The organism is Mesorhizobium sp. M0590, assembly GCF_040320905.1.
GTDB lineage: Bacteria > Pseudomonadota > Alphaproteobacteria > Rhizobiales > Rhizobiaceae > Mesorhizobium.
Genome location: NZ_JAMYQN010000022.1, coordinates 56,801 through 99,792 on the forward strand (window position 1 = coordinate 56,801; position 42,992 = coordinate 99,792).

At 63.7% G+C, this 42,992-nt stretch carries 41 protein-coding genes; 22 read left to right on the forward strand and 19 right to left on the reverse strand.

Annotation, left to right across the window (positions count from 1 at the left end):
• Positions 1–130: 130 nt before the first annotated feature.
• Both rnhB and NKI52_RS27455 read right to left on the reverse strand, forming a co-directional pair.
• Positions 131–826 (reverse strand): ribonuclease HII, encoded by a 696-nt coding sequence (gene rnhB, locus NKI52_RS27450; protein WP_352700335.1) that lies wholly within the window; start codon positions 824–826, stop codon positions 131–133.
• 168 nt (positions 827–994) lie between these two features.
• Entirely contained in the window at positions 995–2,149 is a 1,155-nt protein-coding gene (locus NKI52_RS27455) for a PA0069 family radical SAM protein (protein ID WP_254818651.1), read from the reverse strand.
• Positions 2,150–2,300: 151 nt separating this feature from the next.
• On the opposite strand from NKI52_RS27455, the gene NKI52_RS27460 reads away from it, so the two are divergent.
• Complete coding sequence (locus NKI52_RS27460; RefSeq protein WP_352700336.1) at positions 2,301–2,804, forward strand: glycosyltransferase; 504 nt, start codon at positions 2,301–2,303, stop codon at positions 2,802–2,804.
• 188 nt (positions 2,805–2,992) lie between these two features.
• On the forward strand, positions 2,993–3,967 hold the full coding sequence (locus NKI52_RS27465; RefSeq protein ID WP_352700337.1) for a phytanoyl-CoA dioxygenase family protein: 975 nt from the start codon (positions 2,993–2,995) through the stop codon (positions 3,965–3,967).
• A gap of 33 nt (positions 3,968–4,000) precedes the next feature.
• On the opposite strand, the gene moaB is transcribed toward NKI52_RS27465, so the two are convergent.
• From moaB to NKI52_RS27495, 6 genes are all read right to left on the reverse strand, one after another.
• Positions 4,001–4,543, reverse strand: coding sequence for a molybdenum cofactor biosynthesis protein B (moaB, locus tag NKI52_RS27470; protein WP_352456849.1), 543 nt, complete (start codon positions 4,541–4,543; stop codon positions 4,001–4,003).
• On the reverse strand, positions 4,530–5,432 hold the full coding sequence (locus NKI52_RS27475) for a 4-(cytidine 5'-diphospho)-2-C-methyl-D-erythritol kinase (RefSeq protein WP_352456901.1): 903 nt from the start codon (positions 5,430–5,432) through the stop codon (positions 4,530–4,532). The genes moaB and NKI52_RS27475 overlap by 14 nt, the downstream gene beginning before the upstream one ends.
• Before the next feature lie 26 nt (positions 5,433–5,458).
• Positions 5,459–5,644: a membrane protein gene (locus tag NKI52_RS27480; protein ID WP_023674078.1), complete on the reverse strand. Its 186-nt coding sequence runs from the start codon at positions 5,642–5,644 to the stop codon at positions 5,459–5,461.
• Between the two features lie 81 nt (positions 5,645–5,725).
• Positions 5,726–6,583 (reverse strand): S49 family peptidase, encoded by an 858-nt coding sequence (locus NKI52_RS27485; protein ID WP_031211037.1) that lies wholly within the window; start codon positions 6,581–6,583, stop codon positions 5,726–5,728.
• 87 nt (positions 6,584–6,670) lie between these two features.
• The gene (locus tag NKI52_RS27490) at positions 6,671–7,471 is read right to left on the reverse strand and encodes a tRNA1(Val) (adenine(37)-N6)-methyltransferase (RefSeq protein ID WP_352700338.1); all 801 of its coding nucleotides are present in this window, start codon (positions 7,469–7,471) and stop codon (positions 6,671–6,673) included.
• A complete protein-coding gene (locus tag NKI52_RS27495) occupies positions 7,471–7,695 on the reverse strand; it encodes a putative signal transducing protein (RefSeq protein WP_023674082.1) in 225 nt (74 codons plus the stop codon). Before NKI52_RS27495 ends, NKI52_RS27490 begins: the two co-directional genes overlap by 1 nt.
• A 160-nt stretch (positions 7,696–7,855) precedes the next feature.
• Between NKI52_RS27495 and NKI52_RS27500 the strand changes: the two genes are divergently transcribed.
• A complete protein-coding gene (locus tag NKI52_RS27500) occupies positions 7,856–8,872 on the forward strand; it encodes a polyprenyl synthetase family protein (RefSeq protein WP_292663011.1) in 1,017 nt (338 codons plus the stop codon).
• A 26-nt stretch (positions 8,873–8,898) separates the two neighbouring features.
• On the opposite strand, the gene NKI52_RS27505 is transcribed toward NKI52_RS27500, so the two are convergent.
• Entirely contained in the window at positions 8,899–10,332 is a 1,434-nt protein-coding gene (locus NKI52_RS27505) for an MFS transporter (RefSeq protein ID WP_352700339.1), read from the reverse strand.
• Between the two features lie 104 nt (positions 10,333–10,436).
• On the opposite strand from NKI52_RS27505, the gene NKI52_RS27510 reads away from it, so the two are divergent.
• The 4 genes from NKI52_RS27510 (at position 10,437) to glyS (ending at position 17,402) form a co-directional block, all read left to right on the forward strand.
• Entirely contained in the window at positions 10,437–11,042 is a 606-nt protein-coding gene (locus tag NKI52_RS27510) for a TetR/AcrR family transcriptional regulator (RefSeq protein ID WP_352700340.1), read from the forward strand.
• 211 nt (positions 11,043–11,253) lie between these two features.
• The gene (locus NKI52_RS27515) at positions 11,254–13,029 is read left to right on the forward strand and encodes a tetratricopeptide repeat protein (RefSeq protein WP_031211039.1); all 1,776 of its coding nucleotides are present in this window, start codon (positions 11,254–11,256) and stop codon (positions 13,027–13,029) included.
• A 250-nt stretch (positions 13,030–13,279) separates the two neighbouring features.
• On the forward strand, positions 13,280–14,341 hold the full coding sequence (locus NKI52_RS27520) for a glycine--tRNA ligase subunit alpha (RefSeq protein WP_352700341.1): 1,062 nt from the start codon (positions 13,280–13,282) through the stop codon (positions 14,339–14,341).
• 448 nt (positions 14,342–14,789) lie between these two features.
• Complete coding sequence (gene glyS, locus NKI52_RS27525; protein ID WP_352700342.1) at positions 14,790–17,402, forward strand: glycine--tRNA ligase subunit beta; 2,613 nt, start codon at positions 14,790–14,792, stop codon at positions 17,400–17,402.
• Between the two features lie 35 nt (positions 17,403–17,437).
• Here glyS and NKI52_RS27530 read toward each other — a convergent pair whose 3' ends face one another.
• A complete protein-coding gene (locus NKI52_RS27530) occupies positions 17,438–17,827 on the reverse strand; it encodes a hypothetical protein (RefSeq protein ID WP_352700343.1) in 390 nt (129 codons plus the stop codon).
• 201 nt (positions 17,828–18,028) lie between these two features.
• On the opposite strand from NKI52_RS27530, the gene NKI52_RS27535 reads away from it, so the two are divergent.
• From NKI52_RS27535 to NKI52_RS27545, 3 genes are all read left to right on the forward strand, one after another.
• Positions 18,029–19,009, forward strand: coding sequence for an L-threonylcarbamoyladenylate synthase (locus NKI52_RS27535; RefSeq protein ID WP_352700344.1), 981 nt, complete (start codon positions 18,029–18,031; stop codon positions 19,007–19,009).
• Between the two features lie 18 nt (positions 19,010–19,027).
• Positions 19,028–20,458, forward strand: coding sequence for an FAD-binding oxidoreductase (locus NKI52_RS27540; RefSeq protein ID WP_352700345.1), 1,431 nt, complete (start codon positions 19,028–19,030; stop codon positions 20,456–20,458).
• 186 nt (positions 20,459–20,644) lie between these two features.
• Positions 20,645–21,211, forward strand: a complete 567-nt coding sequence (locus tag NKI52_RS27545; RefSeq protein WP_023674094.1) for a DUF6101 family protein — start codon at positions 20,645–20,647, stop codon at positions 21,209–21,211.
• A gap of 173 nt (positions 21,212–21,384) precedes the next feature.
• Here the strand turns inward: NKI52_RS27545 and ubiA are convergent, their stop codons facing one another.
• On the reverse strand, positions 21,385–22,368 hold the full coding sequence (ubiA, locus tag NKI52_RS27550) for a 4-hydroxybenzoate octaprenyltransferase (RefSeq protein WP_352578634.1): 984 nt from the start codon (positions 22,366–22,368) through the stop codon (positions 21,385–21,387).
• A gap of 156 nt (positions 22,369–22,524) precedes the next feature.
• Here ubiA and purD point away from each other — a divergent pair, with 156 nt between their 5' ends.
• Entirely contained in the window at positions 22,525–23,802 is a 1,278-nt protein-coding gene (gene purD / locus NKI52_RS27555) for a phosphoribosylamine--glycine ligase (protein WP_352571408.1), read from the forward strand.
• 22 nt (positions 23,803–23,824) lie between these two features.
• Here purD and NKI52_RS27560 read toward each other — a convergent pair whose 3' ends face one another.
• The 3 genes from NKI52_RS27560 to NKI52_RS27570 form a co-directional block, all read right to left on the reverse strand.
• Positions 23,825–24,925 carry a glycoside hydrolase family 25 protein gene (locus NKI52_RS27560; RefSeq protein WP_352571407.1) on the reverse strand — a complete coding sequence of 367 codons (1,101 nt, stop codon included), beginning with the start codon at positions 24,923–24,925 and terminating at the stop codon, positions 23,825–23,827.
• Positions 24,926–25,120: 195 nt separating this feature from the next.
• The gene (locus NKI52_RS27565) at positions 25,121–25,624 is read right to left on the reverse strand and encodes a GNAT family N-acetyltransferase (protein WP_352571406.1); all 504 of its coding nucleotides are present in this window, start codon (positions 25,622–25,624) and stop codon (positions 25,121–25,123) included.
• Complete coding sequence (locus NKI52_RS27570; protein WP_352463862.1) at positions 25,621–25,908, reverse strand: type II toxin-antitoxin system TacA family antitoxin; 288 nt, start codon at positions 25,906–25,908, stop codon at positions 25,621–25,623. Before NKI52_RS27570 ends, NKI52_RS27565 begins: the two co-directional genes overlap by 4 nt.
• 252 nt (positions 25,909–26,160) lie before the next feature.
• Between NKI52_RS27570 and NKI52_RS27575 the strand changes: the two genes are divergently transcribed.
• Entirely contained in the window at positions 26,161–27,924 is a 1,764-nt protein-coding gene (locus tag NKI52_RS27575; protein ID WP_352700346.1) for an acyl-CoA dehydrogenase family protein, read from the forward strand.
• A gap of 53 nt (positions 27,925–27,977) precedes the next feature.
• Complete coding sequence (locus NKI52_RS27580; protein WP_352571404.1) at positions 27,978–28,730, forward strand: crotonase/enoyl-CoA hydratase family protein; 753 nt, start codon at positions 27,978–27,980, stop codon at positions 28,728–28,730.
• Between the two features lie 72 nt (positions 28,731–28,802).
• Here NKI52_RS27580 and NKI52_RS27585 read toward each other — a convergent pair whose 3' ends face one another.
• Both NKI52_RS27585 and pdxH read right to left on the reverse strand, forming a co-directional pair.
• On the reverse strand, positions 28,803–29,078 hold the full coding sequence (locus NKI52_RS27585; protein WP_352571403.1) for a hypothetical protein: 276 nt from the start codon (positions 29,076–29,078) through the stop codon (positions 28,803–28,805).
• Positions 29,079–29,334: 256 nt separating this feature from the next.
• Complete coding sequence (pdxH, locus tag NKI52_RS27590) at positions 29,335–29,952, reverse strand: pyridoxamine 5'-phosphate oxidase (protein ID WP_352449910.1); 618 nt, start codon at positions 29,950–29,952, stop codon at positions 29,335–29,337.
• A gap of 39 nt (positions 29,953–29,991) precedes the next feature.
• Here pdxH and NKI52_RS27595 point away from each other — a divergent pair, with 39 nt between their 5' ends.
• Together NKI52_RS27595 and NKI52_RS27600 are read left to right on the forward strand one after the other, a co-directional pair.
• Complete coding sequence (locus NKI52_RS27595) at positions 29,992–30,453, forward strand: RT0821/Lpp0805 family surface protein (RefSeq protein WP_352700347.1); 462 nt, start codon at positions 29,992–29,994, stop codon at positions 30,451–30,453.
• Between the two features lie 100 nt (positions 30,454–30,553).
• Complete coding sequence (locus NKI52_RS27600) at positions 30,554–31,483, forward strand: DnaJ C-terminal domain-containing protein (protein WP_023674103.1); 930 nt, start codon at positions 30,554–30,556, stop codon at positions 31,481–31,483.
• Between the two features lie 77 nt (positions 31,484–31,560).
• Here the strand turns inward: NKI52_RS27600 and NKI52_RS27605 are convergent, their stop codons facing one another.
• Positions 31,561–32,799, reverse strand: coding sequence for a YcaO-like family protein (locus tag NKI52_RS27605; protein ID WP_023674104.1), 1,239 nt, complete (start codon positions 32,797–32,799; stop codon positions 31,561–31,563).
• 169 nt (positions 32,800–32,968) lie between these two features.
• On the opposite strand from NKI52_RS27605, the gene NKI52_RS27610 reads away from it, so the two are divergent.
• Positions 32,969–34,699, forward strand: a complete 1,731-nt coding sequence (locus tag NKI52_RS27610; RefSeq protein ID WP_031211050.1) for an adenylate/guanylate cyclase domain-containing protein — start codon at positions 32,969–32,971, stop codon at positions 34,697–34,699.
• A 10-nt stretch (positions 34,700–34,709) separates the two neighbouring features.
• Here NKI52_RS27610 and NKI52_RS27615 read toward each other — a convergent pair whose 3' ends face one another.
• Positions 34,710–35,288 carry a hypothetical protein gene (locus NKI52_RS27615; protein ID WP_023674106.1) on the reverse strand — a complete coding sequence of 193 codons (579 nt, stop codon included), beginning with the start codon at positions 35,286–35,288 and terminating at the stop codon, positions 34,710–34,712.
• 173 nt (positions 35,289–35,461) lie between these two features.
• Here NKI52_RS27615 and NKI52_RS27620 point away from each other — a divergent pair, with 173 nt between their 5' ends.
• The 4 genes from NKI52_RS27620 to NKI52_RS27635 all read left to right on the forward strand — a co-directional run bounded on the left by NKI52_RS27620 (position 35,462) and on the right by NKI52_RS27635 (position 39,939).
• A complete protein-coding gene (locus NKI52_RS27620; protein ID WP_023674107.1) occupies positions 35,462–36,829 on the forward strand; it encodes a S8 family serine peptidase in 1,368 nt (455 codons plus the stop codon).
• The gene (locus NKI52_RS27625) at positions 36,820–37,977 is read left to right on the forward strand and encodes a DUF1501 domain-containing protein (RefSeq protein WP_352635352.1); all 1,158 of its coding nucleotides are present in this window, start codon (positions 36,820–36,822) and stop codon (positions 37,975–37,977) included. The genes NKI52_RS27620 and NKI52_RS27625 overlap by 10 nt, the downstream gene beginning before the upstream one ends.
• 524 nt (positions 37,978–38,501) lie before the next feature.
• Entirely contained in the window at positions 38,502–39,320 is an 819-nt protein-coding gene (fabI, locus tag NKI52_RS27630) for an enoyl-ACP reductase FabI (RefSeq protein ID WP_031211054.1), read from the forward strand.
• 31 nt (positions 39,321–39,351) lie between these two features.
• Complete coding sequence (locus NKI52_RS27635) at positions 39,352–39,939, forward strand: histidine phosphatase family protein (protein WP_352700348.1); 588 nt, start codon at positions 39,352–39,354, stop codon at positions 39,937–39,939.
• Positions 39,940–40,001: 62 nt separating this feature from the next.
• On the opposite strand, the gene NKI52_RS27640 is transcribed toward NKI52_RS27635, so the two are convergent.
• Positions 40,002–40,265, reverse strand: coding sequence for a DUF1344 domain-containing protein (locus tag NKI52_RS27640; RefSeq protein ID WP_023716902.1), 264 nt, complete (start codon positions 40,263–40,265; stop codon positions 40,002–40,004).
• Between the two features lie 275 nt (positions 40,266–40,540).
• Between NKI52_RS27640 and aroC the strand changes: the two genes are divergently transcribed.
• Positions 40,541–41,641, forward strand: coding sequence for a chorismate synthase (gene aroC, locus NKI52_RS27645; protein ID WP_352700349.1), 1,101 nt, complete (start codon positions 40,541–40,543; stop codon positions 41,639–41,641).
• A 105-nt stretch (positions 41,642–41,746) separates the two neighbouring features.
• Positions 41,747–42,847: a 3,4-dihydroxy-2-butanone-4-phosphate synthase gene (gene ribB, locus NKI52_RS27650; protein WP_352700350.1), complete on the forward strand. Its 1,101-nt coding sequence runs from the start codon at positions 41,747–41,749 to the stop codon at positions 42,845–42,847.
• Positions 42,848–42,992: the final 145 nt, after the last annotated feature.

Genomic DNA, 42,992 nt, shown 5'->3' on the forward strand with positions numbered 1-42,992 from the left:
GGTCGCCGCGCGTGAAGCGCCAGCCTTCTCTTTCGTCCCGCATGGCGTCGCGCCAGGACGTACCGACCCCCTCTGTCGCCTTCGGCGACATCTCCCCCTCGAGGGGGGAGATCACACCTAGCCGAATCGCTCAATCCAAACCCGAAAAACCCTCTTCCTCCAGCACCTCGGTGCCGCCGAACCGGAACGGCGCGAAGGAGGCGCGGTGCAGCCGCGCCACTGGTCCATGCAGATCGATCGCCGTGCGATGGCGCACAGTGGCGTAGCCCATATGCAGTTCGAAGCCGTAACGCGCATGATGGCTGCCGCAGCCGCACATCATGCGGTCGCGCATCACCTTGGCGACGATCGAGGCTGCGGCGATCGACTGCGAGCGCTGGTCGCCCTTGATCAGTGCTTTGCCCTCGCAGGGCAGGCCGGGCGGCACGTCGCGGCCGTCGGCCAGTGCCAGCTTCGGCCGGATTGACAGGCCGGCCACTGCACGGCGCATCGCCTCCAGGCTGGCCTTGAGGATGTTGGAGGCATCGATGCCTTCGGCGCTGACCGACGCCATCGATACGGCGAGCGCGGAGCCGAGGAGTTTCAGGAACAGCGCCTCACGCTGCAAATGCGTCAGCCGCTTGGAATCGTCGAGGCCGTCGGGGATGTTGGCTGGATCGAGCACCACTGCTGCCGCCACCACCGGCCCGGCGAGCGGGCCGCGGCCGGCCTCGTCCATCCCCGCCACCGGCCAAAGGCCTTCGGCCATCGCCTTCGTCTCGAACGAGAAGTCGGGTTTCTCGACGATTTCGAAGAGAAGCGGAGAATCGGAACGCGGGCGAGCCATGGTGCGGCGAGGTTCGCATCGGCTCCGATTCTCCGCAAGTCCCCTCCGGGTCGGGCGGGGCACCGGACCAGGAGGGGGCTACCGTCTGCAAGCCCGGGGACAGGACAGGCCGGACGGGATTTTTCGCCTGTTGCCGGCCGTTTCAACCGGCTGGCGCGAGACGCTTTGTCACAGCAGCATCAACTGCTCGGTTGCCTTGGCGGCGGGGACGAACTGGTCAGTCCTGAGCGAGCGCCGCTCGGCGTTGAGGCCGAGCCGTTTGGCAGCGATCTCGAAACGCCGGCCGATCTGCCAGGCATAGGGCCCAGAGCCTTTCATGCGCTTGCCCCATTCCGAATCGTAGTCCTTGCCGTCGCGCATCGAACGGATCAGCGACATGACGTGGCGATAGCGATCGGGATAATGGCGCAGCAGCCAGTCCTTGAAGATCGGCGCGACCTCCAGCGGCAGGCGCAGCAGCACATAGCCGGCCTCGCGTGCCCCCGCTGCCTGCGCCGAATCGAGGATGCGCTCCATCTCCGGGTCGGTCAGTCCGGGGATGATCGGCGCGACCATCACCGAGGCCGGAATGCCGGCGTCTGAAAGCTGCCTGATCGCCTCCAGCCGCTTGGTCGGCGTCGACGCGCGTGGCTCCATGGTGCGCGCCAGCATGCGGTCGAGCGTCGTCACCGACAACGCCACCTTGGCCAGCCCGCGTTCGGCCATGCGCGACAGAATGTCGATGTCACGCGTCACCAGCGCCGATTTGGTGACGATGCCGACCGGGTGCCCGCGCGCCTCCAGCACTTCGAGGATCTCGCGCATGATCCGGTATTGCTTCTCGATCGGCTGGTAGGGATCGGTGTTGGTGCCGATGGCGATGGTGCGCGGCTGGTAATTATCCCTGGACAATTCCTTGTCGAGCAGCCGGGCCGCATCCGGCTTGGCAAACAGCTTCGATTCGAAATCCAGCCCCGGCGACAGCCCCATGAAGCTGTGCGTCGGCCGCGCGAAACAATAGACGCAGCCATGTTCGCAGCCACGATAGGGGTTGATCGAGCGGTCGAAGGAGATGTCGGGCGATTCGTTGCGGGTGATGATGGTGCGCGGCTTCTCGACCTGTACCTCGGTCTTGAACGGCGGCAGCTCCTCCAGCGAATTCCAGCCGTCGTCGAACACGTGCCGGCTGACCGGCTCGAAACGGCCGGACGGATTGATGCCCGCCGACCTGCCGCGATTGCGGTCCGGGCGGACGCGCATGCCGCTCTGCTCGATCATCGCATTCGCCATCTCGGCCCTGCCAGCGCCGAAGGCTGCAATATCGGCACGCACGATCTGTTCCATTTTGGCCCTTTCCCAGGGACTGTCCGCCCGCTGTCGAATCGCTCTGCTCATGAATGTATTCCTATCGCATAGATGAGAACAAAGCAAGAACTTTCTCGCGGCGCGCCGCAAAAACTGGCGCTGCCCACCGCTTTCCGCTATTCGGCTAAACATGCTCAGCGTCCTGATCGAAACCCTGAATGACGAGGAGGGCCTTGCCCGCACGCTCGCCTCGCTGATCGGCGGCGCGGTCGAAGGCGTGGTGCGCGACGTTCTCGTCTGCGACACCGGCTCGACCGATCAGACGCACCGCGTCGCCGAACATGCCGGCTGCCACTATGTCAGCGGCGGCATCGCCGCCGGCATCAGGCAGGCCAAGGGCGACTGGCTGCTTTTGCTGGAACCGGGCGCGCGGCTGGGAGAGGGCTGGATCGACGAGGTCGTCGCCCATACCGCCAGGCAAACCATGGCGGCGCGGTTCTCGCGGGCACGCGGCAGCCGCGCGCCGTTCCTGTCGCGGGTCTTTGCCGGAAATCCCGCTCTCGCCGAAGGCTTGGTGATCAGCAAGCGTCAGGCCGCCGCGCTGTCGAAGAACGCCCGCAGCGCCGAAGCGATCGCCCGCGGCCTGGCGACCAGGAGGCTCCACGCCGAGATCTGGGTCGCGCCGCGGAAGTGACGGCTTACCGTCCCGGTTATGGGAACTCCGCCCAAGCACATTTTCTGGCGGGTCGTCGTTTATTGTGCATTGCACAAAATCTGGCCGGGGGTTACCATTCCCAGCGATATGGGCGAATAGGGTTTGGGGTGTGCCGGAGCGGCGACGACTAACGTCGATGCTGTTCCATCGACATTTTGAGGACCCCGATGACCCTTTCAAGCCCTGACAAGTCCGGCGCTGCAAGCCTCGAGGCAATCGCACGCAACGGCGGCACGCTGCGCCGCATCGCCGCCCGCATCCCGACCTATCTTTCCGACCTTCGCGAGAATCCGGCATGGCTGCCGATGTTCATGCTGGCCCGCACCATGCCGGCGCGGCGGCTGCACTGGCGCGGTGCAAAGCCCGTTCGGCCGGCGCGCAAGGTCGGTGAAACGATGTTCGCCGGCGTCGATCGCGATGCCGTCGTCGGCGCGCTGCGGACGGAGGGGCTCTATTCGGGCCTGATGCTGCCGGCCGCCATCCATGAGGAGATTGCCCGCTTCGCCGAGCGCACGCCATGCTTCGGCAATTTCGACCGCCGGCTGGAATTCCTGCCCGAAAAACACGCCGATGCCGAAAAGCATTTCGGCCGTCCGCTGCTCAGCGGCCATTATTTCGAGCGGGTCCTCGACTGCAGCGCTGCGGTCGCCGTGCAGCGCGATCCGCTGCTTCTCGATATCGCAGCGCACTATCTCGGCAGCCAGGCCAAGCTGATCACCACCCGCGTCTGGTGGAGCTTTCCGACCGGTGGCGTCTCGGACGCCGACAAGAACATGGCCTCGCTCGGCAAATACCATTTCGACCTCGACGACTGGCGCATGCTGAAGTTCTTTTTCTACCTGGTGCCGGTCGACGCCGACACCGGGCCGCATGTCTATGTCCGCGGCTCCCACAACCGCCGCATCCTGAAGCATCAGCTGACGCTGCTGGTCGGCCATTCGGCGGAAGAGGTGCTGGGCGTCTATGGCGAGCAGAGCCCGGTCACGCTGACCGGGCCGGCCGGCCTCGGCTTTGTCGAGGATCCGTTCGGCTTCCATATGGGCACCGTGCCGACGCGCACGCCGCGGCTGATGATGGAGGTTGGCTTCGGCGTCTCGCCGCCGTCGCGCCGGCGTTTTCACGGCGAGCCGGTCATTCGCTAAACCGAGGTCGCTTGGCTGATACCTCGGTTCGTCTCAGCCGCGCCGCAAATGCTCGTCCAGCCGCGGCATGATCTCGACGAAGTTGCAGGGCATGTGCCGGTAGTCGAGCTGCGGCTTCAAGATGCCGTCCCAGGCGTCCTTGCAGGCGCCGGGCGAGCCCGGCAGCACGAAGACGAAGGTGGCATTGACGACGCCGCCGGTCGCCCGGCTCTGGATCGTCGAAGTGCCGATCTTGTCGTAGGAGATGCGGTGGAACACTTCGGAAAAGCCGTCCATGCGCTTTTCGAAGATCGGCTCCAGCGCTTCCGGCGTCACGTCGCGGCCGGTGAAGCCGGTGCCGCCGGTGGTGATGACGACATCGATCGCATCGTCCTTCGACCAGCCCAGGACCTTGTCGCGGATCTTGTCGCGGTCGTCGGTGACGATGTCGCGGGCGGCCAGGACATGGCCGGCCTCGGCAATGCGGTCGGCCAGCGTCTGCCCGGATTTGTCGTCGGCGAGGCTGCGCGTATCGGAAACGGTCAGCACCGCGATGCGCACGGGAACGAAGGGGCGGCTCTCGTCAATCCTGGCCATGGGCATCAACCTCCGATGTCACGCTTCGCGTCGCTGCGACAAACCAGTCGGGATGGCGGCTGCGAATATCGACAGCCGCGCGCTTGGCCACATTGCCGGTCTCGAACAGCCCGAAGCAGGTGGCGCCTGAACCGGACATCCTGGCAAAACCGGCTCCGGCCTTGTTGAGCACGGAAATCGCCTTGCCGATGGCGGGCTGGATTGCGCGCGCCGCAGGCTCGAGATCGTTGCGGGTGATCTCCAGCCAGTTGCGGATGCCGTGGAAGTCGAGGTTGCGCGGCAGCGGCGGCAGCCCCGCATTGTCGCGGCGGCCAAGCGCCTCGAACACGTCGGCCGTCGAGACGGCAGTGCCGGGATTGACGAGCACCAGACCCAGCGCTGGGAAACCCGGCACGAGCGTCAGCTCGTCGCCGACGCCGCGGGCTATCAGCGGTCTGGCTGCGAGGCACATCGGCACGTCGGCGCCGAGCGACAGGCCGATCCGCGCCAGTTCGGCATCGCCGACATCAAGTCCCCAGGTCTGGACCAGGGCGCGCAGCACAGCCGCCGCGTCACTCGATCCGCCGCCGACACCGGACGCGACCGGCAGGTTCTTTTCGAGCCTGATGGCGACAGCCGGTGCGTGCTGGGGACCGGCCTCGCGCCGCAGTGCATCGCGCGCTCTCACCACCAGATTATTGTCGTCGACCGGCACCGCGGAGGCGTATTTGCCGGACACGGAAAACCCATCGCTGTCGGCAAGTTCCGTCTCGATGCGATCGCCGAAGCGCGTGAACACAGCCAGGCTTTCGATCGTGTGATAACCGTCGGCGCGCCGACCGGTGACGTGCAGCGCGAGATTTATCTTGGCGTGCGCATGCGACGCCCGGATGCTGGCCTCGGCGTTCACTGGCTCGGCCGCGAGGGGGACGACGGTCAATCCTTGGCCAGACGGTATTCGCCGGTCTTCGGGTCCTTGACCAATGTTCCCATTGTACCGTTGGCGGCCTGCTTTTCGGTACGCCGCACCTTGGCGGTCACCCGCTCGGCTTCTCTGACGAAGGAGCGGTAGCCGAAATAGGCGGCAATGCCGACGACGGCGAAGAAAATGATCTGCGGCATGTCAAACTCCTCCCTCGCAAGGCCGGCAAGGCGGCCGGTCGGGTCGGTTGATGATTTATGCTAGACGCTTTCACCAGCTTTTCAAAGCCCGAAGCGCGCCCACAGCGCGCGCTCTTCCGCCGCATCGATGACGCCGCTTGCCGCGGCGGCGGCGATATCGGGCGCCGAAAAGCTCGAGCCGAACAGGCCGAAGCGGCCGAACAGGCCGCGCGGCGCGGTGATCAGCTTGAGCTGGGTTTTCGGCCCGAAACGGCTCTTCAGCACGCTGCGCATGTCGCCGAGCGCATCGACCAGCCCGAGCTCTAGCCCTTTTTTGGCCGTCCAGAACAGGCCAGTGAACAGGTCGGGATCGTCCTTGAGCTTGCTGCCGCGCCTGTCCTTGACGAGGTCGATGAAGGTCTCGTGGACCTCGAGCTGCAGCGCCTTCAGGCGCTCGACGTCTTCCTTCTTTTCCGGCTTGAACGGGTCGAGCACCGCCTTGTTCTGGCCGGCGGTGTGGACGCGGCGCTCGACACCGATCTTCTTCAACAGCTCCGGAAAGCCGAACGAGGCCGACACCACGCCGATCGAGCCGACGATGGACGACGGGTCGGCAAAGATCTCGTCGCCGGCGACCGCGATCATGTAGCCACCCGATGCCGCCACGTCCTCGACGAAAACCAGGACCTTCTTGTTCTTCTCGCTCGCCAGGTCGCGGATGCGTCTGAAGATCAGCCGCGACTGCACCGGCGAACCACCTGGCGAATTGATCGAGATGGCGACCGCCGGCGCGTCGAAGGAAAACAGCTTTTCGAGAAGGCCGGCGGTGGAAGCGAGCGACAGGCTCGGCCGGAACTGGCCGCCGCCGGGCATGATGGTGCCGTGCAGCCGGATGACCGGAATGGTGACGACGGCGGAGCGCCAGGATTTCGGCAGCAGGCGGTTGAAAAGGCGTTTCACGAGGGGGCGGTCTCCGGTCGATATGCTTGAGGCATGTAGGAATTCGTCGGCCAACGGCAATGCCGTCATCCCGGCAATCAAAATGGATCAGTCTCCGAACAGCGACGCCAGCCCGTTATTGATCAGCTCTGCCCGTTCCGAGGGGCCATTGCCTGAATAGGCATGCAGCATCAGCGGCGGCCGGATCGACAGTTTGCCGCGTGCGCCGAGTGCTGCCCGGACGACGATGCGGATCGCCGCCGCTTCGGGGCGAGGGTGAACGGCCAGCATCTCGGCGTCGCCGAAGCGGCCGGCAATGGCATCGAGGATGGCGCCGAGCTGTTCCGGCCGGGCGATGACGGCCAGCCCGCCGCCCGGTCTGACCACCGCGGCCGCGCTGCGGATCCAGCTGTCGAACAGCCCATCCTCCGAGACATGCGCGGCCTTTCTCAGCGGATCGGGCGTCGCGCGATCCTCGGCGGCATTGAACGGCGGGTTCATGATGACGAAATCGAAGCTGTTGTCCTCAAGGCCGGCGGCCGTTCGCGCCCGGCCCGACAGCGCGACATCGGCGACAAGCACCGAAGCGCGGTTGCTGAGATGCGCATTGCCGGGATGGGCAAGCGTGGTGGTGGCGAAGGCCGCCATTTCCGGGGAACGCTCGACAAGCACGGCCTCTGCAGCGGGGCAGCGCGACAGGACCGCCAGGCCGGCGGCACCGGCACCCGCGCCAAAGTCGGCAAGCCGCCCGGCGAACGAGGACGGCACGGCAGCCGCCAGCATCATCGCATCCATGCCGGCGCGGTGGCCCGCCTTTCTCGGCTGCACCAGCCAGAAGCGACCGCGATGGAAGGCATCGACCGTATGAGCCGGCATGTCCGGGACAAGGGCAGCGGGCGACGCGGACATTATTTTTGGCGGATCTCGTTGGCGATGCCGGCATCCGTCAGGATGCGCCGTGCAGCATCGGCCTTGTCGGCGTCCACCATGACACGGCGGGGCAGGATGCCGATCGAGCCGTCGAGGACGCTCATATTCTGGTCGGCGACGAAACAGCCGATGCCGGCATCGCGCATCAGCGATTCGACAAACGAAATGATGACGGCGTCGTTGGTCCGGATGAGCTCTATCATCGGATGAAACTCGCAGTTTGCGGCGTTGATGTAAACGTAGGCGTGATCATGTACCAGAGCCGGCGCGCCAATTCGCCTCTTGCCGCGCCGGTGGGTGACACCCTAGAGTCTGCCCAGGGACCAAGTTGCCGTCGTGCATATCGAGGTTGGGAGTTTTGCCGTGGGTGTCGTTCTCAACATTGAAAACGGGAAGCGCGAAGCCGCCTCGATAAAGGACCTCATCGACCTGACCGCGGCCGACATGGGGCGCGTCAACAAATTGATCCTGTCGAAGGCCGGCTCCGATGTCGAGATGATTCCGGAGATAGCCAACCATCTGATCTCGTCGGGCGGCAAACGGCTGCGGCCGATGCTGACGCTCGCCGCCGCCCAGATGTTCGGCTATTCCGGCGACGGCCATGTCAAGCTCGCCACATCGGTCGAATTCATGCATACTGCGACACTTCTCCACGACGACGTCGTCGACGAAAGCGGCATGCGGCGCGGCAAGAAGACGGCGCGTATGATCTGGGGCAACCAGGCCAGTGTTCTGGTCGGTGATTTCCTGCTCGGCCAAGCCTTTCGCATGATGGTCGATGTCGGCTCGCTTGAAGCGCTCGATATCCTGTCGAGCGCGGCTTCGGTCATCGCTGAAGGCGAGGTGATGCAGCTCGCTGCCGCAAAAAACCTCGAGACCACCGAGGATGAGCATTTCGCGGTGATCAAGGCCAAGACCGCGGCGCTGTTTTCGGCCGCCGCCGAGGTCGGCCCCGTCATCGCTCAGGCGACGCGCAATGATCGCGCAGCACTCCGCTCCTACGGCATGAATCTCGGCCTTGCCTTCCAGCTGATCGATGACGCGCTGGATTACGGCGGCACCAGCAAGGACCTCGGCAAGAATGTCGGCGACGATTTCCGCGAGGGCAAGGTCACGCTGCCGGTGATCCTCGCCTATCGGCGCGGCACCAAGGCCGAGCGCAGCTTCTGGAAACGCGCCATCGAGGACAATGCCGCCGACGATGCCGGGCTGGAGAAGGCCATCGGCCTGATGCTCCGCCACGGCGCAATTGCCGACACCATCGGGCGCGCCCGCCATTTCGGCGAGATCGCCCGCGACGCGCTGGCGCCGCTCGAGGCGACGCCGCAGAAATCGGCGCTGATCGACGTCATCGATTTCTGCATCAGCCGGGTGAATTGAGAGGCATCGGCGGCCCGCGCTTGTTCTCATCGAGCCTTTGCCGGAAGAACCATTGCTGCCAGCAGGCTAACGACAATGCCCGCCGCCGCGAGCCAGAAGGCGACCTGGATGCCGTCGGCGACGGCAATTTTCAACGCATTGCCGGACAATTCGCCGATTTGGTTGTTCGCAATCGCAATCAGCACGGCCATGCCGATGGCGTTGCCGACATTGAGCGTCGTCGAAGCCATCCCCGAGGCGACGCCTTGCTGGTCATGGGCAACGCCGGAAGCGGCGGCAATCCACATTGCGGTCCAGACGATGCCTTGTCCGACGCCGGAGACGATCAGGCCGGGTACGAGGGACAGATAGCTGCTGTCGGCAGTCGCGCCTGATACCATCAATGCTGTGCCGACCGCGCCGACGATCATGCCGCCGACCAGGGTGCTGCGCGTCGAAAAGCGCGTTGCCAGACGCTCGCCGGCTTGCGTACCGGTGGCGATGGCGACCGACGGCACGAGAAAGGCGAGGCCCGTCTGCAAGGCGGTGAAGCCGTGCACGTTCTGCAGCAGCACGGTGAGGAAGTAGGGCAGCGCGCCGAAAGTGGCCATGTAGAGGAAGGTTATCGTCATGCCGGCGACAAGGCTGCGGTTGTAAAACAGGCGCAGCGGCATCAGCGGATCGGCGCTGTTGGCCTCGATCACGGTGAAGGCGATCAGGAAGAATGCCGCCAGTGCCGCGCTGGCGATGATTGCGCCAGAGCCCCAGCCATATTCAGGTCCCTGAACCAGGGTGAAGACAAGCAGCGTCGCGCCGGCGGTGACGGTCAGTGCGCCGGGCAGATCGAAGCTGCGGTGCTCGTGCCGCTTGCGATCGCGCGGGATGATGGCGAAAGCCGCGATGATGGCGATCCCGGCCAGCAGCACGTTGACGTAGAAGACCGACGGCCAGCCGAAGGCGCTGGTCAGAAACCCGCCGGCAAGCGAACCGAGCGTCAGGCCGCTGGCGCCCGCGCCGCCCCAGACGGCGAGCGCCCGGTTGCGTTCCGGCCCTTCGGCGAACAGGCGGTTGATCAGCGACAGCGTCGCCGGAAACAGGAAAGCGGCGCCGATGCCTTGCACGGCGCGTGCCGCGATGATGATTTCCGGCGACCAGGCCAGGCCACCGACGAGGGACGAAAGTGCGTAGAGCCAGAGCGCGAAGATGAAGACGCGGCGCTGGCCGATCAGGTCGGCGGCCCGGCCGCCGAACAGCAGGAAGCCGCCGGTGAACACGGTGTAGGCGCTGACCACCCACTGCAGGGTCTGGCCTGAAAATCCGAGGCCAGCGCCGATCTCCGGCAGCGCCACGAAGACGATGTTGAGGTCGAGCGAGATGATGAGCTGCGCGAAGGCGAGCAACGCCAGCGTTGCGCCATGTTTCGCCCTGCTTGCTCCCTGCGTTATCGCCCCGAGCGGCGCGCCTTGATCGAGTGAACTCATGTCGGACTCCTTGTCGACAATTATTTAATGATCGACAAAGAATTGAGATTTGCAATCCGAAGTCAAGCAGATTATTTGTTGATCGACAAAAATTGGAGACCGCCATGGCAGGCAGGCCAAGGGAATTCGACCGCGACCAGGCGCTGGAGAAAGCCCGCGACGCTTTCTGGAGGCGCGGCTACGAGGGCACCTCGATGGCCGATCTCGTATCGGCGCTTGGTCTCGCATCGGCGCGCATCTATGCCGCCTTCGGCTCGAAGGAGGATCTGTTTCGCGAAGCGGTGGCGCTTTACGAGGCCAATGAGGGCGGCTTTGCCACGCGCGCGCTAGAGGAAGAACCAAATGTCCGGCGCGTCATCCAGCGCATGCTTCGCGACGCCGTAGAAATTTATACGAGGCCGGGGCGGCCGCAGGGCTGCATGGTGGTGACGGCCGCCACCAATTGCGCCGTCGAAAATGACGCCGTGCTGCAATGGCTGGCGGAGCATCGGCTGGCGCGTACCGCATCGATCGTCGAGCGATTGAAAAAGGCCGTGCGCGATGGCGAATTGAAGCCGGATACCGATGCCGAGACGCTGGGTGACTATTACGCCACGCTGATGCACGGCCTTTCGGTCCAGGCACGCGACGGTGTGCCGAAAAAGCGGCTGCACGATCTTGTCACCGTCGCCATGCAGGCGCTCGACGCAAGCCTTTCGCAAGCGTCCTGAGTTTTCAGGGCCGTGACGCCGGTTTCCCATTGCCGGATTGCCGCAATGCGGTCGTGCGACCTCTTTCGGCATGGTTTATTAATTGCTTGACCCGATTGTGAATTCGGGCCGGGTTGAAGCCCGACCCCAAAAAGGCCATGCTTTACCTGTAAAGATCGAGTCTACGGCGATCCCGCTGACGCGGAGATGGCGTTTGGCTGAAAGGGATATGATGCGGCAAGGATATGCGCGCTGGCTGACGGGGCTGGCAATCGCGACGGGCATGGCGATCTCGGCTTTGCCGGCGCATGCCAAACAGACCGCCGAGCCGGTCAGGATCACATCCTTCTCGGGGGCCTATCTCGCCGCCAGGATCGCCGACGGCGACAACGACCTCGACAGTGCCATCTCCTATTACAAGCAGGCGCTTGCGTTCGATCCGAACGATACGGGACTGCAGCAGAGTCTGATGCTGTCGCTGATCGCGCAGGGGCGCTTCGACGAATCCCTGGTCTATGCCGACAAGCTCAAGGCGGTTCCCGACGTCGAGCGCTTCTCGCGCCTGGCGCTGGCCATCGATTCCTTCCACAAGAAGGATTTCTCCAAGGCCGAATACTGGCTCAAGCTGTCGCTCGAATCCGATCTCGACCGGCTGATCTCCGGCGTCATGACCGGCTGGGCCAAGCAGGGTGCGGGTGACGCCGGCGAGGCCATGGCTTCCATCGACAAGCTGCAAGGCCCCGACTGGTTCAGCCTGTTCAAGTCCTTCCACCGTGCCTTGATTGCCGACGCCTCCGGCCTGCCCGACAGGGCGGATGCGCTCTACACCGCCACCGTGCAGGACACGGCGGCAGGCGGTGCGGCCCCAGAAACATGGATGCGCAACGCGCAGGCCTACGCCTCTTTCCTCGCCCGCAAAGGCGACAAGGCCAAGGCGCTGTCGGTGCTCGACAAGGCCGAGGCGTTCGCCCCCGGCAAGGTCGAGATTGCGGCGCTTCGCGACAAGATCAACAAGGGCGAAAAGATCGAGCCCTTCGTTGCCGGTCCGTCGGACGGCGCCTCGGAAATCCTGCTCGATCTCGCCACCGCGCTCAACCGCGGCGGCGGCGAGCCATTCGTGCGGCTTTATCTGCAATATGCCCTGGCGCTGCGGCCCGACAACGACGCGGCGCTCGTTCAGCTTGCCGCCGTTGCCGAGCAGTTGAAAGATGGCGAGGGCGCCATCGCGCTCTATCGCCGCATTCCCGCTGGCTCGCCGCTGAAGGAGCTTTCGGACCTGCAGCTTGGCCTCAACCTTGCCGATCTCGACCGCAACGACGAGGCGATCGCTCACCTCAAGGCCATCGTCGATGCGCATCCAGACGACATGCGCGCCTATCTGGCGCTCGGCGGCGTCTATTCCTCGAAGGAGGATTTCCGCTCCGCCGCCAATCTCTACGACAAGGCAGTCGAGGTGCTGAAGACGCCGACCGCCGCCAACTGGAACATTTTCTACCAGCGCGGCATCGCCTATGAGCGACTGAAGGAATGGCCGAAGGCCGAGCCGAATTTCCGCAAAGCGCTGGAGCTCTACCCCGACCAGCCGCAGGTTCTGAACTATCTGGGCTATTCCTGGGTCGACAAGAACATGAACCTCAAGGAAGGCCTCGCGATGATCCAGAAGGCCGTCGACCTGAGGCCGAGCGACGGCTACATCGTCGATTCGCTGGGCTGGGCCTATTACCGCCTTGGCCAGTTCGACGATGCGGTGCGCGAAATGGAACGCGCCGTTTCGTTGAAGCCGGAGGATCCTGTGCTCAACGATCACCTCGGCGACGTCTACTGGCGCGTCGGCCGCAAGCTGGAAGCCACCTTCCAGTGGAACCAGGCCCGCGACCTGAAGCCGGACCCGGACGTGCTTGCCGCCTTGCAGCAAAAGCTGATGAAAGGCCTGCCGCCGATCGAATCCAACACGGCGCAGGAAACCCCGAACGTAAAGCCCGTGCCGGCGCCCGCGCCCAAGGGCTGACCCTTCTTTCCTTCTCCCCTTGTGGGAGAAGGTGGATCGGCGCGCAGCGCCGAGACGGTTGAGGGGTGTTGGACGGATTGCCGTCGGTGCCAAGCTGGAACACCCCTCATCCGACCGAGCTTCGCTCGGCCACCTTCTCCCACAAGGGGAGAAGGGAACACCTTCAAAGGCCTGACCCCCGCTGCCTTGACGCTTGCTGGCCAGGCATCTAGGACGTGCCGGCATCCCGCCTTTCCCGCCGGAGGCCGCCGTGACCGTTGATATCCCTGCCCACATGCACCCCAGCCGCTCGTTCCAGGGGCTGATCCTGACGTTGCATAATTATTGGGCGGACTATGGCTGCGTCGTCCTCCAGCCTTACGACATGGAAGTCGGCGCCGGCACCTTCCATCCGGCAACGACATTGCGCGCGCTCGGCCCAAAACGCTGGAACGCGGCTTATGTCCAGCCCTCGCGCCGCCCCAAGGACGGCCGCTATGGCGAGAACCCGAACCGGCTGCAGCACTATTACCAATACCAGGTGATCCTGAAGCCCAATCCGCCCAATCTGCAGGAGCTTTATCTCGGCTCGCTGGCCGCGATCGGCATCGATCCGCTGCTGCATGACATCCGCTTCGTCGAGGACGACTGGGAAAGCCCGACGCTGGGCGCCTGGGGGCTGGGCTGGGAGTGCTGGTGCGACGGCATGGAGGTGTCGCAGTTCACCTATTTCCAGCAGGTCTGCGGCATCGAATGCGCACCGGTGGCGGGCGAGCTCACTTACGGGCTGGAACGGCTGGCCATGTATGTGCAGGGCGTCGACAATGTCTACGACCTCAACTTCAACGGTCGTGAAGGCGCCGACAAGGTGACCTATGGCGATGTCTTCCTGCAGGCCGAGCAGGAATATTCGCGCCATAATTTCGAATTTGCCAACACCGCGATGCTGCTGCGCCATTTCGAAGACGCCGAAGCCGAGTGCAAGGCGCTGCTACAAGCCGGCGCGCCTGTCTTCCCCCTCGAGGGGGAGACGCCCGCGAAGCGGGCAGAGGGGGTCGCCTCGGAAGGCACCGCAGGTCAGGCGTCGAGCAATGCACGAGCGACCCCTCCCGGCCAGACCTTGTCTGGTCCCCTCAAGGGGGAGGGATATCACCGCATGGTCTTCCCAGCCTACGACCAGTGCATCAAGGCCAGCCACGTCTTCAACCTGCTCGACGCACGCGGCGTCATTTCGGTCACCGAGCGCCAGAGTTACATCTTGCGGGTGCGCAATCTGGCCAAGGCCTGCGGCGAGGCGTTTCTGCTGACGCAGGCGGGTGGAATGGCGGCTTAGCTCCAGGCGATTTCGACAGGGGCGCTGATTGGGCAACGTGCCTTGGCCGCTTGCACCGGCTATTGTCCGCAACGCTTGTCTGACGCCGGGCATCGAGAACGTGCCATGCACCTGCGCTGTAAAACAGGCGCTGAGCGCGAGGATCTGCAGGAATGTCGATGCCGTTTTCATGCTCGTTCAGCCAATAGCTCTCTGCCTGAGCGTTGGTCGCTTCAGCGCTGCGTTCGGTTCAGGGAAATCTTTGATCCAAGGACGGGCGGACCGGCGCGTGTCCGACAGGCGGCTGAATTTTTTCGGAATTCGCTGTTGGACGCCTTGATCGTGCTGGCCCGATCTTGCTGGGAAGGGTGACAGCAGCCGACCGAGTTGCTATGCCCCGCTTACCTTCGCCTCGATGGGGGAGGACGCCGCGAAGCGGCGGCTGTTTCTTGTCGCGTGAGCTCTTTCAATGCCTGACCTGCTTCTAGAACTTCGTTCCGAGGAAATCCCCGCTCGCATGCAGCGCAAGGCGGCCGGCGACCTCCGAAGGCTTTTGACCGACGGTCTGGTCGAAGCCGGGCTGACCTATGAGGCGGCGCGCGAATATTGGACGCCGCGCCGGTTGGCGCTCGACATCCGCGGCCTGACCGCCCGCTCGAAGGACATCAGCGAGGAGATCAAGGGGCCCTCGACCAAGGCGCCCGAGCCGGCGGTGCAAGGTTTTCTGCGCAAGGCCGGCCTTGCCTCGATTGCCGAGGCGCATGTTCATTCCGATCCGAAGAAGGGCGACTTCTACGTCGCCCATATTGCGAAGCCGGGCAGGCCGGCGGAGCAGATCATCGCCGAGCTGGTGCCGGGCATCATCCGAAACTTCCCCTGGCCGAAATCGATGCGCTGGGGGCCGGCTTCGGCCAAGCCCGGCTCGCTGCGCTGGGTGCGGCCGCTGCAATCGACCCTGTGCACCTTCGGCCCAGAAACCGAGGAGCCGGTGGTGGTCGATTTCGAGATCGACGGCATCCGCTCCGGCAATATCACCTACGGCCACCGTTTCCATGCGCCGGGCGCCATCACGGTGCGCCGCTTCGACGATTATGTCGCCAAGCTTGAGGCGGCCAAGGTCGTGCTCGATGCCGACAGGCGCAAGGAGATCATTCTTGCCGATGCCAGGAACCTCGCCTTCGCCAGCGGGCTCGACCTCGTCGAGGACGAGGGGCTGCTGGAGGAAGTGTCGGGCCTGGTCGAATGGCCCGTCGTGCTGATGGGCGAATTCGAACAGGATTTTCTCGCCATTCCGGCCGAGGTGATCCGACTCACCATCCGCGCCAACCAGAAGTGTTTTGTGACGCGGCCACATGGCGCGGGCGAAGAGCTTTCCAACCGCTTTATCCTGACCGCCAACATCGAGGCCAAGGATGGCGGCAAGGAGATCGCCCACGGCAATGGCAAGGTGGTGCGCGCGCGCCTGTCCGACGCGCTCTATTTCTGGAAAACCGACCAGGGCGACTTGCCGGATCTCGACCAGCTGCAGGCATCGGCGCAAAAGTTCGGACTTGATCTCAAAAAGCCGCTCGACCAGCGCATGGCCCGCCTCGACCACCTCAATGTAACGTTTCATGCCAAGCTCGGCACCCAGGGCGAGCGTGTGGAGCGGATCAAGCGATTGGCTGAGGAATTGGCGCCGCTCGTGGCGAGTTCAATCTCCCCCCTTGAGGGGGAGATGGCCGGCAGGCCAGAGGGGGTCGCCTCGGCTGGCGCGACGCGACCTGACGTTTCGAAGCAAGAGGAAGTTGGCGCTCCACGCGAGATGACCCCCTCTGTCGCCTTCGGCGACATCTCCCCCTCAAGGGGGGAGATTACCGCGCTGGCGCGCCGCGCCGCCGTCCTCGCCAAGGCCGACCTCACCACCGAAGTGGTTGGCGAGTTCCCGGAACTGCAAGGCGCCATGGGCCGCAAATATGCGCTGCTGCAGGGCGAGCATCCTTCGGTCGCCGCCGCGATCGAGGAGCACTACAAGCCGCAGGGCCCGTCCGATCGCGTGCCGACCGATCCGGTATCGGTCGCCGTGGCGCTCTCAGACAAGCTCGATACGCTGGTCGGCTTCTGGGCGATTGATGAAAAGCCGACCGGATCGAAGGACCCCTATGCGCTCAGAAGAGCGGCGCTGGGGGTGGTCAGGATTTTGGTCGAGAATGAGGTCCGATTGGAGATTGCTATGCAGTTCATCCGTTCAGGGCGTCATCTAATGGCGCAACTGCTTCAAAAGGAGGCCGGCAAAGCCGAGGCTCGGCTTGCACCCATGCGAGCAATGGAAGAACTGTCCGGAAAAGGCTTGTTGAGCCAACTGACCAGCCTATCCGAACGCGCCTCTCAACTGATGTTTAGCGACGCCGATGTACCGCCTCAGGATTGGGAGATTGATCGCGCCCGCGACCTCGTCTCCTTCTTCCACGACCGCCTAAAAGTCTATCTCCGCGATCAGGGTGCGCGGCATGACCTGATCGACGCGGTGTTGGCGGCGGGTTCGCGCCCAATCTCCCCCCTAGAGGGGGAGATGTCGGCGAAGCCGACAGAGGGGGGCGCTGTCCCGCCGGCGTCTCGGCGCGAGGCACCCCCCTCTGCCCTGCCGGGCATCTCCCCCTCAAGGGGAGAGATTGGCCAGAACGACGATCTCCTTCAAATCGTCCGCCGCGTCGAAGCGCTCGGCTCATTCCTTGACACCGAGGACGGCAAGAACCTGCTTGCCGGCACCAAGCGCGCGGCCAACATCGTGGCTGCCGAGGAGAAGAAGGCGACGGCGATCGCAAGCAGCGTTGAGCCGGCTCTGTTCCGGGAGGACGCCGAAAAAACCTTGTTTGCGGCGGTCAATCAGGCCGAGAGGCAAGCCGGCGAAGCAATTCAAAACGAAGACTTTTCCGCCGCCATGCTGGCGCTTAGCGTGTTGCGCGAGCCGGTTGATTCATTCTTTGACAAAGTCCTGGTAAACGATGAGGACCAGGCAGTGCGCGCCAATCGCCTGGCATTGCTCGCCCGCATCCGCGCGGCGACCGACCGGGTCGCGGATTTCTCCAAGATAGCCGGCTGACATTCGCGAAGAAATCTTCGCTTATGCTTCAGGCGCTATTTCGGCTGGTCGGGAGCTGCTAGCGGCGCAGGCTGCGGCGCTGCCGGCTCAGGGGGGTTGCTGGCGACCGTTGGGTCGGCTTTGCTGTCCGCGGCGGGCGCGGCAGCGGTGGCCGGCGCGGCTTTGGGCGCGGGCGTTGCAAAGGCATCGCCGACAATACCGCCGCGGATGATCATCGGCCTTCCGTCGAAGCCATGACTCGGCTGGCTCGGGATCGCCGCGACCTTTTCATCGGTGACGTTTTCATTGACGTCAGGCAACTTCTCGCCGAGCGCGACGATCGACGGTGTTTTCGCCCGTTCGAGCGCGCTGGCACTTACCACCGAAGGCGTCGCCTTCGTTTGCCCGAGAAAAACGAGCGATGAGGCCTGTGCCGTGCCGGCCATAAACGCCAGACCAAGCGCTCCAAGGATACGCATCGAAAGCATGATAATTCCCCTTGCCCAACAAGACGGCACCGTAGCCGAGGGCAGTTGATGCCGGCTTGCGGGGAAACAGAGCATTTTAGCGATTTGCGATTCGCCAATGCCTGGGCTTGCTCGCCCGGCGTCAGCGTATTAGGCACCCGCATCCGTGAGGTGACGACAGTGGCTGAAATTCGTGCCGTCGGCGAGGCGATGGAAAGGGCGTTGGCGCTGCTCGAGAGCGGCGACGTCGTCGCCATCCCGACCGAGACCGTTTATGGGCTGGCCGGCGACGCGACCAATGGCGTTGCCGTGGCTCGTATCTTCGAAGCCAAGGGCCGACCTCGCTTCAACCCGCTGATCGCCCATATAGCCGATCCGGCGATGGCCGCGCGCATCGCGCTGTTCGACCCGCTGTCGGAAAGATTGGCGCAGGCATTCTGGCCGGGGCCGCTGACGTTGGTGCTGCCGCAACGGCCCGGCAACGGCATTCATCCGCTGGTCACCGCCGGCCTGGAAACGATCGCGCTGCGCATGCCGAAAGGCTTTGGCGGCGAGCTGATCGCCAGGTTCGGCCGCGCGCTGGCGGCGCCCAGCGCCAATTCCTCGGGCAGGATCAGCGCCACGACGGCCGAAGCCGTGGCCGCCGATCTCGGTCCCCGGATCAAGCTTGTGGTCGACGGCGGCGCGACGCCGGTCGGGCTGGAATCGACCATCGTCAAGGTCGAAGCTGGAAAGCTGCGGCTGCTGCGGCCGGGCGGCATTGCCGCCGAAGAGATCGAAGCGGTGGCCGGGACAAAGTTGCTGCGCGGCGCTTCGGTTATCGAGGCGCCCGGCATGCTCGCCTCGCACTATGCGCCAGGTGCGGCAGTGCGGCTCAATGCTGCGGAGGTCGCACCGGGCGAAGCCTTGCTGGCCTTCGGCCGCCGCCGTGCCGAAGGCTGGCGCGATGCAGCCGCCCTGCGCAACTTGTCGGAGACCGGCGACCTGCGCGAGGCGGCAAGCAATCTCTTCGCCCATCTGCAGGATCTCGATGGCAGTGGCGCCAAAACCATCGCCGTCGAGCCGATCCCGTTCGACGGGCTGGGCGAGGCGATCAATGACCGGCTTTCGCGCGCCGCCGCCCCGCGTGACAAGATCGCCCCGCGTGACAAGATGGATTGAGCACCATAGTTTCCACCCATGAACGACATTTCCCCCGATCTCGACCCCGCCGTCGTCGCGCGCTTTGCGGCAATCGTCGGCGACAAATATGCGCTGCGCGACCAGCAGGACATCGCGCCTTACCTCACCGAGCGGCGCGGACTTTGGCACGGCAGGACGGCGCTGGTGCTGAGGCCGGGGACCGTCGAGGAGGTCAGCAGCATCATGCGGCTGGCAACCGAAACCGGCACGCCCATTGTGCCGCAAAGCGGCAACACCGGGCTGGTCGGCGCCCAGGTGCCGGACGCATCCGGCCGCGAGATCGTGCTGTCGCTTTCGCGGCTGAACCGCATCCGCGAGATCGATACACTGTCCAACACGGTGACGGTCGAAACCGGCGTCATCCTGCAGACGCTGCAGGAAGCGGCCGATGCCGCCGACCGGCTGTTTCCGCTGTCGCTTGCCGCGCAAGGCTCCTGCCAGATCGGCGGCAATCTCTCCTCCAACGCCGGCGGCACCGGCGTGCTTGCCTACGGCAATGCGCGCGAGCTGTGCCTCGGCGTCGAAGTGGTGCTGCCGACCGGCGAAGTGTTCGACGATCTGCGCAAGCTGAAAAAGGACAATACCGGCTACGATCTGAAGAACCTGTTCGTCGGCGCGGAAGGCACGCTCGGCATCATCACCGCCGCCGTGCTCAAGCTGTTCCCCAAGCCCAAGGGGCGCGAGGTGGCGTTTGCCGGCCTGTCATCGCCGGAGGCGGCACTGTCGCTGTTCAGCCTGGCGATGGACCGTGCAGGGGCAGCGCTCACCGCCTTCGAGCTGGTCGGCCAGAGGCCCTACGACTTCACGCTTGCCCACGCGCAAGGCGTGGTGCGGCCGCTGGCCGGCGATTGGCCGTGGTATGTGCTGATGCAGATCTCGTCGGGCCGTTCGGCCGACGATGCCAGGGCCCTGATCGAGGAGGTGCTGGAGGCAGGCCTCGAGCAAGGCATCGTCGGCGATGCGGTGATCGCGGCAAGCATGGCCCAGGGCGACGCGTTCTGGAATTTCCGCGAAGTGCTGCCCGAGGCGCAGAAGCCGGAAGGCGCCTCGATCAAGCACGACATCTCGGTGCCGGTGGCGTCAATCCCGCCCTTCATCGAAAAGGCCGCCGGCGCCGTGCAATCGGTCAGTCCCGGCGCGCGCGTCGTCTGCTTCGGCCACATGGGCGACGGCAATCTGCACTACAACATTTCCCGGCCGGTCGACGGCGATGACGAGGCGTTTCTCGGCCTTTACCACGTCATGAACAAGGCCGTGCACGACGTTGTGCGCTCGTTTCATGGCTCGATCTCGGCCGAGCACGGCATCGGCCAGTTGAAGCGGGACGAATTGATCGCGACGGCGCCGCCGATGGCGATCGAGCTGATGCGCAAGGTGAAGGCCGCGTTCGACCCGGCCGGCATCATGAATCCGGGTAAGGTTATCTGATCCTTTCGCCGGCCTGCGCCGGTTCGCATTCCGATAACCATCTGCCCCGGATCAGCAAAATTTAACCGACTTTCTTAAGCGCGAGGATAAGAAGCCCGCGCTAATGTTTCTCCACAAACGAGGCTGGGAAAACCGGCCCGGAGAACCGGAAACACCGGCTCTCAGGAGAAACAGGAAAGGCACGATATGAACACTGGACTGAAGCCAGTCTGGGCCGGCCGCAATATGCGTCTCGACCCATTCCGCCTGCCGCAGGTGGTGAGCTACGCCACGCGCGACGACTATGGCGACGTCACCTTCACCATCGACCAGCGCGGCGCGGTTATCCGCCGCACGCTGGAGATGAGCGGCGTGCCGGCGATCATCGCTCTGCCCGCCAACGCGTTTCGCGGCGTCGCCGCCCGCGCCATGGAGGATCCGGATGGCAATGTCACAGTGACGCTTGAGCTTCTGCACAATGACCCGATGCTGTCGGTGCCGCTGCTGGTGGCCGACGATCTCGACGATGTCGCCGCTGACTGGCGCGCCTGGGCCGATGCCTACCGCCTGCCGATGCTGCTGATCGAGGCCGACGGCATTGCCCGCACGCTCGAAGAATCGCTCGGTGCCGCCATCAAGGCGCTGCCGGCGCAGGACCGCCGCAAAGGTCGCGTCTCGACCATGCGCCGCCCGCGCTTCCTCGCCCGCCGCCGCGCCGGCGACCTCGGCCTCAGGCTGGTCATCGGCGGCGAGGAGCTTATTTCGCGGGAGTAGGCCTGAGCGCCTCTTCCTTCTCCCCCTTGTGGGAGAAGGTGGCCGAGCGAAGCTCGGTCGGATGAGGGGTGCTCCGGGGAACGCCGACGCCTCATTCCGTCCAACACCCCTCAACCGTCTTGGCGCTACGCGCCAATCCACCTTCTCCCACAAGGGGAGAAGGGAACAGGCCGCTAAACCAGCGGCTTCAGCGCCACCCAAACCGCGCCGCCGATCAGGCCGAGGAAGATCAGCCAGCCGACCTGGTTGTTCGATCTGAACAGCCTTAGGCACTGGTCCGGATCGTCGATGTCGAGCACGGCGATCTGCCGTGCCATATGGGCGCCGGCGGCGATCAGCCCGGCGAGCGCCGGTACCGGTGCCTGTGCCGAGGCGAAAGCAATGGCGAAGCAGACCAGCGCTCCGCCATAAAGTCCGGCCAGCCAGGCTTTGGTGTTGTCGCCGAACAGGCGCGCCGTCGAGCGCACACCGACGATGGCGTCGTCTTCCTTGTCCTGATGCGCATAGATCGTGTCGTAGCCGATCACCCACAGGATCGAGCCGATATAGAGCATGATTGGCGGCCCATCGAGATCGCCGAACTCGACCGCCCATCCCATGAGCGCACCCCAGGAAAAGGCAAGGCCAAGAACGAGTTGCGGCCAATTGGTGTACCGCTTCATGAATGGGTAGACGGCGACGATGACCAGCGAGCCGATGCCGAGCAAGATGGCGAAGCTGTTGAACTGCAAAAGCACGGCAAGGCCGACCAGTGCCTGCACGACAACAAACATCCAGGCCTGCCGGCGCGTGACCTTGCCGGCCGGCAGCGGCCGCGAGCGCGTGCGTTCCACCTGGTTGTCGATGTCCTCGTCGACCAGGTCGTTGTAGGTGCAGCCGGCGCCACGCATGGCGAACGCGCCGAGAAAAAACAGCAGCAGGTACCACGGCGACGGCAGCAGCGAGAGCAGCGGATCCGTCGGACGCGGATAGGCGCTCGCGGCAAGTGCAGCCGACCACCAGCATGGCCATAGCAGCAATTGCCAGCCGATCGGCCGGTCCCACCGGGCAAGCTGCGCATAGGGCCACAACCGCCGCGGCAGCGCGCGATAGACCCAGTGGCCGCTCGGCGCATCGGCGACGCGGCCCTGGGCCGCTTTCGACTGGACGGTTTCCATTTTGCTGGAGTGGCAGCAGAGGCGAATGCCGTCAAGCGTCAAGCAGCCCCCGCACGCTCGCCACGCGCAATCGGCGCTTCGGCAGCCAAATGTCTTGACCCGTCGCGCGCGGCGCAATAGCGCAGTCCTGGTCTTGGAATGACGAGGAATCTGGGCATGCGTGTTTTGCTGATCGGCTCCGGCGGACGAGAGCATGCGCTGGCCTGGAAGATCGCGGCGTCGCCGCTGCTGACCAAACTCTACGCGGCGCCCGGCAATCCGGGCATCGGCCACGAAGCCGAACTGGTGAGGGTCGATATTGCGGATCACGCAGCGGTGGTCCGGTTTTGCCGCGAGAATGAAATAGACCTCGTCGTGGTCGGGCCGGAAGGGCCGCTGGTCGCCGGCATTGCCAACGACCTGCGGGCCGAGGGCATCCGCGTCTTCGGCCCGTCAAAAGCGGCGGCACGGCTGGAAGGATCAAAGGGTTTCACCAAGGATCTCTGCGCCAGATACGGCATCCCGACCGCCGCCTATGGCCGCTTCGGCGATCTGGCTTCGGCCAAGGCCTATGTCGAGAAGACGGGTGCGCCGATCGTCATCAAGGCCGACGGCCTCGCTGCCGGCAAGGGCGTCACCGTCGCCATGACGCTTGACCAGGCGCTGGCCGCGCTCGAGGCCTGTTTCGACGGCTCCTTCGGCCAGGCCGGGGCGGAAGTGGTGGTCGAGGAGTTTCTCGTCGGTGAAGAAGCAAGTTTCTTCTGCCTGTGCGACGGCACCACCGCGCTGCCCTTCGGTACCGCGCAGGACCATAAGCGCCTCAGTGACGGCGACACCGGCCCGAACACCGGCGGCATGGGCGCCTATTCGCCGGCCCCGGTGATGACGCCGGAGATGATCGACCGAACCATGCGCGAGATCGTCGAGCCGACCATGCGCGGCATGGCTGAAACAGGCGCGCCGTTTTCCGGCGTGCTGTTCGCCGGGCTGATGATCACTGACAGCGGGCCGAAGCTGATCGAATACAACACCCGTTTCGGCGACCCGGAATGCCAGGTGCTGATGCTGCGGCTGAAGGACGATCTGCTCGTCCTGCTCAACGCAGCCGCCGACGGCCAGCTGGCGCATACTTCGGTGCGCTGGCGCGACGAGGCGGCGCTCACCGTGGTGATGGCAGCCAGGGGCTATCCCGGCACGCCGGAAAAGGGCTCGGTCATCCGCGGCGTCGAGGCAGCGGCAGGCGACGGCGTCGAGATCTTTCACGCCGGCACCGCCATCAACGGCGGCGCACTCGTCGCCAATGGCGGTCGCGTGCTCAACATCACGGCGACCGGCCGCACCGTCGGCGAGGCGCAGAAGAAGGCCTACGCCGCGCTAGACCGGATCGACTGGCCGCAAGGCTTTTGCCGCCGCGACATTGGCTGGCTGGCGGTGGCGCGCGAGCAGGCGAACTGATGCTTCGGGCGGGCCTTCGGCCTCAGCGCAAGCCGTGATCGAATTCGGTCGAGACGCTGCTGACCGCATCGGCGGTGGAGACAAATCCTGGCACCGATGCCGCACGCTTTTCGTTTCGCGTCCAGGCGACATATTCGGCAATCCCGCGCGGAAGGCCCGGCGCCGCTTTCGCCGCAGGCATTTGAAAGCCGCTGCTGAACCTGGCTAGGCGCGCCCTGAATACCGCGACCATCTCCTCGAAGCTTGCTGGCGTCACGCTAGCGTAAGCGATGGTGCCGCCGGCGAGCCCGGCTTCGCGTGAGAGCGGCACCGGTATCGAGGTGAGATAATCCGGCTGCACGTCGATCAGGCCGCCGAACGGCCACTGCGCGCGCAATTCCGTGGCGTTCATCGGCGCGACGCTGACGTCGATATCGTTGGGTGTGCCCGCGACCCTGTAAGGGCAGCGGAACCGGCCGCAATTTGCTCGCGCCGAAAACTGCCAGAGCGCATAACCCTGCCAGTTGCCCATCGGAAAATGCACGTCGATGTCGGGCTTGTAGCGCGCATACCACAGCGGCAGCCGCGACAGCAGCTGGTATTTGTATCTGTTGTCGGCGATGTGCCGGGCGGTCGTTCCATTGGTGTAGAGCACCGGAAAGCGGCCGAGCCGCCGATGCACCTGGCGGACGAATTCTTCGGCGTCGTTCAGCGACATCCACTGCGCCGGGTCGTCGTCCTCGATGTCGAGGGCAAGCAGGTCGTCCGGCCCGGGTTCGGCGAACTCGATGAAATGATTGGCCTGGCCGACCGGGTTGCCGGGGCGGGCGAGGTGATAGGCGCCCCATTTCAAGCCAAGCGCCTTGGCCACAACCTTGCGCGTCTGGAACAGCTCACGCGCCACCGCATGGCGCTTCCAAAGCGTCTTGCACAGCCGCGTCTCGGTCTCGTCGCCGAAACAGAAATAGGGTGGCGGCATTCCGTCGGATGCCTTGTTGATGAAGCCGACAAGACGCTTGTCGGTGGCAAGCCTGGTCCAGTCGATGGAATTGTATTCGTAGGCGTCGACGACCAGCGCCCTGTCGGCATCCTTCCACGGTTCGGAGAAATCCGAGGCCTTTGCCGGCGTCAGCATCAGGGTCATTGCGGCCGCGACAAGGAGAAGCGCTGAGCGGACAAGGGGGCGCGCCGGCGTTTTCAAACAGCAGATCCTTGCTGGCCAAAGCCAAATCCTGAACCGCCATGGTTAAGGAAATGCTTCGGGTGCCGAGTGGGCGAGTTGGAGCGCTGGCGAAGCGATCCTTGGTGCTCCTCAAGAGCAAAGCGATGGTTGCGATTGTCAGCCAAATAGCTTCAACGCTGTTGCTATGGGCAGGAACAGTGATGCCGGGCGGCTCTGAAACGAGGTGAAGCCATGCCTGCGATAATACGCGACCGCCTGGTCATCCTTGGCGTCGACAATCAACGCGAAGGCTGCTGGGGCAGCGCTGACGCTACGTCGTAGCGCATCCACGATCAGCGCCGACCCGACCCGCCGCCGCTGGTATCCGGCATCGACGGCCAGCCTGCCGACCAATATCGCGGGCAGAACCGGGTAGCGTGGCAGATGTTTTGTCTGTTCGTCAGGCAAGGACGCGATCGGTATGCTCGACGCCGCCAAAGTGTAATATCCGGCGATCGCGCCGCCATCGCGATCCACGGCAACGAAGCAATTGCCGACTCGGCGTTTGACATCCTGGCTGGCTTGCTCCCGAATGTAGCGGTCGAGCGCCGGTACCCCGCAGCTGAACGCCTTGCGATCATGCGATCCGCCGAGCGGTTCGATAATGACGGCGAAAGTCACCGGGTTTCGACGACCAGCCGTTTGTGGGCGTCGGCAGCCTTGCGCAGTGCCTCATTAGGCTCGGGCGGATTGAGAATCGCCTCCATCATGGCGCGCTGATCTTCGACGGAGATACGCATGATGGTGGTGTTCTCGATAGTACGCTGCGCCGCCTCTTGAGCGGCGGCGACCACGAAGTCGCTGACGCTGCGGCCCTGGATTTCGGCGGCACGTTTCACCACGTCCAGCATATCCGGCGAAATACGGGCTTCGAGACGGGCGGTGCGGGTCTGTTGGTTTGGCATTATCGTCACCCCTGATGCTGCCTTGTACGGGAACTAGCCGTACAAATCAAGTGCGTCGTCCGGCTCTAAGTAATTTTGCATACGAGCCAGCAATTGCAAAATCCGCGTGACAAAGTTTGACGTTTACGTAAAAAGAAGATGGACAGGGAACTCCGAAAGCAGATGATTTTGCATCGGCACAGGTCTTAAGTAGACCTGCCAGACTGGGGAGGGCCAGACTGGGGAGGGCCGGGCTGAGGAGGAGCGAACGCCATGTATCGGGCACCGGTCGAGGAGATCGCCTTCACCCTGAAGCATGTCGCCGGCTTGAAGCCGGCGCTCGATGCCGACACCTTTGGCGAACTCGGTGAGGACCTCGTCGACGCCATTCTGGCCGAGGCCGGCCGCTTCGCCAGCGAGGAGGTGGCGCCGCTCTACACGGTCGGCGACCAGCACGGCGCGGTGCTCAACGGCGCTGCCGTCATTACCCCGCCCGGCTGGAAGGAACTTTATCGCCGCTGGATCGGCGGCGGCTGGAATGCGCTGTCCGCGCCGGAAGCGTATGGCGGCCAGGCGCTGCCGGCCATGCTCGGCGTCGCCGCGCTCGAAATGTGGAACTCCGCCTCGATGGCGTTCGGCATCGCCCCGACGCTGACCATGGCCGCGGTCGAAGCACTCGACAAGCATGGCTCGAAGGCACTCAAGGTCAAATATCTGGAAAAACTGGTCTCCGGCGAATGGATGGGCACCATGAACCTGACCGAGCCGCAGGCAGGCTCGGACCTGAATGCCTTGCGAACCCGCGCCGAACCGGCCGGCGACGGCACCTACCGCATCTTCGGGCAAAAGATATTCATCACCTATGGCGAGCACGATTTCACCGACAACATCATCCATCTGGTGCTGGCGCGGCTGCCGGACGCGCCGGTCGGCACGCGCGGCCTGTCTTTGTTCCTGGTGCCGAAATTCCTCGTCGGAGACGATGGCGCGCTGGGCAGGCGCAACGACGTCTTCTGCTCCGGGCTGGAGCACAAACTGGGCATCCACGCTTCGCCGACCTGCACCATGATCTATGGCGATGGCTTCGAAGGCAGCAGGCCCGGCGCGATCGGCTGGCTGGTCGGCGAGGAGAACAAGGGCCTCGCCTGCATGTTCACCATGATGAACAATGCGCGCCTTGCCGTCGGCATGCAGGGCGTCGCGGTCGCCGAGGCGGCGACGCAGAAGGCGCTCGCCTATGCAAACGACCGCCGGCAAGGCAAAGCGGCGAGCTATCGCGGTGCCGGCATGGCGCCGATCGTGCATCACCCCGACATCCAGCGCAGTCTTCTGACCATGAAGGCGCTGACCCAGATTGCCCGTGCCATCTGCTATTCCTGCGCCCACGCCATCGATCTCGCGTCACAGAGCGAAGATGCAAAGCACTGGCAGGAGCGCGCCAATCTGTTGACGCCGCTGGCCAAGGCCTTTTCGACCGATGTCGGCGTCGAGGTCGCCTCGCTTGGGCTGCAGGTGCATGGCGGCATGGGGTTCATCGAGGAGACAGGCGCCGCAGCACTTTATCGCGACGCGCGCATCGCGCCCATTTACGAAGGCACCAATGGCATCCAGGCGATCGATCTGGTGACGCGCAAGCTGCCGCTCGGCGGCGGCCGGCATGTGCATGGCTACATCGCCGAACTCAAGGCCGTCGCCGATGCGGTGCGAGCGTCGAACCTTGAAGGCTTCGGCCGCACCGCCGATCGCCTCGACCAGGCGCTCGACGACCTGTCACAGGCGAGCCGATTCCTGCAAGACCTGCAAGCCGAAGGCCGATCGGACGAGGCGCTGGCCGGCGCCACACCCTATCTCAGGCTGATCTCGCTTGCCGCAGGCGGCGCCTATCTGGCGCGCGGCGCGCTTGCCGACCAAAACCGCATCGCGCTTTGCCGGTTCTTCGCCGAGAACCTGCTTGGCGAAGTGGGCGCGCTGAAGGAGCGCGTCGTCGGCGGCGCCGACAGCCTTGCCGTTGCCGGCAAGGCGCTGATTTCAGCCTGACGTTCGCAACGCCCGAAATTCACCAAGGCCCGAAATTCACAAAGGACCAATCCGTGACAGACCACATCCTCGTCGAACGCCAGGGTGCCATCCAGATCATCCGCATGAACCGTCCGGACAAGAAGAACGCCCTGACCCGCGCCATGTACGCGACGATGTCGGCGGCTCTTGCCGGCGGCGACGCCGATCCGGCGATCCGCGTCCATGTCTTTCTTGGCGTGCCCGGTGCCTTCTCGTCCGGTAACGACCTTGCCGATTTCATGGTCGTCGCCTCGGGCGGCGAAAGCGGTACCGAAGTCTGGGATTTCCTGATGGCGCTGGCCAAAGCGGAGAAGCCGATGGTTTCCGGCGTCGACGGCATTGCGGTCGGTATCGGCACCACGCTCAACCTGCATTGCGACCTGACCTTCGCCACGCCGCGCACAATATTCCGGACGCCCTTCGTCGATCTCGGCCTTGTGCCGGAGGCCGGTTCGAGCCTGCTCGCGCCGCAGATCCTCGGCCGCCAAGGCGCCTTCGCGCTGCTTGGCCTCGGCGAGGGCTTTTCGGCCGAGAGGGCGAAGGCCGCCGGGCTGATCTACGAGGTGGTCGAGGAGAGGGAACTCGAAGCATCGGTATTGGCGGCGGCGGGCCAGATCGCCGCCAAGCCGCCGCAAGCGCTGAAGATCGCGCGCGACCTGATGCGCGGCTCGCGCGACGCCCTTGTCGAGCGCATCGGCCAGGAAAGCCAGCATTTCCGCGAGCGGCTCAAATCCGACGAGGCCCGCGCAGCCTTGACGGCCTTCATGACCAGGAAGAAGGCCTAGACCTTCTGGCCTTGTCTCGCACCGTGGACCCGCCGGCAGCAACCGGCGGGTTTTCTTGCCATGATCTCTTTGTCACATCGCCATTTTTTTACATTCGGCCTGGGCCTTTGGCGAAGACGTGTCGATCATGAATGTCTTGCCTTTGGCGTCGGTCATCAACATCATGCAATGCTTGATCGGTTTCGCCATTTTCATCATTTCGGCGCTCATCTTCGCGTCGGGCATCATGGTGCCCATATGCCCATCAGGCATGATCGCCATGACCTCCCCACCCTTCATCACCGTCATTGTCCCCATCGCGTCCTCCGCAAAGGCTTGCGAAGCGAAAAGGCAGGCAAGACCGGCCATCGTGACCAACCTGAGTGAATGCATTGCTTCCTCCTGAATTTGCGCCAGCGGCGCGTTGAGCCCTTCCCTGGTTCGTTCCGGCAAGCTGGAACGTTTCACGCACACGAGATCGTGATAGTGGGAATTGGAAATCCGGCAGAAGCGGCCCGGCCTTGGCCGCCTTCATGACCAGGAAGAAGGGCTGAAAAAATGGGCGCCGGTGCGGAAGCTGCCGATGTCCCCCTTGTGGGGGAGATCGGCGCTCCACCGTCGTGCCCTACGGATAAAGCCTCACCTTGTCCCAACCGCCCTCGGCGTTGCGCGAAAACACCACACGGTCGTGCAGCCGGAACGGACGGTCGTGCCAGAACTCGATGGTCTGCGGCACGATGCGGAAGCCTGACCAGTGTTTTGGCCGCGGGATCTCGCCGATCGCATGGCGCGCCGTATATTCGGCGACCGCCTTTTCCAGCGCGAAGCGGCTCTCCAGCGGCCGCGACTGTTTGGAGGCCCAGGCGCCGATCCGGCTGCCGCGCGGACGCGTCGCGTAATAGGCGTCGGCTTCGGCGTCGGTGACGATCTCCACCGGGCCGCGCGCTCGCACCTGCCGGCGCAGCGATTTCCAGTGGAAGCACATCGCCGCTTTCATGCTGCCAAGAATCTCACGGCCCTTGGCGCTCTCGAAGTTCGTGTAGAAGACAAAGCCGCCCTCGTCGAAGCCCTTAAGCAGCACCATACGGACATTCGGCATGCCTTCGGCATCAACGGTCGCCAGCGCCACGCTGTTGGGGTCGTTGATCTCGCTCTTCGTCGCGTCGTCGAGCCACGCCGCAAAGAGCCGGAACGGCTCCGCCGCCTCGGTAAAGTCACCGCTTGTTAACCCGGTTTCGCTCATAGTTTTCCCAAATTTGTCGCCGGCTGGGGAGATTGCCGATTGTCGCGTATCGCGCAAGCTTTTGACAGTGGGCAATGGAGCGTTATCGCTTCGGCCAGCGCCAAAGCCATGATCGTGACAATCATCCTGCCGCTTGCCGCCTGTGGCGGCGGCGGCTTCAGCCTGGAGCAGGCGGAGGTCGACCGCTCGATACTGACCTCGAGCACGCCGGCCTCAGTCATGTCGCTCGATCAAGACCGCGCCTCCGATCAGGCCACGATCCGCAACGCCGTGTCCTCCGCTGACGTCGAGCAACTGGCTGGGCAGGCCGTTCGCTGGGCGAATGCCGACACCGGCTCGCGCGGCTCCATCACCGAGCTGGCGGAATTCAGGGCTAACGGCGAGACATGTCGTCGCTTCACCGCATCGCGCGAAAGCTTCGACGGCGTCGCGCTGTTCAAAGGCGAAATATGCCTGGCCGGCGGCAGCATCTGGCGCATACAGGACTTCAAGGCGCTCTGATTTTCCGCCGGCAACATGGTGGTAAGCCACTGGAATTCCTTCCTATGCGAGCGCATATAGGAGGCGATTATGGACTCACTCCTTCTCCAGGGCAGTAAGCATGCGCGACCCCTATGAGGTGCTGGGCGTTGCCAAGAACGCATCGGCCAAGGACATAAAATCCGCATACCGGAAGCTCGCCAAGAAGTATCATCCGGACCAGAATCCGGATGATCCCAAGGCGAAGGACCGTTTTGCCGCCGCCAACCAGGCTTACGAGATCGTCGGCGACGAGAAGAACCGGGCGGCATTCGATCGCGGCGAGATCGACGCCGACGGCAAACAGCGTTTCCAGGGTTTCGAAGGCGCGGCCGGCGGCGCCGATCCTTTCGCCGGTTTCCGCCGGCAGCAAGGGCCGGGCGGCGCGCATTTCGAATTCCGCACGGGCCGTCCCGGCGGCGATCCGTTCGACGGCAACAGCGACATCTTCAGCCAGATCTTCGGCGATGCTTTCAGCCAGCAGCGCGGCGCCGGCACCGGCGGCCGCCGTCAGGCCCCGACCGCCGCCGATCTCAACGTGACGCTGGACGTCACCATCGAGGAGGCCGCCACCGCGGAGAAGGTGACGGCGATGTTCCCCGACGGCCGCAAGATGGCGGTCAAGTTGCCGGCCTATGTCGAGGACGGCCAGACCATCCGGTTGAAAGGCCAGGGTGAGCAAGGACCGGGGCAGCCGGGCGATGCGCTGGTTAAAATCCGTTTCCGCCGGCACCCGCGCTACCGCGTCGAGGGCCGCGACCTGCATGTCGACCTGCCGGTGGAACTGGCCGATGCGGTGCATGGCGCCAAGGTGGCGGTCGAAACCCCGACCGGCAGGATTGCGGTCAACGTCCCCCCTTGGTCGAGCTCGGACAAGGTTCTGCGGCTGAAGGGCAGGGGCCTACCGGAAAAGGCCGGCGGTCACGGCGACCTCTACGCACACGTGCGGCTGATGCTGCCGGAAGGCGGCGACGCCGAGCTCGAGGCGCTGATGCGCCGTAGAAAGGGCTGACGGTCGAAAAGGCTGGCGCTTAATGCCGTGTGTGTAAAGCGGGCACTCCGGGGTGGGCATGCCCGCGACCATCCGGATCACAATGGAAAGGGAACCTCGTTGATGGCCTGGGAAACTGATGGCTTCAAACCTAGGCGCACAGGAACATCATAGAGCCTGCCGCCGCCCAACCGGGGCTTGGTAGGACGAAGTCCAGGTACAAACACTCGTGCAACAGGCGATTCGGCGTTGTGCGTCAGGTTGACCGCGAAGATCTCAAGTTCCTGCTCGTGGCAGATGTCGAGGCAATAGTTCCAATCCAGTCGCAACTCGGCCGACGAGGCCTGAACTGCTGAATTGCCGGAAAGGTGAGGAAGGCGATGAATGTTCTCGTCCATGTGCCACCGATAGAGGTGCAGCGCGCCGGGGGTGAAGGCCGCCGTGCCGGACGTATCGGCGTTCCGTTTGAGCAGGGTAAGGTTCGCCTCACATTCTGCAAGTTCCCCCACCGCGCGCCGGGCCGCCTCCGACATGGATCGTCCGGCCGCGAATCCGAACGCAATCGCGTCACCGCCCACGTGATGAGAAATTGCAGCGACAATGGGGATGGGCAGGTCAAGCGTCAGGAGCAGAAGCCGCAATTCGCGGTTCTGCGTCAGCAGCCAATCGGCGTACTGGGACGCCAGTCCATCCGACAGCGAAGTCAGGTCTATCCGAGGCAGAACCAGCCGATTGTACCACCATATGGCTGTTGCATCGCGCTCCACGACTTCGCAGAAGCCGCGCACGACCGCGTCCTCTATGCTCGATCCCCTCGCAAGACCATTGGAGTCCGCCGGGGGCAGACCTGATGACTCATCGTTGGGATACCCGAGAAAGCACAATCCCGCAGGCACCCAGGCCTCGCTCGTGCTGAAGCGCGGATCGCTCCGGATCCAGTCCAGCGGCTGCGACCTGCGCCAGCGGATCGGGACCGCGCGGCTATCATCGACGTTTTTGTTCCAATGCAGCCGCTCGCAATACTGCGCATCACTGAAAAGTGTGAGTGCAGGCGGCTCGATCACGCGCCCGCGCAATTCGCCGGCGCGGGCGCGTGAGAGTCGCTCATGAGGGATCATCTGGGCGAAATAGGTTTCATCGGCCTCATACCCGCAGGCGGTTGCCGCCTCCTGGGTGGTGTTGCCCCACCCTGACACAAAACGAGAAGGTCTGGCCCCTCGGACGGGGCCGACCGCGACCGTGATCGGGCATCTGAGCGTGGGATCGGTGATCACGATGGGGCCGTAAACCAGGCTTGACCCGCCGGCCCCTGCCTCGGACGCCCGCCGCTCCGGCATTATGGACCCTTCACCCAAGCACGGCCCTCACATGTTCAATCCTCTACAGTATCGGCACCAATTGCTCATTCGCACGCTGACACGCACTGGAGTATGATGCAAACTCCTGCGAGACGCTTTGATATCGTCAAGCCGACGTCGAACATAATATAACCCGCCGAGGGAGAGAATGAACGCGGGCGACAGCAATCTTCAGCGACGTCTGACGGCTATCCTGGCTGCTGACATGGTCGGTTACTCGTCGCTGATGGCCCGCGACGAAGAGCGCACCTTCGCGCTCGTCAAACATCTCATGCAGGACGAAATAGAGCCTAGGATCACGCAGCACCGGGGACGGGTTGTGAGAACGACCGGAGACGGGATGCTCGCCGAGTTTCCAAGCGCTTTCGGAGCCGTGCAGTCAGCAGTGGAAGTCCAGGAACTGCTTGTCGGCCAGTCTTCGGGGAAGGCCAGCCAGGAAATTTTTCTCCGGATTGGGATCAACTTCGGTGATATTATTGTCGATACCGATGGCGATGTGTTTGGAGATACCGTCAACATAGCCGCGCGCCTGGAACAGTTCGCCAGCCCGGGCGGTATCTGCCTTTCCGGAAAGGTACACGACGAAGTTCGCGACAAATTTAATCTTCCGTTTGAATATTGCGGCGAACAGCATCTCAAGAACATTCCACGCCCGATTCCCGTATACTCGTTGTTCCAAAAGCCCAAAGGGCTGCCACCTGCATCGACTGCGCAGGTGGCTGGTCCGAGCAAGCCCTCCATCCTCGTTCGCCCGTTCAAGAGCGCGGGCGACGTCCAACCCTATTTCAGTGGCGGCTTCACCGAAGACATCGTCACGGAACTGACGCGCTTTACTCAGCTTACGGTTGCGTCCCATTATACGTCGACGCGGCTCAAGGATGTGGACCTGGTCGCGGATAACGGCGTGGATTTCGTCATCGAAGGCGGGATCCGCCGCATGGGCCGGCGAATGCGCATTACATGCGAGCTGGTCGACGCAACCTCGGGTGAGTGCTTGTGGGCCGAGCGCTACGACGGGGACGAGCAGGACATCTTCGATGTCCAGGACGAACTGATCGGGAAGATCGTCGGGACCGTTATCGGCCGTCTTACGGCCGCAGGCGCCGAGAAGGCGCGGCGTAAACCACCTGCCAATCTCGCGGCCTATGAGTGCGTGCTCCGGGGCAATGCCCTGCCCCTGGGCGACATCGCGGCCGAAATGGAGGCTCGACAGTGGTATCAGCGAGCGATCGAGCTCGATCCATCCTACGGGCGCGCGTACGCCAAGCTCGCCCACTATAAGCAGCTTGAATGGTTTCGCGACATGGGGCCGTCGGATGCGGTGCTTGCCGAGGCTTATGACATCGCCAAAAAAGCGGTGGCGCTTTCCCCCAATGATCCAGTCTGCCTGAACATACTGGGCTGGGTGCTCCTCCACCGTCGTGATTTCGACGTCGCATCTCAGCTATACACACGCGCGCTCGAACTCAATCCGCACGATCCCGAGCAGGTCTCCTATCAAGGGACTTATCAAACATTTGCCGGCGAGCCCCAAAGTGCCTTGGACTGGTTCGAACGGGCGCGAGTGCTCGATCCCCTATACGAGCCTTCATGGTATTGGCCGTTCCGCGGTCTTGCCCATTTCATTGCCCACCGTCCGGATAAGGCAGTCGTCGATCTGGGCCGCTCGTCCACCATGCCGACCTGGGTTAAGGTCTATCTGGCTGCAGCGAACGCCCTGCTTGGCCGAAACGAAGAGGCGAAGAGCTACACGTATCTGGTTCTGCGTGGCGCACCGGAGTTCTCCGGGCGGCGGTTCGCCACCAAGGAACCTTACAAGCTGGAGGGTGACCGTAACACGCTGCTCAACGGCATGCGGGAAGCGGGATTGCCCGAGTAGGGACTGGCGACTATCTGCAGCCGAAGAGCACGGCCGTGGCGAGCTCGTCATGGTAGTGCCTGCCCTGGGCGTATTTGTGGTAGTCGTGGAGATAATCGATCAGATCGCTGCGGGTCAGGACCCCCCTCGGCACCTGGGGCACCACCACATTGATCAAGTTCGGTTCGTCCACGTGAACTTCGACAGACACTCCCGTTTCCACGATGTCTTCCAGCACCATTTTGAGATCACGCTTCAGGTCCGCATAGGCGGCAGCATCCGGGATCGCGTCGCCCCCGTCGAGAGGGTCATCCTCGTATTTTATGGGCTGCCCATTCAGATCTTCTATCGTTAGTGTCTGCGAATGTGGCGCTGTTCCGGCGGCGGCGGTCCGGACCCTGATGTTGCCGATAGCACGGCCTGCTTCCGGCCGAAGTCTGATAGTATCACCGACGGCGAAAATCTGCCGATCAATGGTAATTGTTAGGGGATCTGTTGAATCCATGGACAAGATACGTGACGAGGCCGGCAAAAGCTTGAGCCAGGCCCCTACGATCGCTGCGCCGATCTCTTGGACTTGCCGACCTGGCTTCAATTCTGCCCTGGGCATCGCCGAGGCTCCCCTCCGAGGTCAATGCAAATAGCCTAAACGCATTTTGCATCTGTCGCAAGCAATGCGCAGGCGGCATGCTCGCATCGACTCGATGTTTTCATGGACAGAAAGCCGTATTGGGAGCATTCTGATCCTCGCGGTATCAGTAACGACAGCCGGAGGGTGTACGAATGATACTTGCTCAACTTCGTGTGCTGTTGCTCGGCTGTCTCCTCGCCGTTGTCGGAACAGCGAGACCGGAAGCGTCAGGCGAGGAGGGCTTCACCGACAGCGGTGACATCGAAAAGACTTTCATCGTCGACATCGCCAGGGCGGCGGAGTTACGCAAGGATATCGGCGCGCTAAACAAGTTCATCGCAGGCAAGGGCAAGCTGGAAGCGGTGGACATGCCGGATATCGGTATCAGCATCGTGACGGGGACCTTTTCCGAGAGCGAGATCGAAGAGCTGCGCTCCAGGGGATATGAGGAGCCGGATCCTTTCGTGGTGAACCTGTTCGATGGTGCCACCTGCGAGGGGCCGGAACTCCTGGGCATCTCGCCGACTGCGGATGTTGTCCCTCCCAGCGTCTGCAGGGTCGTCGGGTCACCACAGCCGGTGGCTTCAGGATCGCCCACCGTATGGATCATCGACAGCGGAGTGGATTGGAGCGTTGTCACCGCCGGGCTCCTCAAGGTTCAGGAAGCCATCGATTGCACGAGCAGCCCATGCCAGACCGTGTCGAGCCTCGACGACACAGTAGGGCACGGGACGATGGTGGCAGCAGTTATCGGCGGAAAGCGTGTCAAGCAGGGCGACCAGTATATAGGTCTGGTTGGTGTCAGCCCCGACGCCCCGCTCAAGATCGTAAAGGCCTTCAGTAAGCTGAAGACCGAAATTTTCGGCCCGCCTCTTCTCGCGCTTCGCCATGTTCGGGACAACGCGGTCGCTGGGGATATTCTGAACTTGAGTTGGGGTGCATTATATCTGGAGAGCACCAGACGCGGAAGCACGTTGCAAGATCTTAAATTTCTCGACGCCCTTCTTTATCAGATCGCCGACCGTCAGGTGCGCGTTGTGGTAGCTGCGGGCAACCCCCGGGAAGACGAAGAGGGCCCTTGGGTACAGTCTTATTTCCCGGCCAATGCGGCGACTTATTTTTCGCCTGTGACGACAGGAAACAAGGTGGGAGCGATATACAGCGCTTCGGCTTCCAACAGCGAATATATTCAGGTGGCAACTCCTGGGAAATGCCAAGGCATCAGCAACGCCTGGTGCGACACGCTATGGCGCGGGGGGGCGTTCGGCGCGTCCTATGCCGAACCGGGCGTCAATGTCCTGTCACTGTGGAAGAGCCGAAAGAACGGCAAGCTCCGGAGGAACATCTGTTCGGGCACATCTTTCGCAGCCCCGGCACTTGCCGGCCTTTTGGTTCGCAACGCGCAGCCGACTAACAAGGCTCTGACAACGGGAAGTCTTAGCCCGAATACGGATCTGCTAGGGTATATGACCGCGGGTACGCCGGTGAACCCAAGTTCGGACGAGCCTAAATGCAACTGACCCGAAGGGCAGCGCTGCAAGGTTTGGCCTTGGCGTCCGCGTTCGGTAGCGTGCGTCTGGCCGGTGCCTCGCTTGTGGACGAAGATCCTCGCCTTCTGCTCGTCCACGTGCGTGGCGGACTCGATGCACTAGCTGCCGTGCCGCCCTACGGCGATCCGCATTTTGCCTCGGCGCGCGGGCCCCTCGTGCCTTTCCCGAACTCTGGCGTCGCCGAGATGCTCAAGCTCGACGGGCTCTTCGCGCTTCATCCGGCGCTCGGGTCTCTCCTGCCCCACTACTCGTGCGGCGAGTTGCTCATCGTGCCCGCGACCGCCATTCCGGATGTGGGCCGGTCCCACGCGGCCGCCCAGGCGGCGCTGTTCGACGGCGATATCGACGGCGGCAGCGCCGGATGGCTCGACCGGGCTTCTTCTGTACTGTCGGGCCGGCAGAAGGCGGTGTGGCGGGGCAGACCGGCCGATCGATCGATGGACATGCTGGCCCATCTTGCGCTGGCCAATCCTCGGCTCGAACTCGTCCGCCTCTACGCCGAGGGCACTTGGCCGTCCGGCGCAAAAGGCAGCGAAAGCCTGCTGGAACAACATGCCGCATGCGACGCGGCTCGCTTCGGCGACGCGGCCAGGAGCGCGGCGCTTGCCCTGTCAGCTACGGGCGGACCGCGGATCGCGATGCTCGAGGTGGCCGGCTTCGACACGCATGTGGCGCAGGGAGCGGACTTCGGAAGGCTGGCGCGGAGTTTGAATGGGCTGGCGCGGGGCCTCATTGCATTTGCCCAAGCGTCCGGGCCTGCCTGGAACAGGACGGCGGTGCTGGTGGTCACGGAGTTCGGCCGTTCCGTGGTGCCCAACACCGACGGCGGCACTGATCACGGCGTCGCGAGTGTCACCTTGTTAATGGGTGGCGCCGTTGCCGGCGGGCGAGTAGGCAATCGCTGGCCCGGTCTTGCTCGAGACCTGCTTCATGGCGGAACAGACTTGGCTGCTACGACGGACGTACGATCGATCATAAAGGGCGTGCTGACGGAACACCTGCGTCTTCCTGACCGAGCAATGGCTGAAATTTTCCCAGGCGCTGCCGGGATACCGGCGGTGCGTGGACTGTTTATCGGGAGCCGTTGTCCAGGCGGAGGTCGACTGGCTTCGATGTGATCTCCAGCGCGGTTTAGCTTCTTATCCGCGTCGGCTACGGGACGCATCGGACTGCAATAGGCGGACGCCTAATCTTAAGTGGCCGCTTCTAAGAAGCTTCCGGAATCACGGCTATTGTGAAGGGTTTCGAATGCCGGCCTCCCAGCGCGGTCGCCTATAATGTCCGGTTTAAGGCAATGGCCGAGCTAACTTGAATGGCCGAGATGAGGCGCAAAGCGGTCGCCAACGGCCCAAAGTATGGAAGTCGGCTCGGGGTCATGAGCGTGACTTCGGCCGCTGGCCAACGAAACTTCCGCCAAAGGGTCATCTTCCGCCGTGCCACACCGACACCAGTGTCGGATTTTTCCACTGGCCCACGACCGCAAGGTCAAGGCGCTACAGCGTCCTTTGCGCGCCCAAAGGACGCGCGGCGCTGTTGAGCAACCGCTTTGTCCCCCGAACTGTCCGCTTTGAACGCTTGAAGGGGCACTGTGGCTGTGCGATAGGCACTCCACAAAGTAGAGAACCTTGCGGAGAGCGCTGACATGGCGGGTGGACGGGGCCTTATGGCCGGCAAGCGCGGCCTTATCCTTGGCATCGCCAACAATCGCTCGATCGCTTACGGCATCGCCAAGGCCTGTGTCGACCACGGCGCCGAGATCGCGCTGACCTATCAGGGCGAGGCGTTCAAGAAACGCGTCGAGCCGCTTGCCGCGGAACTGGGCGCGCATGTCGCCGGCCATTGCGATGTGACCGACCCGGCCAGCCTCGATGCGGTGTTCGCCGATATCGCCAGCCATTGGGGCAAGCTCGATTTCCTCGTCCACGCCATCGCCTTTTCCGACAAGGACGAGCTGACCGGCCGCTATGTCGAGACGACGCGCGACAATTTCCTGCGTACAATGGATATTTCGGTCTATTCCTTCACCACCATCGCCAAACGTGCCGAGGCGCTGATGACCGATGGTGGGTCGCTGCTGACGCTGACCTATTACGGCGCGGAAAAGGTGATGCCGCACTACAACGTCATGGGTGTTGCCAAGGCGGCACTCGAAGCCAGCGTGCGCTATCTGGCCGTCGATCTCGGCGCCAAGAAGATCCGTGTCAACGCGATCTCCGCCGGCCCGATCAAGACGCTTGCCGCATCCGGCATCGGCGATTTCCGCTATATCCTGAAGTGGAACGAATACAATTCGCCGTTGAAGCAGACGGTCACGCAGGAGGAGGTCGGCGATTCCGGCGTCTATTTCCTGTCCGACCTTTCGCGCGGCGTCACCGGCGAGATCCATCATGTCGATTCCGGCTATCATGTCGTCGGCATGAAGGCGGTCGACGCGCCGGATATTTCGACGGTCAAGGACTGACGCCACCGCCTGACCTCTTCCGGAAGACCTGATGTACCCGCTCGTCTATATCGTGCGCCACGGCCAGACGGCGTGGAACGCCGAGGCCCGGCTGCAGGGGCAGGCCGATACCGACCTCAACGAGCTTGGCCGCGAGCAGGCTAGCCGCAACGGGCGCAGGCTGGCCGAACTCATCGACAAGCCCGAAGATTTCGAATTTGTCGCCAGCCCGATGCGGCGCACGCGCGAGACGATGGAGCGCCTGCGCGCGGCGATGAAGCTCGATCCGCACGCCTATCGTACCGAGCCGCTACTCGTAGAATTGAGCTTTGGCGACTGGCAGGGTTTCACCTTTGCCGAACTCGAGGCGAACGATCCCGGTTCGACCAGGCACCGACGCCTAGATAAATGGAACTTCCAGCCGCCCGGCGAGGGCGCCGAAAGCTATCAGATGCTGCTCGAACGGGTGAAGCCGTGGTTCGACGCGCTCGATCGCCAGACGGTCTGCGTGACCCATGGTGGCGTCATGCGCGTAATGTTCCGCTTGGTGCTGGGGATGTCCGAACAAGATGCGGTCAGCATGGAAGTGCCGCAGGACCGCGTGCTCAGGCTGGACGGCCGGCGCCTGGAGTGGCTTTGAGACCGATGACGTAGCGTATGTTGAGATCAGGTCGGGCCGGCCTCAGCTGAATATCGACGCGCCTATTCCGTCGATCCGGTGTCCGGCAGTTCCATGTCGGTGACGACGTTCTCGCCATTCGTCACGTCGTAGGCGAGGACGATGTCCATGCCTGGCTTCAGCGCATCGAGGTCGGTTTCGGCGTTCAGCTTGTAGGACTTGCCGTCGTCCAGCGTCAGCGTCAGCGCATCCTTATCGACCTTCTTGATCAGGCCTTCGGTCTGGCCGGCGAAGGCGGCGGTGGAAATCAACAGCGTGGCGGCAACAGCGCCAATCAGGATACGCATCATCGTCCTCTTTAATCATTGCCGGTACAGCGGCTCGGTCCAACGGAACGGAACTGAGCAGAAACCAATCGAATGTGTCAAAACTAAATCCGCGGGATCACAGTTTGACCACTGTGGAAAACGCCAATAGAAGGCAGGCGACAGCGCCGCGCGTCCTCCTGGACGCGCAAAGGACGCTGTAGCACTTTTGATTTTGTGCATGATCCTTTCCGAAAATCGCTCCGATTTTCGGAGTCATGCGCTGAGCCGGCTCCGACGCCGGCAGGGCTGGTTCCATGTCGCACAACACGTTCGGCCATCTTTTCCGCGTCACCACCTGGGGCGAAAGCCATGGGCCGGCGCTGGGCTGCGTCGTCGACGGCTGTCCGCCAGGCATCCGCTTCACTCGCGACGAGATCCAGGCCGAACTCGACAAGCGCCGCCCCGGCCAGTCACGTTTTGTGACGCAGCGTCGCGAACCTGACGAGGTCAAGGTCCTGTCCGGCTTCATCCTCGATGAGGACGGCGAGACGATGATCACCACCGGCACGCCGGTGTCGATGCTGATCGAGAACGTCGACCAGCGCTCCAAGGACTATGGCGACATCGCCCGCCAGTTCCGGCCGGGCCATGCCGACTACACTTACGAGGTCAAATACGGCCTGCGCGATTACCGCGGCGGCGGCCGCTCCTCGGCGCGTGAGACGGCGGCGCGGGTGGCGGCCGGAGCGCTTGCCCGCAAGGTCGTGCCCGGCATGGTGGTGCGCGGCGCGCTGGTGTCGATGGGCGATAAATCGATCGATCGCGCCAATTGGAACTGGAATTTCGTCGGCGACGCTGAAAACCCGTTCTTCACGCCCGATCCGGCGTCCGTCGCCGTTTTCACCAAATATCTGGACGGCATTCGCAAGGCGGGCTCCTCGGTCGGTGCGGTCATCGAGATCGTCGCCGACGGCGTGCCGGCGGGGCTTGGCGCGCCGATCTATGCCAAGCTCGACCAGGACATCGCCGCCGGCCTGATGTCGATCAACGCCGTCAAGGGCGTCGAGATCGGCAACGGTTTCGAGGCCGCCCGCATCACCGGCGAGGAGAATGCCGATGAGATGCGCATGGGCAATGACGGCAAGCCGGTCTTCCTGTCCAACAATGCCGGCGGCATCCTCGGCGGCATCTCGACCGGCCAGGCGATCGTCGCGCGTTTCGCCGTCAAGCCGACCTCGTCGATCCTGGCGCCGCGAAAGTCGATCGACAAGGACGGCAACGACGTCGAGATCATGACCAAAGGCCGCCACGATCCATGCGTCGGCATCCGCGCCGTGCCGATCGGCGAGGCGATGGTTGCCTGCGCCATTGCCGATCATTATCTGCGTCATCGGGGACAAACGGGAGGGGAGTAGGGGAGTAGGGGAGTAGGTTACGCAACTCCCACAACAGCATTTTTTCCTTTCCCCTACTCCCGTACTGCCCTACTCCCCTATTCCCTGCGAGCGAAGCGAGCACTTATGCCTTACGACCAGAAGAAAATCGTCGAAGCCCTGCGCGCCTTCGAGCGCGGCGAGATCGTCGTCGTCATGGACGATGACGGCCGCGAGAACGAGGGTGACCTGATCGTCGCCGCCGTCCATTGCACGCCGGAAAAGATGGCGTTCATCGTCCGCAACACGTCGGGCATCGTCTGCACGCCGATGCCGCGCGAGGAAGCCAAGCGGCTCAACCTGTCGCCGATGGTGGCTGACAATGATTCCGCCCACACCACTGCCTTTACCGTCAGCGTCGACTTCAAGCACGGCACCACGACCGGCATTTCGGCGGACGACCGCACGCTGACGGTGCGCAATCTCGCCAATGGCAATGTCGGCGCGTCCGATTTCGTGCGCCCCGGCCACATCTTTCCGCTGATCGCGCGCGAAGGCGGCGTGCTGATGCGTTCGGGCCATACCGAAGCCGCTGTCGACCTCTGCAAGCTCGCCGGCCTGCCGCCGGTCGGCGTCATTTCCGAGCTGGTCAATGATGACGGCACTGTCATGCGTGGCCCGCAGGTGCAGGCCTTCGCGGAAAAGCACGGGTTGAAGCAGATTTCGGTTGCCGACCTAATCGCCTACCGGCAACGCAAGGAATCGCTGGTCGAGCGCGTCGCCTGTTCGGACATCGAGACACCCGGCGGCAAGGCACAGGTCTTCACCTACACGCTGCCCTGGGACTCCATGCATCACGTGGCGGTCGTCTTCGGCGATATCCGCGACGGCGTCGAGGTGCCGGTGCGCCTTCATTCCGAGGACGTGGTCAGCGACGTCTTCGGCACCAGCCACAGGCTGGACGCCATCATGAAGGCGATGGGCGAGCGCCAGCGCGGCGTCATCGTCTATCTGCGCGAAGGCTCGGTCGGCGTCGCCCATCAGGAGCGCAAGCGCCCGGCTGCCGGCGACCGCGAGGATCACGAAGAGGCTCGCCGCCGCGAAAACGAATGGCGCGAGATCGGCCTCGGCGCGCAAATCCTCAAGGATCTCGGCATTTCCTCGATCAAACTGATCGCCTCGCGCGAGCGCCATTATGTCGGCCTCGAAGGTTTTGGCATCCACATCGCCAAGACCGAGATTCTTTAGGCCATTCTCACGATGCTGGTATGCGTCCGGCCCCCCCCCGGGGGCCGGCCGCCCCGGGAAAATTAAACACCCACCCCCCCGGCGGCGCAAGGAGCCCAATACCAATTAGGCGCGGGCACGCGGGGCGGGCCCGCGCGCCCGCTAT

Excerpts from the sequence above, each read along its gene's own strand:
- rnhB (WP_352700335.1), bottom strand. The coding sequence starts at position 826 with ATGGCTCGCCCGCGTTCCGATTCTCCGCTTCTCTTCGAAATCGTCGAG.
- NKI52_RS27455 (WP_254818651.1), bottom strand. The coding sequence starts at position 2,149 with ATGGAACAGATCGTGCGTGCCGATATTGCAGCCTTCGGCGCTGGCAGG.
- NKI52_RS27460 (WP_352700336.1), top strand. The coding sequence starts at position 2,301 with ATGCTCAGCGTCCTGATCGAAACCCTGAATGACGAGGAGGGCCTTGCC.
- NKI52_RS27465 (WP_352700337.1), top strand. The coding sequence starts at position 2,993 with ATGACCCTTTCAAGCCCTGACAAGTCCGGCGCTGCAAGCCTCGAGGCA.
- moaB (WP_352456849.1), bottom strand. The coding sequence starts at position 4,543 with ATGGCCAGGATTGACGAGAGCCGCCCCTTCGTTCCCGTGCGCATCGCG.
- NKI52_RS27480 (WP_023674078.1), bottom strand. The coding sequence starts at position 5,644 with ATGCCGCAGATCATTTTCTTCGCCGTCGTCGGCATTGCCGCCTATTTC.
- NKI52_RS27490 (WP_352700338.1), bottom strand. The coding sequence starts at position 7,471 with ATGTCCGCGTCGCCCGCTGCCCTTGTCCCGGACATGCCGGCTCATACG.
- NKI52_RS27495 (WP_023674082.1), bottom strand. The coding sequence starts at position 7,695 with ATGATAGAGCTCATCCGGACCAACGACGCCGTCATCATTTCGTTTGTC.
- NKI52_RS27505 (WP_352700339.1), bottom strand. The coding sequence starts at position 10,332 with ATGAGTTCACTCGATCAAGGCGCGCCGCTCGGGGCGATAACGCAGGGA.
- NKI52_RS27510 (WP_352700340.1), top strand. The coding sequence starts at position 10,437 with ATGGCAGGCAGGCCAAGGGAATTCGACCGCGACCAGGCGCTGGAGAAA.
- NKI52_RS27515 (WP_031211039.1), top strand. The coding sequence starts at position 11,254 with ATGCGGCAAGGATATGCGCGCTGGCTGACGGGGCTGGCAATCGCGACG.
- glyS (WP_352700342.1), top strand. The coding sequence starts at position 14,790 with ATGCCTGACCTGCTTCTAGAACTTCGTTCCGAGGAAATCCCCGCTCGC.
- NKI52_RS27530 (WP_352700343.1), bottom strand. The coding sequence starts at position 17,827 with ATGGCCGGCACGGCACAGGCCTCATCGCTCGTTTTTCTCGGGCAAACG.
- NKI52_RS27540 (WP_352700345.1), top strand. The coding sequence starts at position 19,028 with ATGAACGACATTTCCCCCGATCTCGACCCCGCCGTCGTCGCGCGCTTT.
- NKI52_RS27545 (WP_023674094.1), top strand. The coding sequence starts at position 20,645 with ATGAACACTGGACTGAAGCCAGTCTGGGCCGGCCGCAATATGCGTCTC.
- ubiA (WP_352578634.1), bottom strand. The coding sequence starts at position 22,368 with ATGGAAACCGTCCAGTCGAAAGCGGCCCAGGGCCGCGTCGCCGATGCG.
- purD (WP_352571408.1), top strand. The coding sequence starts at position 22,525 with ATGCGTGTTTTGCTGATCGGCTCCGGCGGACGAGAGCATGCGCTGGCC.
- NKI52_RS27560 (WP_352571407.1), bottom strand. The coding sequence starts at position 24,925 with ATGACCCTGATGCTGACGCCGGCAAAGGCCTCGGATTTCTCCGAACCG.
- NKI52_RS27570 (WP_352463862.1), bottom strand. The coding sequence starts at position 25,908 with ATGCCAAACCAACAGACCCGCACCGCCCGTCTCGAAGCCCGTATTTCG.
- NKI52_RS27575 (WP_352700346.1), top strand. The coding sequence starts at position 26,161 with ATGTATCGGGCACCGGTCGAGGAGATCGCCTTCACCCTGAAGCATGTC.
- NKI52_RS27585 (WP_352571403.1), bottom strand. The coding sequence starts at position 29,078 with ATGGCCGGTCTTGCCTGCCTTTTCGCTTCGCAAGCCTTTGCGGAGGAC.
- pdxH (WP_352449910.1), bottom strand. The coding sequence starts at position 29,952 with ATGAGCGAAACCGGGTTAACAAGCGGTGACTTTACCGAGGCGGCGGAG.
- NKI52_RS27600 (WP_023674103.1), top strand. The coding sequence starts at position 30,554 with ATGCGCGACCCCTATGAGGTGCTGGGCGTTGCCAAGAACGCATCGGCC.
- NKI52_RS27605 (WP_023674104.1), bottom strand. The coding sequence starts at position 32,799 with ATGCCGGAGCGGCGGGCGTCCGAGGCAGGGGCCGGCGGGTCAAGCCTG.
- NKI52_RS27610 (WP_031211050.1), top strand. The coding sequence starts at position 32,969 with ATGAACGCGGGCGACAGCAATCTTCAGCGACGTCTGACGGCTATCCTG.
- NKI52_RS27615 (WP_023674106.1), bottom strand. The coding sequence starts at position 35,288 with ATGCCCAGGGCAGAATTGAAGCCAGGTCGGCAAGTCCAAGAGATCGGC.
- NKI52_RS27620 (WP_023674107.1), top strand. The coding sequence starts at position 35,462 with ATGATACTTGCTCAACTTCGTGTGCTGTTGCTCGGCTGTCTCCTCGCC.
- NKI52_RS27625 (WP_352635352.1), top strand. The coding sequence starts at position 36,820 with ATGCAACTGACCCGAAGGGCAGCGCTGCAAGGTTTGGCCTTGGCGTCC.
- fabI (WP_031211054.1), top strand. The coding sequence starts at position 38,502 with ATGGCGGGTGGACGGGGCCTTATGGCCGGCAAGCGCGGCCTTATCCTT.
- NKI52_RS27635 (WP_352700348.1), top strand. The coding sequence starts at position 39,352 with ATGTACCCGCTCGTCTATATCGTGCGCCACGGCCAGACGGCGTGGAAC.
- NKI52_RS27640 (WP_023716902.1), bottom strand. The coding sequence starts at position 40,265 with ATGCGTATCCTGATTGGCGCTGTTGCCGCCACGCTGTTGATTTCCACC.
- aroC (WP_352700349.1), top strand. The coding sequence starts at position 40,541 with ATGTCGCACAACACGTTCGGCCATCTTTTCCGCGTCACCACCTGGGGC.
- ribB (WP_352700350.1), top strand. The coding sequence starts at position 41,747 with ATGCCTTACGACCAGAAGAAAATCGTCGAAGCCCTGCGCGCCTTCGAG.